At 40.1% G+C, this 57,671-nt stretch carries 47 protein-coding genes, 2 tRNA genes, 1 pseudogene, 1 riboswitch and 2 other annotated features (2 of these 53 cut by a window edge); of the genes and pseudogenes, 48 read left to right on the forward strand and 2 right to left on the reverse strand.

Features of this window, described 5'->3' with window-relative positions:
- Positions 1–639, forward strand: partial view of an excinuclease ABC subunit UvrC gene (gene uvrC / locus FS458_RS06065; protein WP_144698725.1) — the final stretch only. The gene continues 1,185 nt to the left of window position 1, outside the view; only the last 639 of its 1,824 coding nucleotides appear in the window; its start codon lies beyond the left edge, outside the window; its stop codon occupies positions 637–639.
- Between the two features lie 65 nt (positions 640–704).
- Positions 705–893, forward strand: a riboswitch (Lysine riboswitch).
- 191 nt (positions 894–1,084) lie between these two features.
- Positions 1,085–2,323, forward strand: coding sequence for an aspartate kinase (locus FS458_RS06070; protein ID WP_144698727.1), 1,239 nt, complete (start codon positions 1,085–1,087; stop codon positions 2,321–2,323).
- Positions 2,324–2,362: 39 nt separating this feature from the next.
- Here FS458_RS06070 and FS458_RS06075 read toward each other — a convergent pair whose 3' ends face one another.
- Positions 2,363–2,809, reverse strand: coding sequence for a YslB family protein (locus tag FS458_RS06075; protein ID WP_144698729.1), 447 nt, complete (start codon positions 2,807–2,809; stop codon positions 2,363–2,365).
- Between the two features lie 304 nt (positions 2,810–3,113).
- On the opposite strand from FS458_RS06075, the gene FS458_RS06080 reads away from it, so the two are divergent.
- The 32 genes and pseudogenes from FS458_RS06080 to yihA all read left to right on the forward strand — a co-directional run bounded on the left by FS458_RS06080 (position 3,114) and on the right by yihA (position 38,595).
- Positions 3,114–3,722 (forward strand): succinate dehydrogenase cytochrome b558 subunit, encoded by a 609-nt coding sequence (locus tag FS458_RS06080; protein ID WP_144698731.1) that lies wholly within the window; start codon positions 3,114–3,116, stop codon positions 3,720–3,722.
- Positions 3,723–3,737: 15 nt separating this feature from the next.
- Positions 3,738–5,498 carry a succinate dehydrogenase flavoprotein subunit gene (gene sdhA, locus FS458_RS06085; RefSeq protein WP_066396656.1) on the forward strand — a complete coding sequence of 587 codons (1,761 nt, stop codon included), beginning with the start codon at positions 3,738–3,740 and terminating at the stop codon, positions 5,496–5,498.
- A 2-nt stretch (positions 5,499–5,500) separates the two neighbouring features.
- Entirely contained in the window at positions 5,501–6,256 is a 756-nt protein-coding gene (sdhB, locus tag FS458_RS06090) for a succinate dehydrogenase iron-sulfur subunit (protein ID WP_144698733.1), read from the forward strand.
- A 101-nt stretch (positions 6,257–6,357) separates the two neighbouring features.
- Complete coding sequence (locus FS458_RS06095; RefSeq protein ID WP_144698735.1) at positions 6,358–6,825, forward strand: acyl-CoA thioesterase; 468 nt, start codon at positions 6,358–6,360, stop codon at positions 6,823–6,825.
- A gap of 155 nt (positions 6,826–6,980) precedes the next feature.
- Positions 6,981–7,205: a helix-turn-helix domain-containing protein gene (locus FS458_RS06100; protein WP_066243534.1), complete on the forward strand. Its 225-nt coding sequence runs from the start codon at positions 6,981–6,983 to the stop codon at positions 7,203–7,205.
- A gap of 128 nt (positions 7,206–7,333) precedes the next feature.
- Entirely contained in the window at positions 7,334–8,209 is an 876-nt protein-coding gene (glcT, locus tag FS458_RS06105; protein ID WP_313957516.1) for a glucose PTS transporter transcription antiterminator GlcT, read from the forward strand.
- Positions 8,210–8,404: 195 nt separating this feature from the next.
- Positions 8,405–10,477 carry a glucose-specific PTS transporter subunit IIBC gene (gene ptsG / locus FS458_RS06110; protein WP_144698738.1) on the forward strand — a complete coding sequence of 691 codons (2,073 nt, stop codon included), beginning with the start codon at positions 8,405–8,407 and terminating at the stop codon, positions 10,475–10,477.
- Between the two features lie 13 nt (positions 10,478–10,490).
- Complete coding sequence (locus FS458_RS06115) at positions 10,491–10,757, forward strand: phosphocarrier protein HPr (RefSeq protein ID WP_066396644.1); 267 nt, start codon at positions 10,491–10,493, stop codon at positions 10,755–10,757.
- Positions 10,757–12,469, forward strand: coding sequence for a phosphoenolpyruvate--protein phosphotransferase (gene ptsP, locus FS458_RS06120; RefSeq protein WP_144698740.1), 1,713 nt, complete (start codon positions 10,757–10,759; stop codon positions 12,467–12,469). Before FS458_RS06115 ends, ptsP begins: the two co-directional genes overlap by 1 nt.
- A gap of 210 nt (positions 12,470–12,679) precedes the next feature.
- On the forward strand, positions 12,680–13,474 hold the full coding sequence (racE, locus tag FS458_RS06125; protein WP_144698742.1) for a glutamate racemase: 795 nt from the start codon (positions 12,680–12,682) through the stop codon (positions 13,472–13,474).
- A gap of 197 nt (positions 13,475–13,671) precedes the next feature.
- The gene (locus FS458_RS06130) at positions 13,672–14,709 is read left to right on the forward strand and encodes a GerMN domain-containing protein (protein WP_144703337.1); all 1,038 of its coding nucleotides are present in this window, start codon (positions 13,672–13,674) and stop codon (positions 14,707–14,709) included.
- Positions 14,710–14,839: 130 nt separating this feature from the next.
- A complete protein-coding gene (locus tag FS458_RS06135) occupies positions 14,840–15,448 on the forward strand; it encodes an XTP/dITP diphosphatase (protein ID WP_144698744.1) in 609 nt (202 codons plus the stop codon).
- Positions 15,433–15,963: a metallophosphoesterase family protein gene (locus FS458_RS06140; RefSeq protein ID WP_144698747.1), complete on the forward strand. Its 531-nt coding sequence runs from the start codon at positions 15,433–15,435 to the stop codon at positions 15,961–15,963. The genes FS458_RS06135 and FS458_RS06140 overlap by 16 nt, the downstream gene beginning before the upstream one ends.
- 81 nt (positions 15,964–16,044) lie before the next feature.
- Positions 16,045–16,118 (forward strand) — tRNA-Gly (locus tag FS458_RS06145).
- Between the two features lie 188 nt (positions 16,119–16,306).
- Positions 16,307–16,383, forward strand: a tRNA-Arg gene (locus FS458_RS06150).
- 303 nt (positions 16,384–16,686) lie between these two features.
- Positions 16,687–17,589: a branched-chain-amino-acid transaminase gene (ilvE, locus tag FS458_RS06155; RefSeq protein WP_066396629.1), complete on the forward strand. Its 903-nt coding sequence runs from the start codon at positions 16,687–16,689 to the stop codon at positions 17,587–17,589.
- A 24-nt stretch (positions 17,590–17,613) separates the two neighbouring features.
- The gene (ilvD, locus tag FS458_RS06160) at positions 17,614–19,281 is read left to right on the forward strand and encodes a dihydroxy-acid dehydratase (protein ID WP_144698749.1); all 1,668 of its coding nucleotides are present in this window, start codon (positions 17,614–17,616) and stop codon (positions 19,279–19,281) included.
- A 3-nt stretch (positions 19,282–19,284) separates the two neighbouring features.
- Positions 19,285–19,549 (forward strand) — a binding site (T-box leader).
- Between the two features lie 164 nt (positions 19,550–19,713).
- Positions 19,714–21,432, forward strand: coding sequence for an acetolactate synthase large subunit (gene ilvB / locus FS458_RS06165; RefSeq protein ID WP_144698751.1), 1,719 nt, complete (start codon positions 19,714–19,716; stop codon positions 21,430–21,432).
- Positions 21,429–21,947 (forward strand): acetolactate synthase small subunit, encoded by a 519-nt coding sequence (ilvN, locus tag FS458_RS06170; protein WP_066396617.1) that lies wholly within the window; start codon positions 21,429–21,431, stop codon positions 21,945–21,947. The genes ilvB and ilvN overlap by 4 nt, the downstream gene beginning before the upstream one ends.
- A gap of 15 nt (positions 21,948–21,962) precedes the next feature.
- Positions 21,963–22,988 (forward strand): ketol-acid reductoisomerase, encoded by a 1,026-nt coding sequence (gene ilvC, locus FS458_RS06175; protein ID WP_144698753.1) that lies wholly within the window; start codon positions 21,963–21,965, stop codon positions 22,986–22,988.
- Positions 22,975–24,516 carry a 2-isopropylmalate synthase gene (locus FS458_RS06180; RefSeq protein ID WP_144698755.1) on the forward strand — a complete coding sequence of 514 codons (1,542 nt, stop codon included), beginning with the start codon at positions 22,975–22,977 and terminating at the stop codon, positions 24,514–24,516. The genes ilvC and FS458_RS06180 overlap by 14 nt, the downstream gene beginning before the upstream one ends.
- A gap of 18 nt (positions 24,517–24,534) precedes the next feature.
- On the forward strand, positions 24,535–25,629 hold the full coding sequence (leuB, locus tag FS458_RS06185) for a 3-isopropylmalate dehydrogenase (protein ID WP_144698757.1): 1,095 nt from the start codon (positions 24,535–24,537) through the stop codon (positions 25,627–25,629).
- Between the two features lie 14 nt (positions 25,630–25,643).
- Positions 25,644–27,080, forward strand: coding sequence for a 3-isopropylmalate dehydratase large subunit (gene leuC / locus FS458_RS06190; RefSeq protein WP_144698759.1), 1,437 nt, complete (start codon positions 25,644–25,646; stop codon positions 27,078–27,080).
- A complete protein-coding gene (gene leuD, locus FS458_RS06195) occupies positions 27,067–27,660 on the forward strand; it encodes a 3-isopropylmalate dehydratase small subunit (protein WP_144698761.1) in 594 nt (197 codons plus the stop codon). The genes leuC and leuD overlap by 14 nt, the downstream gene beginning before the upstream one ends.
- A 43-nt stretch (positions 27,661–27,703) precedes the next feature.
- Positions 27,704–28,657, forward strand: coding sequence for a threonine ammonia-lyase (ilvA, locus tag FS458_RS06200; protein WP_144698763.1), 954 nt, complete (start codon positions 27,704–27,706; stop codon positions 28,655–28,657).
- 158 nt (positions 28,658–28,815) lie between these two features.
- Positions 28,816–29,835, forward strand: a complete 1,020-nt coding sequence (locus FS458_RS06205; RefSeq protein ID WP_144698765.1) for a tetratricopeptide repeat protein — start codon at positions 28,816–28,818, stop codon at positions 29,833–29,835.
- Between the two features lie 106 nt (positions 29,836–29,941).
- Positions 29,942–31,234 (forward strand): trigger factor, encoded by a 1,293-nt coding sequence (gene tig / locus FS458_RS06210; protein ID WP_137788726.1) that lies wholly within the window; start codon positions 29,942–29,944, stop codon positions 31,232–31,234.
- A 331-nt stretch (positions 31,235–31,565) separates the two neighbouring features.
- Positions 31,566–32,840, forward strand: coding sequence for an ATP-dependent protease ATP-binding subunit ClpX (clpX, locus tag FS458_RS06215; RefSeq protein ID WP_066396593.1), 1,275 nt, complete (start codon positions 31,566–31,568; stop codon positions 32,838–32,840).
- A gap of 331 nt (positions 32,841–33,171) precedes the next feature.
- A pseudogene (locus FS458_RS21255) lies at positions 33,172–33,378 on the forward strand (TrmB family transcriptional regulator); the annotation flags it as partial.
- Between the two features lie 451 nt (positions 33,379–33,829).
- The gene (gene lonB / locus FS458_RS06220) at positions 33,830–35,497 is read left to right on the forward strand and encodes an ATP-dependent protease LonB (protein ID WP_144698767.1); all 1,668 of its coding nucleotides are present in this window, start codon (positions 33,830–33,832) and stop codon (positions 35,495–35,497) included.
- A 195-nt stretch (positions 35,498–35,692) separates the two neighbouring features.
- Entirely contained in the window at positions 35,693–38,011 is a 2,319-nt protein-coding gene (lon, locus tag FS458_RS06225; RefSeq protein WP_144698769.1) for an endopeptidase La, read from the forward strand.
- Complete coding sequence (gene yihA / locus FS458_RS06230; RefSeq protein ID WP_066396586.1) at positions 38,008–38,595, forward strand: ribosome biogenesis GTP-binding protein YihA/YsxC; 588 nt, start codon at positions 38,008–38,010, stop codon at positions 38,593–38,595. The genes lon and yihA overlap by 4 nt, the downstream gene beginning before the upstream one ends.
- Before the next feature lie 304 nt (positions 38,596–38,899).
- Here yihA and FS458_RS06235 read toward each other — a convergent pair whose 3' ends face one another.
- Positions 38,900–39,376 (reverse strand): LiaI-LiaF-like domain-containing protein, encoded by a 477-nt coding sequence (locus FS458_RS06235; RefSeq protein ID WP_144698771.1) that lies wholly within the window; start codon positions 39,374–39,376, stop codon positions 38,900–38,902.
- 235 nt (positions 39,377–39,611) lie between these two features.
- Here FS458_RS06235 and hemA point away from each other — a divergent pair, with 235 nt between their 5' ends.
- The 14 genes from hemA to FS458_RS06305 form a co-directional block, all read left to right on the forward strand.
- The gene (gene hemA / locus FS458_RS06240) at positions 39,612–40,979 is read left to right on the forward strand and encodes a glutamyl-tRNA reductase (RefSeq protein ID WP_144698773.1); all 1,368 of its coding nucleotides are present in this window, start codon (positions 39,612–39,614) and stop codon (positions 40,977–40,979) included.
- Positions 40,980–41,016: 37 nt separating this feature from the next.
- Positions 41,017–41,835, forward strand: a complete 819-nt coding sequence (locus tag FS458_RS06245) for a cytochrome C assembly family protein (protein WP_144698775.1) — start codon at positions 41,017–41,019, stop codon at positions 41,833–41,835.
- Positions 41,836–41,854: 19 nt separating this feature from the next.
- Positions 41,855–42,787 carry a hydroxymethylbilane synthase gene (hemC, locus tag FS458_RS06250; RefSeq protein ID WP_144698777.1) on the forward strand — a complete coding sequence of 311 codons (933 nt, stop codon included), beginning with the start codon at positions 41,855–41,857 and terminating at the stop codon, positions 42,785–42,787.
- The gene (locus tag FS458_RS06255; RefSeq protein WP_144698779.1) at positions 42,787–43,533 is read left to right on the forward strand and encodes a uroporphyrinogen-III synthase; all 747 of its coding nucleotides are present in this window, start codon (positions 42,787–42,789) and stop codon (positions 43,531–43,533) included. Before hemC ends, FS458_RS06255 begins: the two co-directional genes overlap by 1 nt.
- 1 nt (position 43,534) lies before the next feature.
- Positions 43,535–44,506: a porphobilinogen synthase gene (gene hemB, locus FS458_RS06260; protein ID WP_144698781.1), complete on the forward strand. Its 972-nt coding sequence runs from the start codon at positions 43,535–43,537 to the stop codon at positions 44,504–44,506.
- 16 nt (positions 44,507–44,522) lie between these two features.
- Complete coding sequence (gene hemL / locus FS458_RS06265; RefSeq protein WP_144698783.1) at positions 44,523–45,809, forward strand: glutamate-1-semialdehyde 2,1-aminomutase; 1,287 nt, start codon at positions 44,523–44,525, stop codon at positions 45,807–45,809.
- A gap of 147 nt (positions 45,810–45,956) precedes the next feature.
- On the forward strand, positions 45,957–47,528 hold the full coding sequence (locus FS458_RS06270) for a LysM peptidoglycan-binding domain-containing protein (protein ID WP_144698785.1): 1,572 nt from the start codon (positions 45,957–45,959) through the stop codon (positions 47,526–47,528).
- Positions 47,529–47,542: 14 nt separating this feature from the next.
- The gene (locus FS458_RS06275) at positions 47,543–48,460 is read left to right on the forward strand and encodes a hypothetical protein (RefSeq protein ID WP_144698787.1); all 918 of its coding nucleotides are present in this window, start codon (positions 47,543–47,545) and stop codon (positions 48,458–48,460) included.
- A complete protein-coding gene (gene ysxE / locus FS458_RS06280; protein WP_144698789.1) occupies positions 48,457–49,530 on the forward strand; it encodes a spore coat protein YsxE in 1,074 nt (357 codons plus the stop codon). Before FS458_RS06275 ends, ysxE begins: the two co-directional genes overlap by 4 nt.
- Before the next feature lie 391 nt (positions 49,531–49,921).
- Positions 49,922–50,144, forward strand: a binding site (T-box leader).
- A 46-nt stretch (positions 50,145–50,190) separates the two neighbouring features.
- On the forward strand, positions 50,191–52,839 hold the full coding sequence (locus tag FS458_RS06285) for a valine--tRNA ligase (RefSeq protein WP_144698791.1): 2,649 nt from the start codon (positions 50,191–50,193) through the stop codon (positions 52,837–52,839).
- Positions 52,840–52,913: 74 nt separating this feature from the next.
- The gene (locus FS458_RS06290; RefSeq protein WP_260858484.1) at positions 52,914–54,212 is read left to right on the forward strand and encodes a bifunctional folylpolyglutamate synthase/dihydrofolate synthase; all 1,299 of its coding nucleotides are present in this window, start codon (positions 52,914–52,916) and stop codon (positions 54,210–54,212) included.
- A 120-nt stretch (positions 54,213–54,332) separates the two neighbouring features.
- Positions 54,333–56,042, forward strand: coding sequence for a GGDEF domain-containing protein (locus tag FS458_RS06295; RefSeq protein ID WP_144698794.1), 1,710 nt, complete (start codon positions 54,333–54,335; stop codon positions 56,040–56,042).
- A 110-nt stretch (positions 56,043–56,152) separates the two neighbouring features.
- Positions 56,153–57,148: an SPOR domain-containing protein gene (locus tag FS458_RS06300; protein WP_144698796.1), complete on the forward strand. Its 996-nt coding sequence runs from the start codon at positions 56,153–56,155 to the stop codon at positions 57,146–57,148.
- Between the two features lie 456 nt (positions 57,149–57,604).
- On the forward strand, positions 57,605–57,671 hold the start of the coding sequence (locus tag FS458_RS06305) for a Maf family protein (RefSeq protein ID WP_144698798.1). It continues 524 nt past the right edge of the window; 67 of the gene's 591 nt are visible here — the first part of the coding sequence; it begins with the start codon at positions 57,605–57,607; the stop codon falls past the right edge of the window.

Consider the following 57,671-nt stretch of genomic DNA (forward strand, 5'->3'; position numbering starts at 1 on the left):
ATCGAAGCGTTCGATAACTCGAATATACATGGAACAGATCCTGTTTCTGCGATGGTTGTTTTTGTTGATGGTAAACCTTATAAAAAGGATTATCGAAAATACAAGATCAAATCTGTAGAAGGACCAGATGATTATGCTTCCATGAAAGAAGTTGTTCGCCGAAGATATACAAGAGTGTTAAGAGAAGAAGGAGAGCTTCCTAATCTGATTCTGATCGATGGTGGAAAAGGTCAGATATCAGCGGCTCAAGATGTATTAGAAAACGAGCTTAACTTATTTATTCCTGTAGCAGGTCTATCGAAAGATGAAAAGCATAGAACCTCACAGCTATGGATCGGTGATCCTCCAGAGATGATACACCTGGCTCGAAACAGTCAGGAATTTTATCTGTTGCAACGAATTCAAGATGAAGTTCATAGGTTTGCGATCTCTTTCCACCGAAAAGTTCGCTCTAAAAGTATGTTTGAGTCAACATTAGATAGCATTGCGGGTATTGGTGACAAACGGAAGAAGATGCTTCTTCGCCATTTTGGATCATTAAAGAAGTTAAAAGAAGCTTCTGTTGATGAGATTCAAGCAGCAGGTGTACCTAAACCAGTAGCCGAGCTGATAGAAAAAGCATTTTTATCAAATGAGTAGTTGCAGCCATTGAGTAACTTTGTTAAAATGAATCCAACTTTATAAATATGCCATGCTTCGTATGAAGTGATGGTAGAGGAGCAGGAACCAATAGTAACCCATCTGAAGAGAAGAAGCTCTAGTGATGATGGTGGAAAGGGGATTCTTGCCGAAGTGTAAAAGGGCTTCTAGCCTTTTATGCTGGACCTGTATTGAATAAATACAGAGCTGTCACACAAGTCCCCCCAGGGTTTGTGTGGAGGACTATCTCACGAGGGGGAACAAACTTGGCTTGCTACGGATTATAGCAACAATAGGGTTTTTCCTTATTGTTGCTTTTTTGTATTTACTTTCAAATTAAGTGACCTGAAAGTATACGTGCAAACTAAGCAGACGTGGTAATTTTAGCGTCAACAAACTTCTAATAAAAGAGATAGAATCTTACAACAAGAAGGGATTGGAGTATATGGGGAGAATCGTTCAAAAATTTGGTGGAACTAGTGTTGGCTCAGTTGAGCGAATACAAAATGTGGCGAAACGAATCATCCATGAAGTAGATGCAGGAAATGAAGTCGTGGTAGTCGTTTCAGCGATGGGTAAAACAACGGATGAACTTGTAAAGCTTGCTACAGATATTAGTCAGAACCCTTCCAAACGGGAGATGGATATGCTCCTTACGACGGGAGAACAGATTACGATCGCCCTATTGACGATGGCTCTGCATCAAGAAGGATATAAAGCTCAATCATTAACAGGATGGCAAGCGGGCATTCAAACAGAAGATACCTTTTCAAATGCAAGAATACTAGACATCGATTCAACGCGCATCTCTTCGCTGTTAAAAGATGGCCATATCGTGGTTGTTGCTGGATTTCAAGGGATTATTCCTGAAACAAAGGATATTGCCACTCTTGGTAGAGGTGGATCTGATACAACAGCCGTTGCGCTAGCAGCAGCTCTTAATGCAGATCGATGTGATATCTATACCGATGTGACCGGTGTATATACGACTGATCCCCGTGTAGTGAATGCGGCTAGAAAACTACCTTCGATCTCTTATGATGAGATGTTAGAGATGGCCAACCTTGGTGCAGGTGTCTTACATCCGAGAGCGGTTGAGTTTGCTAAAAACTATAATATTACATTAGAAGTAAGATCAAGTATGAGTGAAGAGCGTGGAACATTAGTTGAGGAGGAAGTGTCTATGGAACAAAATTTAATGGTTAGAGGTCTTGCGTTTGAAGGAAACATAACAAAAATTACGGTCTCTTCAGTTCCTAATGAAATACATGCATTAGCGGAACTGTTTACGATTTTGGCTTCGAACGGCATAAACGTAGACATCATCATTCAAAATGTATTAAATGAAGAAAAAACGAATATTTCGTTCTCGATCAAATCAAATTCATTGTCTGCTACGCAAGAAGTACTTGCCGCACATCAATCGAAATTAGGATTTGAATCGATCAGTTATGAACAAGGTCTGGCAAAGGTATCAATCGTTGGTTCTGGTATGATCTCAAATCCTGGTGTAGCAGCTAAAATGTTTAAAGCTCTGTCAGACGAAGAGATTATGATCAAGATGGTTAGCACTTCTGAGATTAAAGTATCAACCGTTGTGAAACAAGAAGATATGATTAAGTCGATAGAAACGCTGCATGATGTGTTTGAGTTAGATGCTCGTGTTCCTGTTCAGAGCACGTAAGACCAAACATTGAAAAAGCCGGCAATCCGCCGGCTTTTGTTATTCGATCGTATCTTTTTTATCCCATTGAACGGTGATAAAAACTTTGTTTCTTTTCATTGATTCTAAAGCTTCTGTTGTACATTTTTTTTGTAGCTGAACTTGTTCAGCAAGGAAGCCTGCTTCTAGGCTGAACGTTTGATGAGTGAAGTTTTCCATTCGCTGCATGATCAGTTGAGAGTTTAGAGAGAAATTCATCTCTGTTTTTGAAGCTTCAATCATCTCAAGAGTGCCCCAGCCAGCTTCAACAAAAAAAGCGTGAACTTCTTCCATCGTATGTAAAGGATATTTTCTAGCCAAGTGTCTTCCTGCCCAATAGAGAATATTTCGTTCTTGTTTGCCAAGAAGTTCAGGCAATAAGTCGCTTCGTAGGATCTCATACCCAAAAGCTGAAACAGAAAGCTGTTCTACAGGGGTGTTTTCATCCTTTGTCTTTTGTTTAAACATTCTGCATCCCTTCTTTCTAATTTTTATTATAACGGGAAAGCGGTTTAAACTCTATAGCAACTATCAGTATTTGTCGAAAATCTTAAAGCTCTAAAAGCGTTGGTGTATCAAGAAAATTTACGTATTTAGTTGTTAGCGTTTTCTTGACGGTGTCAAACGATGGGAGTAAAATGGACATGTTGCTAGTTAATTAAGCTAATTGTTTAACACTCATCCTCTAAAAGAGGAAACTTAAAACGCTTACATGTGGAGAGGAACAAAGATTAGCAGCCAGAGAGAGGCTAAATTTGAAGGGGGCAAGAGAATGGCTGGCAGTAGAGATTTTATTAACAGAAGAATTCATTCATTATTAGGAGTAATTCCGATCGGGATTTTTCTCGTGCAGCATTTAGTTGTGAACCATTTTGCGACGAGGGATGCTGAAGCATTTAACAAAGCAGCACATTTTATGGAAAGTTTACCGTTTCGAATCTTCCTAGAAACGTTTGTGATCTACTTACCAATTTTGTTTCATGCCGTGTATGGACTTTACATTACGTTTCAAGCGAAAAACAATGTTACCCGCTACGGCTATTTCCGCAACATGATGTTCCTCGTTCAGCGTGTAACAGGCGTTATCACATTAGTTTTTATCGCTTGGCACGTATGGGAAACACGTGTACAAGCTGCGTTCGGACAAGAAGTAAACTTTGATATGATGGCAGACATCTTAAGCTCTCCATTCATGGTTGCCTTCTATCTTGTAGGTGTTTTATCAGCAGTATTCCATTTTGCTAACGGATTATGGTCGTTCTTTGTCAGCTGGGGCCTTACAGTTTCGCCTCGTTCACAGAAAATTTCAACATACGTAACAATGGGTGTTTTTGTTGCACTTGCAATTGTTAGCGTAAGAACAATCTTTGCATTCATTTAAAAGGGGTGAGACAAATTGAGTAATCAGAAAATTATTGTTGTTGGCGGAGGTCTCGCCGGTTTAATGGCTACAATCAAAGCAGCTGAGGCTGGTGTTAATGTTGACCTCTTTTCAGTTGTTCCAGTAAAACGTTCGCATTCTGTTTGTGCTCAAGGTGGCATAAACGGTGCTGTAAATACAAAAGGTGAAGGAGATTCACCGTGGGAGCATTTTGATGACTCTGTTTACGGTGGAGACTTCTTAGCAAACCAACCTCCTGTAAAAGCGATGTGTGACGCGGCGCCAGGAATCATTCATCTAATGGACCGCATGGGTGTAATGTTTAATAGAACGCCTGAAGGATTACTTGACTTCCGTCGTTTTGGAGGAACGCAGCATCATCGTACTGCATTTGCCGGTGCAACAACGGGTCAGCAATTATTGTACGCACTAGATGAGCAAGTTCGCCGCCACGAGGTGGCAGGTCTTGTCACGAAATATGAAGGATGGGAATTCTTATCTGCTATTATTGATGACGAAGGACAATGTCGAGGAATCACCGCACAAAACTTGAAAACGATGGAGATCGTAAGTTTCCCTGCGGATGCCGTTATTATGGCGACTGGCGGCCCTGGTATCATTTTCGGTAAATCTACGAACTCTGTTATTAATACAGGTGGAGCAGCATCAGCTCTTTATCAGCAAGGTGTTTATTATGCGAACGGTGAGTTCATTCAAATTCACCCGACTGCCATTCCTGGTGATGACAAGCTTCGTTTAATGAGTGAATCAGCACGTGGTGAAGGTGGACGTGTTTGGACATATAAAGATGGAAAGCCTTGGTACTTCCTAGAAGAGAAATATCCAGCATACGGTAACCTTGTTCCTCGTGATATCGCTACACGTGAAATCTTCCACGTTTGCGTTGATCTAAAGCTAGGAATCAATGGTGAGAACATGGTATACCTTGATCTTTCACACAAAGACCCTAAAGAGCTTGATATTAAGCTTGGTGGAATCATTGAGATCTATGAAAAGTTCATGGGTGATGATCCTCGTAAAGTTCCTATGAAAATCTTCCCTGCGGTTCACTATTCAATGGGCGGAATGTGGGTTGATTATGATCAGATGACGAACATTCCAGGTCTATTTGCAGCTGGTGAATGTGAGTATCAGTATCATGGTGCTAATAGATTAGGAGCTAACTCGCTGCTTTCAGCTATTTTTGGCGGTATGGAAGCTGGCCCATCAGCTGTTAGATATATTCGAGGATTGGAAAAAACAGTTGAGGATGTACCTTCTACTGTGTTTGATAACCAAGTTAAAAAAGATCAAGAGGTATACAACAACATTCTTTCTATGGATGGAACTGAGAATGCTTATGTGATCCATAAAGAACTTGGAGAATGGATGACAGATAACGTAACGGTTGTTAGATACAACGATAAATTAAAACAAACGGATGAAAAGATCCAAGAATTGATGCAGCGTTACAAAAACATCAATATTAACGATACATCCAAGTGGAGTAATCAAGGTGCATCCTTTACTCGTCAGCTATGGCACATGCTTCAGCTTGCTCGTGTTATAACGCTGGGCGCACTAAACCGTGATGAAAGCCGTGGAGCTCATTACAAACCAGACTTTCCTGAACGTAATGATGAGCAATGGTTAAAAACAACAAAAGCGAAATTCAATCCAACAACGAACGGACCAGAATTCGAGTATGAAGAAGTAGATGTTTCGCTTATCCAGCCACGTAAACGTGACTATTCTAAGAAGAAGGCAGGGGTGTAAGAATGAGCACAAAAATGGTGAAATTCGTCATCTCAAGACAGGATAACCCAGAAACTGCCCCATATTTAGAAGAGTTTGAGATTCCTCATCGTCCTAACATGAACGTAATATCTGCTCTTATGGAAATTCGTAGAAACCCTGTTAACGCAAAAGGGGAAGCTACGACTCCCGTTACTTGGGAGATGGGTTGTTTAGAAGAAGTTTGTGGCGCATGTTCAATGGTAATCAACGGAAAGCCAAGACAATCTTGTACGGCTCTTGTTGATCAATTGGAACAGCCAATTCGTCTTGAACCAATGAAAACATTTCCGGTTGTCCGTGATTTGGCGATCGATAGAAGTAGAATGTTTGATGCGCTTAAACGAGTTAAAGCTTGGATTCCAATCGATGGGACGTATGATCTTGGACCAGGTCCTCGTATGCCTGAAACAAAGCGTCAATGGGCATATGAACTTTCGAAATGTATGACATGCGGTGTTTGTTTAGAAGCATGTCCGAACGTAAATACAAATTCCGACTTTATCGGACCAGCACCTTTATCGCAAGTTCGTCTGTTTAATGCTCATCCAACTGGTGAGATGAACAAGGAAGAACGTTTGAACGCGATCATGGATGACGGTGGGCTTGCAGAGTGTGGTAACTCTCAAAACTGTGTGCAGTCTTGTCCTAAAGGTATTCCTTTAACAACATCAATTGCTGCACTTAACCGTGATACAAGCTTCCAAGCATTTAAGAACTTCTTTGGCAGTGATCGTTAAAGAATCATACAGAGCTTCTCTCATCAGGGAGAAGCTTTTTAAAAACCAAATAACTGAATAGCGATTCATAAAATATCTGTATAGGAGAGGCGGTAAAGAATTTGGCTAGGCAAGATTACATATCAAATATGGATGATTGGCAAAAGGGCTTTTCTTTTTATCACGAATTGCAAGTGCGTTTTGGTGAGATCGACGGATTTGGCCACGTGAATAATACGAATATCTTTACTTATATGGAAGAATCACGAATCGCGATGTTTAAGGAACTGGGTTTGATGACTGACTGGGGTGCTCCTGATTCAGAAGTGATTCCAGTTGTGGCAGACCTTCAATGTGACTATTTGGCTCAGATCATGTACGATGAAAAATTAAAAGTGTATGTGAAAATTAATGAAGTAGGCTCGTCTTCCATCGACATACACTATTTAGGCATAAACGAGAAGAAGATTCCTGTATTTACAGGAAGGGGTGCTATCGTACAGATTTCTAGACGAGAGGGACGTCCTGTAAAGTGGAATGAAGAGCTAAAAAACCAACTATATAATTTTTCTAAAGAAGCCCATGTATGAAAATGGGCTTTTTTTTATGGTTTATCCGTAATATTCTTCATACTTTTTAAATGAACCAAGTCACTCCCATCTGATTCTTTACATACTATATGTTGACTAAATACTTCCAATATTCGTTGGCGGTTCCTAAACCCTAGCAAGGAGGGGTGAATTCATTGAAAGATAAACACTACCGACCGAAGCCTCTACTTACAAAAAGAGAGAGAGAAGTTTTCGAACTACTAGTTCAAGATAAGACCACAAAAGAAATTGCGGAACAATTATTCATTAGTGAGAAAACAGTTCGTAACCATATTTCAAATACCATGCAAAAGCTTGGGGTTAAAGGACGCTCTCAAGCCGTTGTAGAGTTATTGAGGCTTGGAGAACTCGAGATTTAGTCAGAAAGCGGCTTTCATTGTGAAAGCCGTTTTCAGTTTGGTTTTTCTGCAGGTAAAAAGTGTAATTGATTTTTCTAACCTTTTTCCGCTATGATGAAGTTTATGATGTTAGTGGTTTATGGACCTAAATGAAAAAGGTGAAAAAATTCATGAACAAAAGCCTGCAAGTGAAAAAAGTTTTTAATAATAATGTGGTTATTGCTATTAATACCTCCAATGAAGAAAGAATTGTTATTGGCAAAGGGATCGGCTTCGGTAAGAAACCTGGTGAAGAGATCTTTCCTAAGCAAGTGGACAAGTTATTTGTATTGAAAGATGAAAACGAGCAAGAACAATATAAAACCTTATTAGATTCGATAGATGAAAAGATAGTGGAATTGATCAATGATGTAATTGTTCACATACGAACTCGTTTTGAGAATGAGTTAAACGAACATATACATGTCGCGTTAACCGACCATATTACATTTGCGATCAAACGATTAGAACAGAGTATGGATATCAAAAATCCATTCCTAACTGAAACACAAACACTCTATCCAAAAGAATATACGGTGGCTGAAGAGGCGATAGAAATCATCAATAAATCGCTGGGCATTCATCTTCCTGAAGGTGAGATTGGTTTTGTGGCATTACATATTCATAGCGCCATAACCAATAAAAGTGTAACTGATATAAAGAAGCACTCAGAGCTCATCAACACTTTAATGCAAATGATTCAACATTCACTAGACCTATCTATTGATACGAAAAGCATCAATTATTTACGTCTTGTACGTCATTTAAGGCATGCGATAGAACGTATCTCTATGGGCGATATCATGGAGGAACAAGAAAAGTTAGCAAAAGTGTTGAAAGAAGAATATCCTTTATGCTACAATTTGGCGTGGAAGTTGATTAAGGTTATGCAAAATACCTTACAAAAACCCGTGCCCCATGCAGAAGCAGTATATTTGACAATGCATTTGCAAAGGCTTTCGCGTTATGACAATGAAGACAAATGATAACAGAATATAGAAGAACTCGTTTTTACGTGTTACTGATTCGATCAGGCATAAGTAAGAAACAAAAGTGTAGCAGATGCTTAATTAGGATATATTAATTCTGATTAGGGATTTACTCATGTTTCTTATTTATGTCTTTTTTTGTTTGATGCGAAAGTAAATGGAAGGGTTATCATAATAAAAGGAGGACTTCCTATGTGGAAAAAACTTTTTGGTGTTCTTCAACGCGTAGGTAAAGCACTTATGCTACCGGTTGCTATCTTGCCGGCTGCAGGTCTTTTGCTTGCCTTTGGTAATGCGTTCAAAAATCCAGCGTTGATTGAAAGAATACCTGCACTAGACGCAGCATGGTTCCAGCTTGTTGCAGACGTAATGGAAAAATCGGGAGATATTGTTTTTGCCAATTTATCGTTACTGTTTGCCGTTGGTGTTGCCGTAGGTCTTGCAGGCGGTGAAGGTGTAGCAGGATTAGCTGCTATTATCGGTTACTTGATCATGAACGTAACCATGAGCGTTATTGAAGGGGTAACACCTGATATGATCGGAAAAGACCCTTCTTTTGCGAACGTACTAGGTATTCCAACACTTCAGACAGGTGTGTTTGGAGGTATTATCGTCGGTATCTTAGCCTCCTATCTTTATAAGAGGTTCTATAACATCGAACTTCCTCAATACTTAGGGTTCTTTGCCGGAAAACGTTTTGTACCGATTGTTACTGCAGTTTCTGCTCTAGCTCTTGGTATTGTTATGACGTTCATCTGGCCACCTGTTCAGCATGGACTTAATACGTTCTCTGAAAGCATGATTAATTCGAACTTGACGGTTGCAGCATTTATCTTTGGGGTGATCGAACGTTCATTGATTCCTTTTGGACTTCATCACATCTTCTACTCGCCGTTCTGGTTTGAGTTCGGCTCTTATAAATCTGCAGCAGAAGGACTCGTTCGTGGTGACCAAGCGATCTTCTTTGCACAATTAAAAGATAACGTTGAATTAACAGCAGGTACATTTATGACTGGTAAGTTCCCGTTCATGATGTTCGGACTTCCAGCTGCAGCATTGGCTATGTATCACGAAGCACGACCTGAACAAAAGAAAATCGTTGCGGGTATCATGGGTTCTGCTGCGTTGACTTCTTTCTTAACAGGAATCACAGAACCACTTGAGTTCACATTCTTATTTGTTGCTCCAGTATTATTTGGAATTCATGCTATTTTCGCAGGTCTTTCTTTTATGGTTATGCACTTGTTAAATGTTAAAATAGGTATGACTTTCTCTGGTGGTGTAATTGACTACTTATTGTTCGGAGTACTTCCTAACCGTACGGATTGGTGGCTTGTAATTCCTGTAGGTCTTGTATTTGCAGTGATCTATTACTTTGGTTTCCGTTTTGCGATCCGTAAATGGAACCTTAAGACACCAGGAAGAGAAATCGTGGATGATGAAGTTGAAACGAATGTTGGACCGTCCAATAAAGATTCACTCGCAGCGAATATTTTAGAGGGATTAGGTGGAGAGTCCAATATCTCTAACCTTGATGCTTGTATCACTCGATTAAGAGTATCTGTAAATGACCCTAAGGAAGTTGACAAGGATCGATTGAAAAAACTCGGAGCATCCGGCGTTCTTGAAATGGGTAACAACATTCAAGCAATCTTCGGTACACGATCAGATACGATCAAGAGTGAAATTCAAGATATTATTAGTGGTAAGACTGTAGCAAAACCTAAAAACTCAGAGAAAACTCCTGAACAAGGAAAAGTTGTGGAAACAAACAATGAAGCTGCTACACCAACTTCATCCATTTCTACAGATGATGATCGTTTTGTTTCTCCGATTAAAGGGAAAATACTTCCGATCACCGAAGTTCCTGACCAAGTTTTCTCAGGAAAAATGATGGGTGATGGATTTGCCATCGAACCAGCAGAAGGCTTGGTGGTTTCACCTGTTAATGGTAAGATAATGAATATCTTCCCGACAAAACATGCCATCGGTATTGAGTCAGATTCAGGCAAAGAAATTCTCATCCATTTTGGTATCGATACAGTGAAACTGAAAGGTGAAGGTTTTGAGAGCTTTGTGTCTGAGGGCGACAGAGTTAAGATCGGTCAAAAGATACTAAAGGTTGACCTGAACTTTGTTAAGGAAAATGCACCATCCGTAATCACACCGATTGTTTTCACGAATCTATCGGATGAAACAGTTTCCGTCGAAAAAACAGGAACTGTGGCTATAGAGGAAGAAAATATTATTACATTCAAAAAATAAAGGGGTAATTATCATGGCAGAAAAAACATTCAAAGTAACTAGCGAATCAGGAATCCACGCACGTCCAGCAACAACTTTAGTTAACCAAGCAGGTCAGTTCAGCTCAGATATTACACTTGATTACAACGGAAAAAGCGTTAACTTAAAATCAATCATGGGCGTAATGAGCCTTGGAATTCAACAAGGATCTTCAATCGTGATCAAAGCAGAAGGTTCAGATGCAGATGAAGCAATCGCAGCATTAGAAAATGTTATGAAAAAGGAAGGGCTTGGTGAGTAATGTCTGAAAAAATTTCAGGTATTGCAGCATCAGCCGGCATCGCAATCGCAAAAGCGTTTGTTCTTCAAAACCCTGAATTAACGATCGAAAGAAAATCGATCTCAGATTCAGCAAGTGAGATCGAGCGTTTTGAAGCAGCGCTAAACGTTTCTAAAGAGGAACTTTCTGTAATTAAAGAAAAAGCGAACAAAGAGTTAGGCGAAGATAAGGCAGCGATTTTTGCTGCCCATCTTCTTGTTTTGAGCGATCCAGAACTAGTTGATGCTGTAAAACAAAAGATTGAGAATGAAAAGGTTAATGCAGAAGCAGCAATGGACGATGTTTCATCCATGTTCATCAATATGTTTGAATCTATGGATAACGAATACATGAAAGAGCGTGCTGCAGATATTCGTGACGTCTCAAAACGAGTTTTAGCACACTTGTTAAATGTGACGTTTACTACGCCTGCAAGCATTACAGAAGAAGTTGTCATCTTAGCAGAAGATTTAACTCCTTCTGACACGGCTCAATTAAACCGTAATTTTGTTAAAGGTTTTGCAACTGACATTGGAGGGAGAACTTCTCACTCAGCAATCATGTCACGTTCAATGGAAATTCCTGCAGTAGTAGGAACTAAAACAATTACGGAAAACGTTGAGAACGGCGTAATGGTAATCATCGACGGTCTGGATGGGCACGTAATCGTGAATCCTACTGAAGATGAAATTGCGACGTATGAAGAAAAACAAAAACAATATCAAAAGCAAAAAGCCGAATGGGCAAAGCTAGTGAATGAAAAAACATTCTCAAGCGACTCTGTCCAAGTTGAGCTTGCAGCTAATATTGGAACACCAGCAGACGTAAAAGGTGTTCTAGAGAACGGTGCAGAAGGCGTTGGTTTATACCGTACAGAGTTCCTTTACATGGGCCGTGACCAACTTCCAACTGAAGAAGAGCAGTTCAAGGCATACAGTGAAGTGCTTCAAAAGATGGAAGGTAAACCAGTAGTTATCCGTACACTTGATATTGGTGGAGATAAAGAGCTTCCTTATTTAAATCTTCCGAAAGAGTTAAATCCTTTCTTAGGATTCCGTGCGATACGTCTTTGCTTAGAAGAGCAAGAAATTTTCCGTACACAACTTAGAGCACTTCTTCGAGCTAGCCAATATGGAAACTTGAAGATCATGTTCCCGATGATTGCAACACTTGGAGAATTCCGTGCTGCTAAAGGTATTTTGTTAGAGGAAAAAGAAAAGCTCACTTCAGAAGGTGTAGAAGTATCCGAATCCATTGAAGTAGGTATCATGGTGGAAATTCCATCAACAGCCGTAATGGCAGATACTTTTGCTAAGGAAGTTGATTTCTTCAGCATTGGTACTAACGATTTGATTCAATATACGATGGCTGCTGATCGTATGAACGAACAAGTTTCATACTTGTATCAGCCGTACAATCCAGCGATCTTAAGATTGGTAAAAATGGTTATTGATGCAGCTCATAAAGAAGGTAAATGGGCTGGTATGTGTGGAGAGATGGCAGGCGATCCAATCGCAATTCCAATTCTTCTTGGCCTTGGCCTCGATGAATTCTCAATGAGTGCTACATCTGTACTACCTGCTCGTAGTCAGATTCTCGGTCTGTCTAAACAAAAGATCAGTGCACACATGGATGAAATTCTACAAATGGAAACAATGGAAGACGTTGTAAAGTTTGCAGAAGAAAATTTCTAAAGTAGAAAAAAGACTATGGGGAATTTCCATAGTCTTTTTCTATAGACGTTTGAGTGAATAGGGTTGGCTACGAGAGTGATTATTTCCACTCCAGGTTGCTCGGGTTAAAACATTACATTAACGAATGGTCTTGCATTTTCATAAAAATATTAGCAGAATAGAAAACAGTGATTTAACGCCAGTACGTATATAGAGATGAGGCGATGTTTTTTGAATAGACCCATTGGAGTCATTGATTCAGGAGTGGGAGGTTTAACGGTAGCAAGAGAGATCATGAAGCAGCTACCGAAAGAAGAGATTATCTACTTAGGAGACACGAAAAGGTGCCCGTATGGTCCGAGACCATTTGAAGAGGTTAGGACTTATACGTGGGAAATGATTGATTATCTTTTAGAACAGAAAATTAAGATGCTCGTTATCGCCTGCAATACAGCTACTGCAGCAGTATTAGAAGAAGCGAAGAGAAAGTTAGACATTCCGGTCTTAGGAGTTATCCATCCTGGTGCCCGTTCCGCATTAAAAGCGACGAAAAATAATCACGTCGGTGTAATCGGGACAGTCGGGACGATCAATAGTGGTGCTTATAAACAGGCGCTAACACAGATTCGTAACGATGTGATCGTAGAAAGTTTAGCGTGTCCCTTGTTCGTTCCGCTTGTTGAACAAGGGAAGTTATCAGGTGAAGAAACATTAAGCGCAGTTTCAGAAACGTTATATCCACTTAAGGATCTCTCCATCGATACGTTAATCTTGGGATGTACTCATTACCCTCTGTTAAGACCTGTCATACAGCAAGTGATGGGTAAACATATCACGTTGATCTGTTCAGGTGCAGAAACTGCGCGTGAAGTTTCAGTCATCTTAGACCATAGCGGACTTTTAAATACAACAGATGCTAAACCGATGCATCGATTCTTAGCTACAGCAGAGAGCAATCATTTCTTAGAGATCGCTAACCATTGGCTAGACCGCAAGATTGAAAAAGTAGAATGTATTAAGTTGTAGTTTTCAAAGAGCACGAAATTTAGGTAACCTCATATTGAGAATATTGAAGTGAAAAGAGCAGAATCCATTTAGGGATTCTGCTCTTTTCATTTAATTAAAGCCAGTCTTCTTTATTTTTTGTACAAGTGGTCTAACGGGAGAGGATAGCTCGTATACATAGTAGTACAAACCACTTGAGGAGGGAAAGTATGCGCAAAATGATGAAGACAGGAGCACCGCTTATCATATTATCAGCTTCATTGCTGGTATCAGGTTGCGGATTATGGGGAGAGAAAGCAGGAAATGAGCTTGATCCCCCTAAAGTGAACTACGTGAAAGAAGGTCAGTCGCTCGATAAGAAAGATAAAGCAGCGAGTGCAGAGCAGACGAATAAGCGGCAACTGTTTTTATTCGACAGCAACGGGATGGTTGTTCCGCAAGTTCTTGCTCTTCCAAAGAACGATGAAACTGCTAAACAAGTACTGCAGTATCTTGTGAAAGATGGGCCAGTAAGTAATTTGCTTCCTAACGGTTTTCAAGCTGTTCTGCCAGCAGATACAGAAGTGTTATCGGTAAATATCAAAAAAGGTACAGCTACAGCAAATTTTTCAAAGGAGTTCACAGAATATAATGCAGCAGATGAAATGAAGATTCTGCAAGCTATTACATTTACACTTACTCAGTTTGACAACATAAAGAAAGTTAAAATTCAGATCGCAGGAAAGAACCAAAATTCAATGCCTGTTAACAATACACCAGTTGGTGACGGTGTGAGTCGCGTTGACGGTATAAATCTCGAAAATGGCAGTGTGGCAGATATCACGAATAGTGAACTCGTAACGCTCTATTTCTTAGCACAGACACAGGACCAAACGTATTATGTACCTGTAACGCGCCGAGTTGCAAAAGAGGGGACAGATAAAGTAACAGCAACGATCGAACACCTAATTGATGGCCCATCTGCTGAGAGCAGCCTTCTAACAGATTTTAGAACAGATGTGAAACTGTTGAGTACACCTGTCGTCAAAGATGGTGTTGTTACACTAAACTTCAATGGAGCTTTACTGGACAACAAAGAAGAAAGCATGATTGCAGATGAAGTATTAAATTCGATTGTTCTTTCTCTTACAGAACTATCTGAAGTGAAGAAAGTAGCGATTAAAGTGGACGGGAAGTCAAAGATCTTTAATGAAAAAGGGAAAGAACTCACCGCTCCAGTTTCAAGACCTAAAGAAGTAAATACAGGTGAATTTTAAAATCAAATAGGTTGTGATACAGTAAAGAGGCGAGATATTCGTCTCTTTTTTGTTTTGTCCATATTTATAATAGGAATTTACATAATCATTCACTATGTTAAGATCTACTTTTATCGGAGGAATAAACCACATGAAAATTTTAGTTGCAACGAAAAATAGAGGTAAAGCTAAAGAATTTCAATCGATGTTAGGTAGTTTTGGGGTTGAGATCCTCACTTTAAACGATATTGAAGGAAGTCCTGACGTTGAAGAAACAGGTATCACTTTTCAAGAGAACGCTATTTTAAAGGCTGAAACCATTTCTAAACAGATGAATATACCTGTTATTGCTGATGACTCTGGGTTAGAAATTCATGCGTTAGAAGGACGACCTGGCGTTTATTCAGCTAGGTATGCTGGTATACATAAAAATGATGAAGAGAACATGAACAAAGTCTTAGAAGAACTTCAGGATGTTGAAGATAAAGATAGAAGTGCTCAGTTTGTATGTGCTTTAGCTTTTGCGAGACCTCAAAAAGAAACGCTAGTTGTAAAAGGGGAATGTAAAGGTCAGATCTTAAGAGAAAAGAAGGGGACGGAAGGTTTCGGGTATGATCCGATTTTCTTTCTTCCAAAATTAAATCGTTCGATGGCAGAGTTAGCAAAAGAAGAAAAAAATAAAATTAGCCACAGAGCAATAGCTTTGGAAAAACTCAAAAAACTGATCAATGAGGAGGATCTCTTATGGGAAAAGCCTTAATCGTTAGTGATAGTCATGGGTTAACTGATGAGTTAGAAACGTTAAAGAGCCGCTATCGAAATAAAGTAGATCTTATGATTCATTGCGGTGATTCAGAGCTTTCGACAGCATCTAAAGAAATGTCTGGATTTGTAACGGTTAAAGGAAATATGGATTATTTAGGCGATGATTTTCCTAACGAAGCCATTGAGTTGTTGGGAGATACATGTATATATATAACACATGGTCATTTATACGATGTAAAAATGTCTTATCTTTCACTAGCATACAGGGCAGAGGAAACAGGTGCAGTAATTGCTTGTTTTGGGCATTCACACGTAGCTGAGGCATTTGAGCGTGAGGGAATGATCTTTATCAATCCAGGGAGTATCAGGCTGCCTAGAGGCTCTTTTGAAAAGACGTATGCGTTATTGGAGATTGAAGATAATAGTATATCGGTAAGTTTTTATTCACTCGATGGTATACGTATCGATCGGTTAAGTAGAACATTTGAAAAAAAAACGGTTAGAAAATAAAAAAGTTGAGAAAATGGGTTGACTATAATTTAGATATCATGTATATTTAGTTATGTCGTCGCGACAAGGTCTAAATTGTCTGCGGGTGTAGTTTAGTGGTAAAACAAGAGCCTTCCAAGCTCTGGTCGTGAGTTCGATTCTCATCACCCGCTCCATTTGTTTTTCTCACGTTCAAATGGTCCATGAAAAGTTACATCTGAAGTTAACAGATCTTAAATTAAAATGCATGATAAAAAATATATTTGTATCCACAGTCGACGGGTGGAACAAATCACTGTGTGCCCGCAGCGCATGGTAATTGCGGAAAGCGCCATTGCTATGCGAAAGGGGCTCCAATACATATGTCCCAGTAGCTCAGCCGGATAGAGCATACGCCTTCTAAGCGTACGGTCGGGAGTTCGAATCTCTCCTGGGACGCCATAATACTTACATATAACAACTTTTCGACACGCTTGATGTCCTCTATTAAAGGATATCAAGCGTGTTTTTTTAATTTCTATGAAAGCGCTTTAAAAATGTTTACAATGTAACGCGTTAAAGCTTCAAAACCTGATGGTCATGGGGATGAAAGCGTGTACAAAATAACTGAAAAGTCAGAATTCAGTTAAAAATACAAAATTCGTGGTTGATTCTTTAATAAGATGGGCGTAATATTGTCAACAATTATTAAAATATTTTTAAAAAATTCAAATAATTCAAATCGACACGTAAAGGAGGATCACGATGCAGGAGCAATGGGTTTATGTTAATGGTGAGCACGTATTAAAAGATGACGCCAAAGTCTCGGTTTACGATCATGGGTTTTTATATGGAGATGGGGTGTTTGAAGGTATTCGAGTCTATAACGGAAATGTATATCGACTAGATGAACATCTTCAGCGTTTATACGAATCAGCTCAATCCATTATGCTGACAATTCCACACACTAAAGAAGAACTAACAGACATCATCGTTCAAACGCTCCAGAAAAACAAATATCGTGATGCTTATATTCGACTAGTAATTTCACGAGGAAAAGGAAATTTAGGATTGGACCCTTTTACATGCGGCCAACCGGGAGTCATTGTCATTGCAGAACAGCTTGCACTATTTCCTAAAAAACTTTATGAAACAGGTTTAGAGATCATAACAGTGGCAAGCAGAAGAAACCGCCCGGATGTGTTAAGTCCTAAAGTTAAATCGCTAAACTACCTGAACAATATCTTAGTTAAGATCGAGGCTAGCCTTGCAGGAGTTAGTGAAGCATTGATGCTGAACGATCAAGGGTATGTGGCGGAAGGTTCCGCTGATAATGTGTTCATCATCAAAGGGAATACCATTAAAACGCCTCCGGGATACTTAGGAGCTCTAGAAGGAATTACTCGAAACGCAATTGTTGAGATCGCACGAGCGCAAGGATACAACATGGTTGAAGAGCCATTCACGAGACATGATGTTTATGTAGCTGATGAAGTATTCTTAACTGGAACTGCAGCTGAAGTTATTGCAGTAGTAAAAGTTGATGGAAGAGTAATCGGAAACGGAGCACCAGGTGAACATACGAACAAACTTTTAAAATCCTTTAGAGAAAAAGTAGTTGAAGAAGGAGTTAAGGTGTATCCGAACCAAGCCGTTCAAGCTGGATAAAAGAAGTATAGGAGTGTTACAGATATGCGCAGTAATATGATCAAGCAAGGAATCGATAGAGCCCCGCACAGAAGTCTTCTCCACGCAGCGGGAGTTGCACCAGAGGATATGGATAAACCTTTTATCGGTGTTTGTAATTCCTATGTTGATATTATTCCGGGGCATATGCATCTAAACAAAGTAGGTGAATGGGTAAAAGAAGCCATTAGAGAAGCTGGTGGAATTCCGTTCGAGTTTAATACGATCGGCGTAGATGATGGAATTGCGATGGGTCATATTGGTATGAGGTATTCGCTTCCGAGTCGAGAAGTCATCGCAGATGCAGCAGAAACGGTTATTAACGCCCATTGGTTCGACGGTGTGTTCTACATACCTAACTGTGACAAGATTACCCCTGGTATGTTAATGGCAGCTGTAAGGACGAATGTTCCTGCAGTATTTGTTTCAGGTGGCCCGATGGAAGCCGGAAAGTCTATGGCCGGAAAATCTCTCTCCCTTGCCTCGGTATTTGAAGGAGTAGGTTCTCACTTAGCTGGAAAGATGACGAGAGAAGAACTATTAGAACTTGAAACGAGTGCTTGCCCGACTTGTGGATCATGCTCAGGGATGTTTACAGCCAACAGCATGAATTCCATCATGGAGATGCTAGGAATTACACTGCCGGGTAACGGAACGATCGTTGCTACCTCAGACGAAAGAAGAGAACTGATCAAAGAGGCTGCAACGTCACTTATGGATCTAGTGAAAAACAATATAAAACCTAGAGATATTATAACGAAAGAAGCGATTGATGACGCCTTTGCCTTGGACATGGCGATGGGCGGCTCAACGAATACCGTACTTCATATGCTTGCCATCGCAAATGAAGCTGAGATTGATTATGACTTATCATCAATCAACGAGATCGCAGAACGCATTCCATATTTATCGAAGATTAGTCCAGCTTCGGATTATTCTATGCAGGATGTTCACAGAGCCGGCGGTGTCAGTGCGATCATCAATGAACTCTGTAGAATGGAAGGTGCCATCCATAACGATCGGTTAACGATAAGTGGAGAAACGTTAGAGCACCGAGTCCGGCATGCGGAAATTTTAGATGATGATGTTATTCGTAGAAAAGATAACGCATATTCACCAGTAGGCGGTTTATCTATACTTTATGGAAACATTGCACCAGATGGCTGTGTGATCAAAGTAGGTGCAGTTGATCCTTCAATAAAAACATTTCAAGGCGAGGCTATCGTCTATGAATCTCAAGAAGAAGCGATCCAAGGCATCAATAATGGTGAAGTAAGAGAAGGGCATGTCGTTGTCATTCGATATGAAGGACCGAAGGGTGGACCAGGTATGCCGGAGATGCTCTCTCCAACTTCAGCTATCGCTGGAAGAGGATTGAGTACGAAAGTAGCACTAATTACGGATGGCAGATTCTCTGGTGCGTCTCGAGGTATCTCGATCGGTCATATCTCGCCAGAAGCGGCACAAGGAGGACCGATCGCGTTCGTAAACAATGGTGATCCAATCTTAATTGATCTAGTAAATAGAACGATTCACGTATTATTAACAGAAGAAGACTTAAAAGAACGAAAAGAAGGCTGGGTGAAACCCGAACCGAAGATCAAAAAAGGTTACCTCGCACGCTATGCGGCGCTCGTAACTTCAGCTAATACTGGAGGAATATTAAAAATTTAAAACAATAAAACGATGACGGAGAACAATGGTAGATGTGGGATAAACAGAGAGCCGGTGGTCGCTGTGAACCGGTTATTCCTAATACCAGGACATCCCTCCTGAGTGTCCTTTTGAACGTTTCTTAGTAGGAAGGGCCAAGCGATAATACCATTTTTTATCGCTTGTTATCAAATGACGAATATTTCGTCTTGAGGCATTTCTTGTGTAAATGAGCAAGAAATGTGAATAAGGGTGGTACCGTGGAAAAGTGAACTTTTTCACCCCTTTGGATAGGATTAACCTGTCCATTTGGGTGGAGAAGTTTTTTTATTGTTTTTTTAGACGTTGTTGCCCTTTGGTTATTTCTCATCACATCAACTCTTTCAAGAGCAACAACTGATGCCCCAATAGTCTTTTACCAAATAAAGGTTCGAAGTTAAAGGAGGAATGAAAATGAAGGCCAGTTGGGTGGCTGAGAAAAAATCAGTCGAAACTTCATTAGTCTCTGGTGCTGAACTATTTATTCAAGGGTTGCAGAATGAGAAAGTTGAAGTTCTGTTTGGTTATCCCGGAGGAGCTGTACTTCCAATCTATGATGCCCTCTACAAATCAGAGATGAAACATGTTCTAACGAGGCATGAACAAGGAGCGATTCATGCTGCGCAAGGTTATGCAAGAGTAACAGGAAAACCAGGCGTGGTGTTAGCGACTTCAGGGCCAGGTGCAACCAACCTTGTTACAGGTATCGCAGATGCGATGATTGATTCTATTCCTCTTGTTATCTTCACGGGTCAGGTAGCAACGACAGTGATTGGAACGGATGCTTTCCAAGAAGCGGACATCGTCGGGATCACAATGCCGATCACGAAACATAATTATCAAGTCCAACGAGCGGAAGACCTGCCGAGAATTATGAAAGAAGCCTTTCATATAGCGAACACCGGAAGAAAAGGCCCGGTTTTAATCGATATACCGAAAGATGTTGCCGTTAAAAGAGCGGAAGTTAAAGAAGTTGAGGGTATTCACCTTCCAGGTTACCAGCCGACGTTAAAACCTAATATTCTTCAAGTAAAAAGGTTGAACGAAGCGCTGTTACAGGCTAAAAGACCTGTCCTCTTAACAGGTGCAGGGGTACTGGCGGCAAGTGCTGAAAAAGAGTTAGTCGCGTTCGCGGAATATCACCAGATACCGGTTGCTCAAACCCTTTTAGGCCTTGGTGGATTTCCTGCTGAACATCCGCTTTGTTTAGGGATGGCAGGAATGCATGGAACATACGCAAGCAACATGGCACTTTATGACTGCGATCTTTTAATTGGCATTGGAGCTAGGTTTGATGACAGATTGACTGGTAATCTTGATCATTTTGCTAAAAAAGCAGTGGTGGCACATATCGATATTGATCCAGCTGAGATCGGAAAAAATGTTCCAACTGAAATTCCTATCGTGGGGTGTGCGAAAGAAACGCTTTCAGCATTAAACCAGACAAGAGGCGATAAAGGAGACTATAACGAATGGGTAATCCAACTCACGAAGCACAAGACTGAATTTCCTCTTACGTATAAGACAGATGAATCAGAATTGAAACCACAAAAGTTAATGCAGATTCTTCATGATGTTACGAATGGAGAGGCCATTGTTTCAACTGATGTTGGCCAGCATCAGATGTGGGCGGCACAATACTATACGTTTTTAGAATCGAACAGATGGATAACGTCTGGAGGACTTGGAACGATGGGATTCGGATTTCCTGCAGCGATCGGAGCGAAAGTTGGAAAGCCGGAGCTACCGGTAATAGCAGTTGTTGGAGATGGCGGGTTTCAGATGACGCTTCAAGAACTCGGAGTTCTCCAAGATTGGGAGCTTCCAGTCATCGTAGTTATTGTGAACAATAAATCACTTGGGATGGTTAGACAATGGCAGGAAATATTTTATGAAAAACGATTCTCGCACTCTTTGCTTGATATCCAACCTGACTTTATCAAGCTAGCTTCAGCCTACGGAATTGATGGAAAACGAGCTGAAACAGAAAGTGATGTAAGAGAAGCTCTGACACTAGCTCTTGCGTCCAAAAAACCATTTGTTCTCGATTGTGTTGTTACAGCTGATGAGAATGTTTATCCGATGATCGCTCCAGGAAAAGGACTACATGAAATGATTGGAGTGAGAGGATGAGACGGATCATTTCAGCGACGGTTCTAAACGAAAGTGGAGTATTGAATCGTTTGACCGGATTGCTGACAAAACGCCAGTTCAACATAGAGAACATTACCGTTGGACATACAGAGGATCCAGCCGTTTCAAAAGTAACACTAACGGTTTGGGTTGAAGATGATCGTAAAGCAGAACAACTTGTAAAACAGCTTCATAAGCAGATTAATATTTTGAAAGTTCGTGATCTGACAAACATGGCTCTTGTCTCTAGAGAACTTGCGCTCATCAAAGTTCTCACAACGCCTGATACACGCAGCGAGATCAAAATGCTGATCGAGCCGTTTCGAGCGACCGTCCTTGATGTTTCACTCGAAAACGTAACGCTTGAAGTGACGGGAGACGGTGAAAAGATCGATGCGTTGATCGAACTGCTCCGTCCATATGGAATCAAAGAGATTTCAAGGACAGGTGTTACAGCCATACCTCGCGGAACACAAAAGAAAGTACTTGAGCTTCACCCCTATTCTATTATGTAAAGGAGAATGATGATAATGGCAAAAGTATATTACGAAAACGATCTTTCTAACGATGTATTAAAGAATAAGAAGGTAGCGGTAGTAGGTTATGGTTCTCAAGGGCATGCTCATGCATTAAATCTAAAGGATAGCGGCTATGATGTTGTAGTTGGTGTTCGGGAGGGACGTTCTTTTGACGAAGCGGTTAAAGATGGATTTGAAGTATATCCCGTTCGTGAAGCGGCTAGGCTTGCGGAAGTCGTAATGGTCCTATTACCAGATGAGAGGCAGCCTGAAGTTTACAGAAATGAGATTCTGCCTGAACTTTCTCCGGGCAATGCACTCGTTTTTGCTCATGGGTTCAACGTTCACTATCATCAAGTGGTACCACCTCAAGATGTGGATGTATTCTTAGTTGCTCCTAAAGGTCCAGGTCATCTTGTTCGTCGTACATTTGAATCAGGTGAAGGAGTTCCAGCACTTTTCGCGGTATACCAAGATGCTACAGGTACTGCTAGAGAAACGGCGCTTAGCTATGCTAAAGGAATTGGTTCTGCTAGAGCTGGGGTGCTTGAAACGACTTTCCAAGAAGAAACGGAAACAGACCTTTTTGGTGAACAGGCTGTGTTGTGTGGTGGGTTATCTTCACTTGTAAAAGCTGGATTTGAAACGTTGACAGAGGCTGGATATCAGCCAGAAGTTGCCTATTTTGAATGTTTACACGAATTAAAATTGATTGTTGACCTCATGTATGAAGGTGGTCTAGAGGGAATGAGGTATTCAATCTCAGATACTGCTCAGTGGGGAGATTTTCAATCAGGACCACGTGTCATTGATGAAAGAGTGAAAGAATCAATGAAATCCGTTCTGAAAGATGTTCAATCCGGAGAGTTTGCTAAGGGTTGGATCTTGGAGAATCAAGCGAATAGACCTGTGTTCCATGTGGTGAACAACCAAGAGAAGAACCATCCTATTGAAAAGGTAGGGAGGGAACTTCGAGCAATGATGCCGTTCGTAAAATCAAAACAAAAAAAGGAGGCCGTTGCTAGTGCGAAAAATTGAAATCTTTGACACGACTTTGCGTGATGGAGAACAAACAGCAGGAGTCAATCTTAACACAGCTGAAAAACTTGAGATCGCTAAAAGACTAGAAATGCTAGGAGTCGATGTCATGGAAGCTGGCTTTCCGGCTGCATCCAAGGGTGATCTTGAGGCTGTTAAAAAGGTAGCATCGATTGTTAAGAATTCAACCGTTACAGCTTTGGCGCGATCAAATATTTCGGACATCGACCATGCATGGGAGGCTCTGAAAGATTCTGCTGAACCAAGATTGCACGTCTTTCTAGCAACATCGCCCATTCATATGACATACAAGTTAAAGAAAACACCTGACCAAGTCGTTGAGACGGCAGTTGGTGCAGTTAAATATGCACGACAAAAGTTTCCTGTCGTGCAGTGGTCTGCAGAAGATGCATGTCGTTCAGATCTCGTATTTTTATCGCGCATTGTTGAGAAAGTAATTGATGCTGGTGCAACGGTTATTAACATACCAGATACGGTTGGTTTTACAAATCCCGAGGAATACGGAAAAATCTTTCATTATCTATTAAATCATGTACCTAACATTGATAAAGCTATTCTCTCTGCTCACTGTCACGATGATCTAGGGATGGCTGTGGCTAATTCTTTATCAGCGATCGAGCATGGAGCGAACCAGGTTGAATGTACGATCAACGGAATTGGCGAGAGAGCAGGAAATGCCTCGTTAGAAGAGATAGCAGTAGCATTGGCGATTCGTGAAGATTTTTATCAAGCGAAAACTCGTTTAAAGCTAAATGAGATCAGCCGTACGAGTCAGCTTGTTAGCAGGCTAACGGGAATTGCTGTCCCGCCGAATAAGGCTGTAGTTGGAAAGAATGCTTTTGCTCACGAGTCAGGAATCCACCAAGACGGTGTGTTAAAAGAAAAATCAACATATGAGATCATCACACCTGAGCTTGTTGGTGTTCCTTCCAATCAACTCGTACTTGGAAAACACTCAGGGCGTCACGCGTTTAAAGATTATTTGCATAAATTAGGTTTTCATCCAGATGAGAACAAGGTTAAGGTTCTATTTGAAGATTTTAAACAACTTGCTGACAAGAAAAAAGAGATGACAGAAGAAGATATTTTCGCTCTACTCATCGATCATAAAATACAACCTGAAGTGCCGTTATATCAATTGAAAGATATTCAAGTGAACTATGGTACAAATCAGATTCCTACTGCGACGTTAAGACTGTTGACTCCAGATGGAAAACTGATTCAAGAAGCTGCAACAGGTTCAGGTAGTGTCGAAGCCATCTACAATACGCTTGGAAAGATGCTTCCTTCTTCAATCAAACTGAATGATTATCGAATTCAATCGGTGGGTGCAGGGCGTGATGCTCTTGCTCAAGTGTTTGTTCAGATTGTTAGTGATGGTCATGAGATTAACGGAAGCGGAACGGCACAAGATGTTTTGGAAGCATCAGCTAAAGCCTATGTTCACGCCTATAATAAGCTTCAGCTTCATGATGAAAAGAAGAGCTATCAAGCAATGAGTATCTAAATTTAGGAGGGATGTTAGATGAAAAAGAGAATAGCAGTTTTGCCAGGAGACGGGATCGGTCCAGAAGTGATCAAAGGTGCTCTGCAAGTGTTAGACGGGGTAGCAACTCGGTTTGGTCATGAATTTGAGACGATTGAACAAGTATTTGGAGGTGCTGCTATTGACCAGGAAGGTACTCCTCTCCCAGATTCCACACTTAAAACTTGCAATGACAGTGATGCTGTTCTGCTAGGCGCGGTTGGTGGCCCAAAATGGGATCAAGGGAAGGTTCGGCCTGAACAAGGGTTACTCGCTTTACGAAAAGCGATGAACGTGTTTGCGAACGTAAGACCTGTACACGTTTATCCTGGTCTTGAACATCTATCACCTCTTAAATCGAATAAGGTAAAAGGTGCTGACTTTGTATTTGTTCGTGAACTGACCGGTGGTATTTATTTTTCAGAGCCGAAAGAACGGAATGAGAAACGTGCGGTAGATACATTGTCATATACGCGAGAGGAGATAACGAGAATCGTTGAAAAAGCATATGAGTTAGCTTCTTCTCGCAGAAGAAAAGTAACATCAGTTGATAAAGCAAACGTTCTTGAAACGAGCAAATTGTGGAGAGAAGTCGTAGAGGAAGTAGCTAAAAAGTATCCAAACATCGAAACAGAACACTTGCTGGTAGATTATGCTGCCATGAGGATGATCAGTAATCCTACGAGTTTTGATGTGGTTGTTACTGAAAATATGTTTGGAGATATTTTGTCTGACGAAGCTTCTGTTCTTATAGGCTCGCTAGGAATGATGCCTTCAGCTTCTCTTGGTGAAAACGGTCCTGGTCTATATGAGCCTATTCATGGATCAGCACCTGATATCGCTGGAAGCGGTAAAGCAAATCCAATCGGTACGATTCTTAGTGTAGCGATGATGCTTCGGCATTCGTTCCAACTTGAAAAAGAAGCCGAAGCTGTAGAACTTGCCGTTTTCGAAACCCTGCAGGCAGGTTATCGTACAGGAGATATTTATGGAGATAGTGGTACTTTAGTATCTACGAAAGAAATGGTCAATCAAATTCATTTTAGAATGTTGGAAGATTCAACAAGTGCAACTCTTCTAGAGGTTTATGTGTAGGGAGGTAGATTTCGGTGAGTAAAACAATAATAGATAAACTTTGGGATCGCCATATTGTCGTAGAAGAGGAAAATAAACCAGACCTGCTCTACATTGATCTGCACCTCATTCATGAAGTGACATCCCCTCAAGCGTTTGCCGGTTTAAGAGAAAAAAATAGAACCGTCAGAAGGCCGGATCTTTGTTTTGCCACGATGGACCATAACATTCCGACGGTCGACCGGTTCAATATAAAAGACGAAACGTCACGTTTGCAAGTTCAAACGCTTGAAAAAAACTGCGAGGAATTCGGTATCCAACTTGAGGGATTAAACTCCGAACAACAAGGAATCGTTCACGTTATTGGACCGGAACTTGGGTTAACACTGCCAGGAAAAACAATCGTCTGTGGAGATAGTCACACCTCCACGCATGGTGCTTTTGGTGCTCTCTCTTTTGGGATCGGAACAAGCGAGGTTGAACACGTTCTTGCTACACAAACGCTGTGGCAGAATAAACCAAAACAGATGAACGTTAAGATTGAAGGTGAGTTAGGATTTGGTGTTACAGCGAAAGACGTCATCTTATGGTTTATAGCGAAATATGGAACGAATGTCGGTACAGGTTATATTATTGAGTTTTCTGGTAGCACGGTTAGAAATTTTTCGATGGAAGAACGAATGACGCTTTGTAATATGTCGATAGAGGCAGGAGCGAAAGCATCGGTTGTTTCACCTGATGAAGTTACTTTCTCATATATATCAGGTAAGCGCTATGCTCCAAAGAATCAAGAATTTCTGGAAAGTTGTAAGAGATGGAGTGAGCTTGCGAGTGATGAGAATGCTAGGTTTGATCAAAGGATCGAGATTGATGCTTCAGAGATTGAACCAATGGTCACGTGGGGAACGACGCCATCCATGTGTTTGCCGATCAGCGGAATGATTCCTGCAGAGGAAAACTCTTCTTCTATAGAAGAGAAACAATCGTTACGAAATGCTCTCCATTACATGGGCTTTAGAGGACATGAACAGATAGAAGATATCTCTGTACAGCATGTGTTTATTGGATCTTGTACGAATTCAAGACTAAGTGACCTTATTCAAGCTTCTAAAGTTGTTGAAGGCAGAAAAGTACATCCAGAAGTTCGGGCGATCGTAGTTCCAGGTTCACAAACTGTAAAAAAAGAAGCAGAGATCCTAGGATTGCATCAGATTTTTTTAGATGCAGGGTTCGAATGGCGTGAGTCGGGATGTTCGATGTGTTTAGGTATGAATGATGACATCGTTCCAGAGGGGGAAAGATGTGCTTCTACCTCAAACCGTAACTTTGCTGGCAGACAAGGAAAAGGTGCAAGAACACACCTTGTAAGTCCGATCATGGCAGCAGCAGCAGCTTTGAAAGGAAAATTCACTGATGTTCGTTCTATACTTCCTAAAACAGAACAGGAGGTAGATCATTATGCCGGGGTTTAAAACACATTCAGGCAGTGCTGCAGTTCTAGACAGAAATCATGTTGACACAGATCAGATCATTCCGAAGCAATTTTTAAAAAAAATTGATAAAGCAGGTTACGGTGAGTATTTGTTCTTTGATTGGAGATACCACTCTGATGGTACAGAAAATAAAGATTTTGAGCTTAACTCGAAAGAAACAAAAGAAGCTACCATATTAGTTACAGGAAAAAACTTTGGTTGTGGGTCTTCAAGAGAGCACGCGCCTTGGGCATTGAAGGATTATGGCTTCCAAGTAATCATCGCTGAAAGCTTTGCGGACATCTTCTTTAACAACTGTGTGAAAAACGGCATCTTGCCGATTCGGCTTTCGAAAGGTGAGATTCAAAACTTACAGAGTGAAAACTCTGAAACCCTCATACGAACGTTAAGAGTAGACCTTGAAAAACAACTTGTAGAAAGCGAAACGGGAGAGGTATTTCACTTTGAATTTGATCCGTACTGGAAAAAGATGCTCCTTAACGGATGGGACGAAATTTCAGTAACCCTTCAACAAGAAGCTCTTATAAAAAAATATGAAGATGAAAGGATTGTGAACTGACAATGGGGATTTAACAATCACAGCGGAACGTTTATTTCACGCATTGGAGGAAGTCTCAAAAATCGCACACCGTACGCCACTTAAACAATCATCAACTCTTAACAAGTGGACGGGTGGAAAGGTGTATATGAAGCTGGAGAACCTACAGAAGACCGGTTCGTTCAAATTGCGAGGAGCTTATTACAAAGTTTCCACGTTAAACGATCTAGACGGTGCAAGAGGTGTCATCGCTGCATCAGCAGGAAACCATGCACAAGGTTTGGCGCTTTCGTGTTCACTGCGTGGAATAAATTCTAAGATCTTCATGCCGGAAAATGCACCGCTTTCCAAGATCGATGCAGTAAGATCGTATGGAGCAGATATTGTTTTAGAAGGTGACAATTATCAAGCGGCTTATGAAGCAGCAAAAAGAGAAGAAGAAAAAAGCGGAGGAGTGTTTGTTCACCCTTTCGACGATTACGATGTGATCGCTGGACAAAGTACCGTTGCTCTCGAGATGCTTCAGCAAAAACCTGAATTAAAAACGATTGTTGTACCTGTAGGGGGCGGAGGTCTATTGGCTGGAATCGCATTAGCGGTTAAGTCGATCAGACCTGATGTCCGAGTAGTGGGCGTGCAATCGGCGAATGCTAGTGCGGTCTATCAAGCCTTCACAGGTACCACAAGAAAAACGTTAACTCGCTGTACATCGATCGCAGATGGAATCGCGGTTGTTAAGCCCGGAGAGATCACCGTTCCTGTGATATCAAAATATGTGGATGAGATGGTCACTGTGACCGAGGAACAAATCGCATACGCGATGATGTTTATGCTTGAGCGGGAAAAGGTGGTCGTAGAGGGAGCTGGAGCCGCCAGTTTAGCGGCAGTGATGTTCCATAGCCGTCTTGCGTTGGACCAGAAAGTAGGCCTTATCATTAGTGGTGGTAATGTAGATCCCGTTAAATGGTCATTATATAAAGGAATGGCTGATAAGGTGAACTTAAAAAGAATTAGTTAATAATTGGGCTTGCTCAGAAGGCGAAACTTTTGAGTAAGTTTTTTTTGTGTAAAGAACATAGGTTAAAGAAATCAGGGTTTTAACTTCCTAGTTACCTTGAGTTCATCTGGCGAACCTGCTATTCTTTAGTCAAACATTAATGGAAGCGGAGAGTTGTGATGACTAACGAAAAGAGCAACAAAAACAATATCGTTCGGTTTCCTAACTTAAATGGACGTCTTTTAGAAAAAGGAATGGATTCTTTAAAAAGTAAAAAATACGATGAGTCTTTATCATGTTTTGAACAATTGCTTCAAGCAGATCCAATGCATGCACAAGGTAATCTTGGACTTGTTTTAAGTTTGGTTGAACTAGGACGTTTGCACGAAGCCAAGCAAAGATGCGACCGTATGCTCAAAGAAGGAATAGGAGAATATTACGACGTACTTCAAATTTATTTAAGTATATTAGTTCAGTTATCTGAATACATAACCGTTGTTTCCGTGATTGAAGCCGTTCTGGAAGAACAAAAGATCCCTGCTGACAAAGCAGAAACGTTTTATCAGCTTCTCCAGTTCAGCCGAAAAGTTATTGAGCAAGAAGGTGTGCCTGAAGTGAAGAAAGATCCTGAACTTCCAACAGCACCTCCAGCAAATCCTGACTTTCAAGCGCTAAAAGAGATGCTTTCAAGTGATCAGGCAGACTTACAGTGGATGGCTGTGCAACAGTTAAAACGCCTTGGACCCGATATGATCGTTCCGATGTTTGAGTCTTTTTTAATTGATGAAAAAAAACATCCGGCTGTAAAAAGCTTAATCCTGCAATATCTTAAAGAAAACCAAGTAGATAAAATCGTAAAGATAGAGAAATACGGACAATTAACTGAAGTGGACATCGCAAACCTAACGGATTTAAATGAGAAACACTTTTATAATGAAGTAAAATCTTTGATCAAAGATGAACTTGAGCAAGAGAACCCATCACTACTCGAGATCGCTCTCGCCGTGTGGAAGGATTATTCACTCGCACTATATCCTTTCTCTCCGACTCCAGAAAATAAGATCCTATGGTTCGAGGCTACTGTTATGGCGGCTAATATTCTCTGTGGAATGGAAGAAGAAATGGACCTTGAAGATGATGAATTACAGAAAGCAGTGAAGGTTCTCGTCGAATTGGAAAGATTTTATATGCAGACTTAATGAGAAAGTGATGTAACTTGTTGAAATACAGAACGTCTATGCTATAATGGAATGGTTGTAATCTATATGATAGTTATGGAAATACCGATGTTGGAGGGAACATTTAATGACTGCTAAATGGGAAAAGTTAGAAGGTAATCAAGGTGTCTTAACGGTAGAAGTTGAGGCAACTGAAGTAGATACAGCGCTTGACCAAGCGTTCAAAAAAGTTGTAAAACAAGTAAACGTACCAGGATTCCGTAAAGGGAAAATGCCACGTAGACTTTTTGAACAACGTTTTGGAGTAGAGTCTCTTTACCAAGACGCTCTAGATATCCTATTGCCAAAAGCATACGGAGACGCTGTACAAGAAGCTGGTATCGAGCCAGTCGATCGTCCAGAAGTTGACATCGAAAAAATGGAACAAGGAAGCAACCTTGTTTTCACAGCTAAAGTAATCGTTAAGCCAGAAGTTAAACTTGGTGATTACAAAGGTCTTGAAGTTGAGAAGACTGAAACTGAAGTTACTGACGAAGATGTTCAAAACGAACTTACTTCTTTACAAGAACAACAAGCTGAGCTTGTAGTTAAAGAAGAAGGTACTGTTGAGAATGGTGATACTGTAAACATCGATTTCGAAGGATTCGTTGATGGCGAAGCTTTCGAAGGCGGAAAAGCTGAGAACTACTCTCTTGAAATCGGATCTGGATCTTTCATCCCAGGTTTTGAAGAGCAATTAGTTGGTGAAAAAGCTGGTGCGGAAAAAGAAGTTAACGTTAACTTCCCTGAAGAGTACCATGCTGAAGAACTAGCTGGTAAGCCTGCTGTTTTCAAAGTAAGCATCCACGATATCAAAGCTAAACAACTTCCAGAACTTAATGACGAGTTCGCTAAAGAAGCTGAAGGCGATGCTGAAACTCTAGAAGATCTTAAAAAAGAACTTCGTACAAAGCTTGAAGAGAGCAAAAAGCAAGAAGCTGAAAACAAAACTCGTGAAACAGTAATCGAAAAAGCATCTGAGAATGCAGAAATCGACATCCCTGAAGCAATGGTAAACACAGAGCTTGACCGCATGGTTCAAGAATTTGGCCAACGCCTTCAAATGCAAGGTATGAACCTTGATCTTTACTACCAGTTCTCTGGTACAAGTGAAGAAGCACTTCGTGAGCAAATGAAAGAAGATGCTGGAAAACGCGTTCGTACTAACCTAGTACTTGAAGCGATCGTTGAAGCTGAAAACATCGAAGTTTCTGAAGAAGAAATCGATGCTGAACTTAGCAAGATGGCTGAAATGTACCAAATGGAAGTAGAACAAATCAAACAAATGCTTGCTATGCAAGGTGGAAATGATGCAGTAGCAGCTGACTTGAAAGTACGTAAAGCAATCGACTTTCTTGTGGAAAACAGCAAAACTGCTTAATTCTATAACTAAATAAGTTCATAAATCTTAGCAAGGCGCGATCCTTATGTATCGTGCCTTGTTTTGCCATACATATTAAATTTCTATTAAAATACACATCCTATCTGAAAAATAGGTTTTAAATCTTCTGGTATTGTTCATACTTATATAGAGCGTTACCATACATATTTATTAAGCGTTATTATTTCCGTTTTAATATGGAAGTGTGATACAATCCATTATAATCAACGGAATGCTTAAGTCGTAGAAAAGATAATCAGACTTTCCTTCAGAATATATCTGGATTTTAGTCAAGCGTTTCATCCATATTCTCGTTTTAGGGGTGATATCATTGTTTAAATTTAATGATGAAAAAGGGCAATTGAAATGTTCTTTCTGTGGTAAAACACAAGATCAAGTAAGAAAACTGGTTGCTGGACCAGGTGTATATATTTGTGATGAATGTATCGAACTTTGTACTGAAATCGTAGAAGAAGAATTAGGTACAGAAGAGGATGTAGAACTAAAAGAAGTACCAAAACCAGTAGAAATCCGTAAAATTCTTGACGAATATGTTATCGGTCAAGCTCAAGCTAAGAAATCCCTTTCTGTAGCCGTTTACAATCATTACAAACGTATAAATTCAACTCAAAAATCGGATGAAGTTGAATTAGCGAAAAGTAACATTGCGATGATCGGACCAACAGGTAGTGGTAAGACGCTACTTGCTCAAACGTTGGCTCGTATCTTAAACGTACCTTTTGCTATTGCTGATGCTACATCTTTAACTGAAGCTGGATACGTGGGTGAGGATGTTGAGAACATTCTTCTTAAATTGATTCAGTCTGCTGATTATGATGTAGAAAAAGCGGAAAAGGGTATTATCTATATCGATGAAATTGATAAGATTGCACGTAAATCGGAAAACCCGTCTATTACAAGAGATGTTTCTGGTGAAGGCGTTCAACAAGCTCTTCTTAAAATCCTTGAAGGTACAGTAGCTAGCGTACCGCCACAAGGAGGAAGAAAGCATCCTCACCAAGAGTTCATCCAAATTGACACAACAAACATTCTATTTATTTGTGGTGGAGCCTTTGATGGTATCGAACAAATCATCAAACGCCGACTTGGTAAAAAAGTGATCGGATTCAGTTCTGAAACAAAACAAGCTGATTTAAAAGCAGGAGAATACTTGTCTAAAGTTCTTCCTGAAGATTTACTTCGCTTTGGTTTGATTCCTGAATTTATCGGTCGTTTGCCGGTTATTTCAAACCTAAATCCTCTTGATGAGGAAGCGTTGATCGAAATCTTAACAAAGCCAAAGAACGCACTAGTAAAACAATATCAAAAGTTATTGGATATTGATGGTGTCGAGCTCGAATTTACCGATGAAGCTCTACGAGAAATCTCTGCTCAAGCCATTGAACGTAAAACAGGAGCTCGTGGACTTCGTTCGATCATTGAAGGAGTTATGCTTGACGTAATGTTTGAGCTGCCTTCTCGTGAAGATGTTGTTAAATGTATCGTAACGAAAGAAACAATCTCTGATAAAGTACCACCAACTCTTGAGTTAGAAGACGGTACGGTTATTGAACAATCAAAAGAGACTCCAAAAGAGAGTGCTTAATTTTGAGACCAGCTTATGCTGGTCTTTTTTGTTGTTTAGGAAATTATAAAAAACTAGACCTGTGATAGTTGTTCGGTAAAATGTTCGTATCATTTTGGGGAGAACGAGTATGAGTAAGAAAAGTACAAAAGTGGTGTTATTAAATAAATTCAAATCCATTCGCGTATCTGGCTGGCAAGACGATATTTAAGAGATCTTACCAATTCTGCAGGGAAAGGAAAAGCAGGGAGTGGATGTGGAAGTGCTTGTTGTCGGCGAGCTAGAGTCGACGCTGTCCCATGCGCACATCGTTGATTTCTGCACAAGAACATCACTCGCTAGGCGCTTTCGTTTAGTGGTCGTCGATGAGACGGAAGTCATCTTTGCAGGGATAGAAAGATAGCGCTGGCAAGCATTAAAGACGAAATCGCGGCCATTTATTAAAGTTTTTATTGAGTTCTTTTATGATGTGGCACTGGCTAAAATTACGGATAAACATTCCGAACTGATGATGAATGATGAAGAGATTAAGAGCGTATTGATGAAGTTAAGGTATTAAAAAGATAGGGCTAACCCCAAAAGCACCTCTCGTGATCTTTGGAGGGTCAGCCCTATTTCATTTTATAGTCTGATTGCGTGTGAGTCGATCCCTATGAGTCAAAGTATGATCTCTATGGGTCGTAACTAGACACCTATGAGTCAAACGAAGCCTTCTATGGGTCAAAAAGAGAGGTCTATGAGTCAAACCATAATCTATGGGTCAAAATCATAGATCTATGGGTCAAAATGGACACCCTTTGGGTCAAACAGCAACTAAAAGTAAATGGAGCGGTGATACGGAATAGGATTAAAATCAGGTTTTCTGATTTGTCATGTTCAATAATGTAAACAGATCTTCATTAAATATTGCAACCTATGTGAAATTGTCTTTTTAAAAGGTTGACCGTTTAGTTCATCACCTCCTCGGAGATACTATGATTATCACTACATAGGTACCGGGAGGAAAAACAATGAACTGGACTGGCATAGCATTACTTATTCAATTATTCTTTGGGATTATTATTGGGCTATATTTTTGGAACCTATTGCGTAACCAGCGTTCTCAAAAAGTGAGTGTGGATAAAGAATCAAGAAAAGAGATGGAACAGTTAAGAAGAATGCGTTCGATCTCTCTATCAGAACCTCTGTCTGAACGTGTTCGACCAGGGAAATTCGAAGATATCATCGGACAAGAAGATGGAATAAAAGCGTTGAAAGCCGCTTTGTGTGGACCAAACCCACAACATGTTATCGTTTATGGTCCTCCAGGAGTTGGGAAAACTGCTGCAGCACGATTAGTATTAGAAGAAGCGAAGCGGAATCAAACATCTCCTTTTCGTTCGACAGCAGTTTTTGTAGAACTCGATGCTACGACAGCTCGTTTTGATGAACGAGGAATCGCCGATCCTTTGATTGGTTCAGTTCATGATCCAATCTACCAAGGTGCTGGGGCTATGGGGCAAGCAGGCATTCCTCAGCCAAAACAAGGGGCTGTTACGAATGCACATGGCGGCGTTCTTTTTATTGATGAGATCGGTGAACTCCATCCCATCCAGATGAACAAATTATTAAAAGTATTGGAAGATCGAAAGGTTTTTTTAGAAAGTGCGTATTATTCCGAAGAGAACGCGAACATACCGCATCACATTCATGATATCTTTCAAAATGGCCTACCTGCAGATTTCCGTATGATCGGAGCCACTACTCGTATGCCAGAAGAGATACCTCCTGCTATTCGATCTAGGTGTTTAGAGGTGTTCTTTAGAGAGTTGCAGCCAGCTGAAATCGAACAGATCGCTAAGAGAGCAGCTGATAAAATTCAGTTAGGAATCGATGAAGAATCGTTAACATATATGGCTCAGTATGCTAGAAATGGCCGTGAAGCCGTAAATATGATCCAAATCGCTGCAGGTCTTGCCATCACGGAAAAACGTAAGAACATCACGAAGAGTGATGTGGAGTGGGTCACTCATTCAAGTAGGATGGCTCCAAGACCTGAGAGGAAAATTGGTGTCAAACCAAAGATCGGCCTCGTGAATGGTCTTGCTGTTTATGGCCCAACAAGCGGAGCTCTGTTAGAGATTGAAACGACCGTATTACCTGCAAAAAAGCAAGGTTCTATTACGATAACAGGAATAGCAGAAGAAGAGAGTATCGGGAATCAATCTAAGTCTATAAGAAGAAAAAGTATGGCAAAAGGTTCAGTGGAAAACGTTATAACTGTACTTCGATATATGGGAGTAGATGCATCCATGTATGATATTCACGTTAACTTTCCGGGTGGAGGTCCTGTAGACGGTCCATCAGCAGGTATAGCGATCGCCTCTTCTATCTACTCAGCCATTCACAACATTAGAATTGATCACGAAATTGCAATGACTGGAGAAATCAGTATCCATGGTAAAGTGAAACCAGTTGGTGGTGTCATGGCGAAGATTCTTGCTGCAAAAGATGCCGGTGCAAAACGTGTGCTTATCCCGTTTGAGAATAACCAAAAGATTTTTGATACGATCAAAGACGTAGAGATCATTCCTGTAAAGAAACTTTCAGAAGTGTTTCAACACGCATTTTTAGATAACGGTGAAGAGCAATCAATCCCTGCATCCACAGCTTTAAACTCCCCTCCTTCTTCTGTATAAGGAGAAGTAGGGAGTTTCTTTTTGTTCCCATAACTGTTTTGTATTGCGTGTTTATTTAGTAACGAAGAACGTAATAATAGGCGTTTTCTTACAATCCGAAGCTTACATTAGACAAAGTTAAGCATTATCGGTAGAATTGTACAAAGACTAAGCATATAATTAATGATTACATAGCAGTTTTCGGAGGTGTTTTTAATGGGGGAAAAACGAGTTCTTCCGCTCCTCCCTCTTCGCGGATTGTTGGTATATCCAACAATGGTACTTCATTTAGATGTAGGAAGAGAAAAATCGATTCAAGCGCTTGAAAAAGTGATGCTTGATGACCAGATGATCTTTCTATCCACTCAAAAAGAAGTTTCTATTGAAGATCCAGCACAAGAGGAAATTTATCATGTAGGAACGTTGTCAAAAGTAAATCAGATGCTCAAACTGCCTAATGGCACGATTAGAGTACTTGTTGAAGGTATTAAACGCGGAGAAATTACTTCGTTTACGGACGAGAAGACCCATGTTGAAGTAGAAGTGGAACTAACGGATGATATTGAAGTGAAAGAAGCCGAAACAGAAGCTCTTATGAGAGCTGTTCTGGCACAATTCGAACAATACATAAACTTATCTAAAAAAGTAACACCTGAAACACTTGCCTCAGTTCAAGATATTACTGAACCTGGACGATTGGCTGATGTTATTTCTTCACATCTTTCTTTAAAGATTAAAGAAAAACAAAAGATCCTTGAGATCTTTGATGTGAAAGAAAGACTTGAACACTTACTGGACCTTTTAAACAATGAAAAAGAAGTGCTAGGTCTAGAAAAGAAAATTGGTCAACGCGTTAAAAAAGCGATGGAAAAAACGCAGAAAGAATATTATCTGCGCGAACAGATGAAAGCCATCCAAAAGGAACTTGGAGATAAAGAAGGCAAAGTTGGTGAGGTAAGTACGCTTAAAGAACGTATTGAATCATCTGATATGCCTGAGACTGTCATGGAGCTTGCAAAAAAAGAACTCGATCGCTATGAAAAGATGCCGAATTCTTCAGCCGAAAGCTCTGTTATCAGAACATACATCGAGTGGCTTGTTAATCTACCTTGGAAGCAAGAGACGATTGATAACTTAGATATTCCTCATGCAGAAACGGTTCTTAATGAAGATCATTACGGCCTTGAAAAAGTGAAGGACAGAGTTTTAGAATATCTGGCCGTTCAGAAGCTGACAAATTCACTAAAAGGACCTATTCTTTGTTTAGTTGGACCACCTGGTGTAGGTAAAACATCATTAGCAAGATCAATCGCACGTGCGATCGGTAGAAATTTTGTACGCATATCTCTTGGCGGTGTAAGAGATGAAGCCGAAATCAGAGGGCATCGAAGAACATATGTGGGTGCGATGCCTGGCCGTTTGATTCAAGGGATGAAGAAAGCGGGTACGATTAATCCCGTGTTCTTGCTGGATGAGATCGATAAGATGTCGAGTGATTTTAGAGGTGATCCGTCCTCTGCGATGCTTGAAGTGCTTGATCCGGAACAAAACAGCACGTTCAGCGATCACTATATCGAAGAGCCATATGATCTTTCTAAAGTCATGTTTGTAACGACAGCCAACTCTCTATCAACGATTCCTGGGCCATTATTAGATAGAATGGAAGTTATTTCGATCGCTGGTTATACAGAGGTTGAAAAGCTTCATATCTCGAAGAATCATTTGATTCCAAAACAGCTGAAAGAACATGGATTAAAGAAAAGCCAGATTCAGTTTAAAGATGATTCCATCCTAAAGCTCGTCCGCAATTATACACGCGAAGCTGGTGTCCGTAACCTAGAGCGTCAAATTGCAGGATTATGCAGAAAAGCTGCCAAACAAATTGTTTCAGCTGAAAAGAAAAAGGTTGTACTTTCTGCTAAAAACCTTGAAGATTACCTAGGTAAGCCTCGTTTCCGTTATGGTCAGGCAGAACTTGAAGACCAAATTGGTGCAGCGACGGGATTAGCTTATACGACAGCAGGCGGAGATACTCTTTCTATTGAGGTAGCTTTATCTCCAGGTAAGGGTAAACTGGTCTTAACCGGTAAGTTAGGTGATGTGATGAAGGAGTCTGCTCAAGCTGCATTAAGCTATGTTCGCACGAAAGTGGAAGAGTTGGGAATCGACCATGATTTCTACGAGAAAACAGATATTCATATACATGTTCCTGAAGGAGCAACACCTAAGGATGGTCCTTCAGCAGGAATAACGATTGCTACAGCATTAGTATCGGCACTAACGAAAAAGCCAGTTAGAAAAGATGTAGGGATGACCGGAGAGATCACATTGCGTGGACGTGTATTACCTATTGGTGGTTTGAAAGAAAAATCATTAAGTGCACACAGAGCAGGAATCAAAACTATCATCCTTCCGAAAGAAAACGAGAAAGACATTGAGGATATTCCACAATCTGTAAAAGAGGGATTATCTTTTATAACCGTATCTCATCTAGATGAGGTATTAAAAGTTGCATTAGCAGGTGATAGAAAGTGAAAGTAAATACAGCAGAAATCGTAATTTCAGCAGTCGGACCTAAGCAATATCCGGAAGGCAATCTTCCGGAGATTGCTTTGGCAGGACGCTCGAATGTAGGGAAATCGTCTTTTATTAATAAGATGATTCACAGAAAAAACTTAGCACGTACATCTTCAAAACCAGGAAAAACACAAACGTTAAACTTCTATATTCTAAATGAAAGTTTTTATTTTGTGGATGTACCAGGTTATGGATTTGCTAAAGTTTCAAAAACAGAAAGAGAAGCATGGGGTAAGATGATCGAACAGTATCTTGTTGAACGTGATCAGTTAAAAGCTGTTGTTCAGCTTGTAGACCTGAGACATGCTCCTTCAAAAGATGATGTACTCATGTACGATTGGTTAAAATATCATGAGCTTCCTGTTATCGTGGTGGCAACGAAAAGTGATAAGATACCAAAAGGAAAATGGGACAAGCATAAAAAAGTAGTCAAGGAAACATTAAACATGGACAAGAGCGATAAGATCGTTCTCTTCTCATCTGAAACAGGACACGGAAAAGATGAAGCGTGGGGCGTACTAAATTCTTATCTTACTAAATAATGTCTTTTAACCTTTTAGCATAAGACTGCAATAATAAAAGGTTTTCATTTTTAGTTGCTTAAATGGTTTTCTTTTCCTCTTCTATGCAAGTTGATTGTAGAGTAAGGTTGCCGACTCCTATGGGACGAGCGGTCAGGTGGAGACTCCTAAGGGCGCGAAGGGGCAGGAGGCTCACCGTTCGCCCCATGGAAAGCGTGCAACCTGGAGCGGAAATCAACTACTTCAGGAAAGGATCACTGTTACGGAAACAGCCTTAACTTAAAAACCCTCTATGTTTTTTATAAACATAGAGGGTTTTGTGTTTCTATTTCTTTTTAAAGAACATAAGGTAAGCCCCGATGACCATTAAAATAATAGGCCAAAAATCTTCAGCTTTCACAAATATATTTTCTACAGAAGGGGTATTACTCTTAAAGAAGAGCAACCAGAGAGCCAAAAGCGATAACAATAACCCAGGGATAAGCCCTTCTTTTGTTTTTCGATACTGAATCAGAAATGATAGACCCGCAAGTAAAATGATTACTTGAAGCGGTTCTGGCCATGTCGCAACTTTTCCTGCTGCATGAAAATGTACGCCCAATCCGGTTAAAAATACACCTGAAAAAATACTTGAAGAATCTTTCCCGGAACCCGATTGGAAAAGAAGAGCTATACCGATGATGATTAGTATACTCGGCCAAGTCAAATACGGTTGAAGCAGTTCAATATTCATTCTATTTGCAAAATAGAATAATCCAATTCCGAGTAAAATGATGCCGCTGAATGTGTTTCTTTGTTTCATAATGCCTCCATCTTAAACGTAAACCTTTGCTAAATTGGTCGATTTTTGTTATTTTTAATATTGGTGCTAAGTTTTAGTAATTATGGTTATCCTAAAACTGCTATACACGGCACCAAAAAGATAATAAATACATCATAGCATAAACGTTTAAATTCTGTTCACATTATTGGATATTCCGTATTTTGGGACATGTTATAATTAACAAAGAACATACATAATTAAGGGAGGTGAGCGCATGCATATTCTAGTGGTTGGACTTAATTACAAAACGGCACCCGTAGAAATTCGGGAAAAAGTTTCTTTTCAGCCCGCTGAATTAACGGATGCGATCTCTACACTCCGAAAACAAAAAAGTATACTTGAATGTGTAATCGTTTCAACGTGCAACCGTACTGAGATCTATGCTGTTGCCGATCAGCTTCATACCGGAAGATACTACATCAAATCTTTTTTGGCGGACTGGTTTTCAATTGATAAAGAAGAACTTTCACCATTCTTGAGCATCAGAGACGGAGAAGCAGCAGTCGAGCATCTATTCCGTGTAGCTGCTGGTTTGGATTCTATGGTGATTGGTGAAACACAAATCCTTGGTCAAGTAAGAGATGGATTCTTGGAATCACAAAAACTTGATGCAACAGGAACTATATTTAATAAACTCATGAAACAAGCGATCACTTTTGCGAAGAGATGTCATTCAGAAACGGATATCGGGGAAAATGCGGTATCGGTTAGTTATGCAGCTGTCGAACTCGCGAAAAAAATCTTTGGTGGTCTACAACATAAAACCATTTTAATCGTAGGTGCAGGTAAGATGGGTGAGCTTACAGCGAAACATCTGCATGCGAGCGGTGGTAATGAAGTACTTGTAATCAACCGTACTTTTGAAAAAGCGCAAGAGGTAGCTAAAAAGTTTCATGGTATAGCACATCCTTTTGAAGATCTTGAGAGTTTGCTCATAAGAGCGGATATTGTGATCTCTTCTACAGGAGCTAGTGAATTTGTCATTACAAAGAAAATGGCAGCACCAGCTGTTAAAAAACGCAAAGGTCTTCCACTGTTCATGGTAGATATTGCTGTACCTCGTGACTTAGATCCTGAGCTTCATGATTTAGAGAGCGTTTTTCTGTATGATATTGATGATTTAGAAGGTATTGTAGAATCTAACCTTGCTGAACGAATGAAAGAAGCCGAAAAGATCGAAATTATGATCGAAGCCGAAATTGTTGCTTTCCAATCATGGATTTCAATGCTTGGTGTAGTTCCGTTAATTTCTGCTTTACGAGAAAAGGCATTAAACATACAAGCAGAAACCATGCAGAGCATCGAACGCAAGCTACCGGATCTTACTGATCGAGAAAGAAAAATTTTAAGCAAACATACGAAGAGTATCGTGAATCAATTACTTCGTGATCCTGTGACAAGAGCCAAAGAGATGGCTGGCGAACCAGGAGCTGAAGAACAGTTGCAATTATTTACTGAAATCTTCGGACTTGAAGATTATTTGGATAAACAGAAGCAGTTGGAAACAGCATTTGCTGCAAACGTCGAAGAGAAGTCTTCACTAACAGATGAAGTTGTTCCTTCGACTGTAGTAAGAACTTAAGCTCTCGTTTCCCTCGAGCTCATGGAGTGTGAGCAAAATGAATTGGATATATGATCTGACTATCGTTCTATATGCACTTAGCATCATAGGCTATTTTATAGATTTCCTTCAAAACAACCGGAAAGCAAACCGATTTGCTTTCTGGTTGCTTTCTATTGTCTGGGTACTTCAAACGGTCTTTTTTGTGTTAAGGATGCTGAAAGACCAACGGTTTCCTATATTAACACCCTCAGAAGGCTTGTTTTTTTATGCATGGATCCTCGTGACGTTTTCGGTTGTCATGAGCAGGTTTTTCCGGGTTGATTTTTTAGTGTTTTTTACGAACATTCTAGGTTTCTTGCTCGTTTCGATCCATTTGTTTGCTCCAACAGGTCAAGCGAGTGCAGTTCTTGAGAAACAGCTGATCTCAGAATTATTAATCATCCATATAACAATGGCTTTTATCTCATACGGAGCATTCTCACTCTCCTTTATATTCTCGTTCATGTACCTGCTACAGCATGGTATGTTGAAACGAAAGAAATGGAGCAAAAGACTGCAGCGTTTTGGGAGCCTATCATACTTAGAGAAGCTTTCTTTTCGATTAAATACGATCGGAGTGCCGTTGCTCTTGCTTAGTCTAATATTGGGAGTCGTATGGGCATTCTGGAAAATAAGTGACTTTACACTTCTTGATGCCAAAGTCATCTCGTCATTTATTGTCCTTTTGGTTTACAGTACTTACCTCTATCAAAAGGTTGGAAGAGGTGTGCAAGGTAAAACGTTAGCGCTTTGGAACGCTGCAGCTTTCCTGGTCGTTTTGATCAACTACTTTTTAGCGTCGACGTTCACTGAATTTCACCTTTGGTATAAGTAAAGAATAGGAGATTCATATCATGAGAAAAATCATAGTAGGTTCAAGAAGAAGTAAATTAGCGATTACACAAACAAACTGGGTGATCGAACAATTAAAGAAGTCAGGAATGCCTTTTGAATTTGAAGTGAAAGAGATCGTAACAAAAGGTGATATCATTCTTGATGTTACACTCTCAAAAGTAGGCGGAAAAGGCTTATTTGTAAAAGAGATCGAACAAGCGATGTTAGATAAAGAGATTGATATTGCCGTTCACAGCATGAAGGACATGCCATCTGAACTGCCTGAGGGGCTCGAGATCGGGTGTACACCTAAACGCGTAGATCCAAGAGATGCTCTTATATCTGAAAAGTATTCTTCGTTAAGAGAGCTTCCTGCTGGTGCTATTGTCGGAACAAGTTCATTAAGAAGAGCAGCACAGATTCTGAACAGACGCCCGGATCTTGAGATTAAATCTATTCGAGGTAACATTGATACTCGTCTTAACAAGTTAAAGTCTGGTGAGTTTGATGCGATCATTCTAGCTGCTGCAGGACTTGAAAGAATGGGCTGGTCTACAGATGTTGTTACTGAATACTTAGACATAGACTTGTGTCTTCCTGCTGTAGGACAAGGTTCATTAGCTATCGAATGCAGAAGTGAAGATCTAGAAGTGAAAGAATTGTTAGCTACACTGAACGACGCTTATACGTTTGATACGGTTTCAGCAGAACGCTCTTTCTTAAACACACTAGAAGGAGGCTGCCAAGTTCCAATTGCAGCATTCGCAACGATGGACGACAACCAAGAGGTCTCTTTAACAGGACTTGTTGCAGATCCTGAAGGAAAGACCGTGTTAAAAGAAATGAAGTCAGGCAAAGATCCGTACCGCGTAGGTGTAGAGTTAGCTGAAGAATTAAAAACATTAGGTGCGAAAAGCATACTAGATACAGTGAAAAAGGATTTAAATTCATAATGAATACATCTATAGGACCACTAGCAGGTAAGCGAATACTTGTTACACGGCCGAAAGAGCAGGCAGCACCATTAATCTCACTCATACGGGAGAATGGCGGACTCCCTCTTTCTTTTCCTATTGTCTCTATAAAAGGTGTTAAGAACGAAGTGTCCTTGTTAAACAATCTATCGTCTTACCAATGGATCATTTTCACGAGCAAAAATGGAGTAGATCATTTTTTTCAACTGATTTCTGATTGTAATCTCACTTTGGGAGATGTTAAGTTTGCCGCAGTTGGTGAGAAAACAGCTGAATCTTTAAGAACGAGAGGGATTACATCTATTCTTGTGCCCAAACACTTTCATGCAGAAAGCTTAGTGAAGACGTTAAAAAAACACGTCTTACCTCAAGAAAAAATTCTATTTCCAAAAGGGAATCTAGCACCATCTTTCATTAAAGAGGAGCTGAGAGGTACAGCATTAATAGATGAGTTAGTTGTTTACAAAACCGAATCAGAAGATCATTTAGATTGGTCGCTCGTGCATCAAGCAGATTGTCTTTTTTTTATGAGTCCTTCTGCCGTGACTTTCATGAGTAGAGGGTTGGACACAGGAGAAGTTCTTAAAAAACCTGTGATATGTGTTGGACCAACAACGAAAAAAGCTGCAGAAGAATGCGGATATCATCGAGTGCTAATGCCTAAGCAATTTACCGCAGAAGATATGGTGAACTGTGCCATCTCTTATTTTCAAGGAGGAAGTTAATATGAATTTTCAGCGTCATCGTCGTTTAAGAAAATCAGCATCCATGCGTTCACTAGTACGTGAAACGCATCTTCATGTTTCAGATTTTATCTATCCATTGTTCTTTGTCGAAGGAGAGAACATTAAAAAAGAAGTCCCTTCTATGCCGGGTGTGTATCACCTATCATTAGATCTTCTTCAAGAAGAGGTAAAAGAAATCGAAAGCCTTGGCATTCAGTCTATTATTGTTTTTGGTGTGCCAGCTGAAAAAGACGATTGCGGAAGTTCAGCTTATGATCATAATGGAATCGTACAAAAAGCCATCTCACAAATTAAAGAAGTTGCTCCATCACTAACTGTCATTGCAGATACTTGTTTATGCCAATTTACAGACCATGGACACTGTGGCGTGATCGAAAATGGTGAAGTGTTGAACGATGAAACGTTGACTTTGCTCGCAAAGACAGCTGTATCCCAGGCAAAAGCTGGAGCAGATATCATCGCACCTTCAAACATGATGGATGGTTTTGTTGCAGCGATCAGACAAGGGCTTGACGAAGCTGGATTCTATGATGTTCCGATCATGTCTTATGCAGTAAAATATGCATCATCCTTCTATGGTCCGTTCCGTGATGCAGCGCATAGCACACCACAGTTCGGGGATAGAAAAACGTACCAGATGGATCCGGCTAACCGACTTGAAGCACTACGAGAGGCAGAATCAGATGTTGCTGAAGGCGCTGATTTCTTAATGGTTAAGCCAGCTCTTTCTTACCTAGATATTCTAAGAGAATTAAAAGACAGATATCCCCTTCCACTAGTAGCATACAACGTGAGTGGAGAGTACTCCATGATCAAAGCGGCTGCTATGAACGGATGGGTAGACGAGAAGAGTATCGTACTTGAGAAACTGATATCTATGAAACGAGCAGGAGCAGACTTGATTATTACGTATTTTGCCAAAGATGCTGCAAGATGGCTGAATGAAAAATAAGGAAAGAGGTGTTGGTATGAGAAGCTTTGAAAAATCAATTGCTGCTTTTCAAGAAGCAAAAGATGTTATGCCTGGAGGAGTTAACAGTCCTGTACGTGCATTTAAATCTGTAAAGATGGATCCTGTGTTTATGGAACGCGGAAAAGGATCTAAGATTTATGATATCGATGGTAATGAATATATCGATTATGTTTTGTCATGGGGACCATTAATCCTTGGACATGCTGACGATCAAGTAGTAGAGGCGCTTAAGCGAACGGCTGAACTGGGAACAAGTTTTGGTGCGCCTAATGAAATGGAAACAAAACTTGCAAAGCTTGTGATCGACCGTGTCCCTTCAATTGAAGTCGTGCGAATGGTTAACTCTGGTACAGAAGCGACGATGAGTGCTCTTCGTTTAGCTCGAGGATACACAGGACGAAGCAAAATCGTTAAATTTGAAGGGTGTTATCATGGACATGGGGACTCCTTATTGATCAAAGCAGGTTCTGGTGTTGCGACGCTTGGTCTGCCTGATTCTCCAGGTGTTCCAGAAGGCATCGCACAGAATACGATCACGGTTCCATACAATGATCTAGAGAGCTTACAAGTAGCTTTTGATCAATTTGGAGAAGATATCGCTTGTGTGATTGTTGAACCTGTCGCAGGTAACATGGGTGTAGTTCCTCCGCAAAAAGGGTTCTTAGAAGGCATTCGTAAAATGACTGAACAACATGGTTCTCTATTGATTTTTGACGAAGTAATGACAGGCTTCCGAGTAGATTATGAATGTGCACAAGGTTATTTTGGAGTAACACCTGACCTAACATGTTTAGGAAAAGTAATAGGTGGAGGTCTGCCTGTTGGCGCATATGGCGGGAAACGAGAAATCATGGAACAGATCGCGCCAAGCGGACCGATCTATCAGGCAGGAACGTTATCAGGAAATCCTCTAGCGATGGCTGCAGGTTATGCTACACTTTCGCAACTTACAAAAGAGAGTTACACATATTTTCAAAAACTTGGAGATCAATTAGCTAACGGAATATCTGAAGCTGCTGAGCATTACGGAGTGGCACATACGATCAACCGTGCAGGAAGCATGATCGGTTTCTTCTTCACGAATCAAGATGTTATCAATTACGAAACAGCTAAGCAATCCAATTTAGATCACTTTAACGCTTGCTTTAAAACGATGCTTCAAGAAGGGATCTCGCTGCCTCCGTCACAATTTGAAGGATTATTCTTATCTACTGCTCATACAGAGGGAGATATTAATAAAACCATCGCAGCGTTCAAAAAGGCTTTTTCACAATTAAAATAGTCATGTTTATTGTAGCGTCCGCTTACTTTTAGCGGACGCTATTTTTGTTTTTTATGGACCTCTTATCTAATAAAAATCATATTTCGTCCTGTTCATTCATACACCTATATTGTATAACTATATGCAACCTGAAAGGAGGAGAAGGGCATGAGTCAATCGAAGCTGCGTTTCTCCATTGAGGAGTCTGTTTGGCTAAAGAAGGGACAGGAAGTAGCTGAAGTTTTGTCGATGTCACTAGATCCTGAGATTCAAATCACTGAGGAAGCCGGACAGGTTTATATCAAGGGAGCCCTTATTTTAAATGGCAGATACCGGTCAGAAAAACAAGACCAGAATGAGGGTGTAACAGATCAGAATACGCTCTCTGAGAGCATGTCTTACCGCTCTCTTACTCAGCTGAATGTAGCAGAAGATGGGATGACAGAACTTGTGCACCGTTTTCCAGTCGATATCACCATTCCGTCTTATCGTGTAGAAGATTCAAATGAGGTAAAAGTGGAAGTTGAATCGTTTGAATATGAACTTCCAAACTCAACTTGCTTTGAACTTTCTGCATCGATTTGTATTTATGGGATTAAAGATGAGAAGCAGCGTCAAGAAAGTCCTGCATATGATCTTCCAAAAGAAGCGGTTCGAACAAGTGCCGTAGAAGAAAAATCATTGCAGAAAGAAGAAAAACAAGATATTTTTACTCCTTTCCAGTTTGAGGCACGTCAAAGTGGCGGTGTACCTTCACAGTCTTCACATCTTAATGAATTTGCAGCTAGGTTTGATGAGAAGGAAGCTGACGTTCGTGCAGAAAAGTCAACACCGTTTGAATTTAAGCCGCACTTTGAGGCACAGGATGATCGAACGATGGAAGCTACATTCGATTCTTTAAAAGCTATTGCTTTCTCAATGAACGATACAAGAAATAATGATTCTTCATCTTTAGAAACGGCTGATTCAGATGAAGAGCATTCAGAATTTTATGGAGAAGTAGAAGAGATGGAAGAAAATAATGAAACAGAAGCTTATGATCATGTAGAAGGTGATTATGAGAGCTATGATGCTTCTTATCAAGAAGCTGAAGATTCACAATCAAACTATCCTCAATACGATCAAACTTATCAAGATACGAATAGACCTTACACCTACAATCCCTATCAGCAACACGAAGCTTACCAGCAACAAACGTCATACCAGAATCAAGGTGGATATCAGCAAGAAGAGGAGTACCACCAACAAGAAACATACCACCAACAAGAAACTTATCAGCAACAAGATGCTTATCAACAGCAATCCAATCAGTATGGAAATTATCAATATCAGCAAAATGCATCACAACGTCCTTCATACGAATATGGAGAGCAATCGTATGAAGCTGAGCAAGAATACGAGATTGTGAACTACAATGAAGCAGAAGAAGATCAAGAAAACTCTTATGAATCCTACGATACGAGTTATGAAGAATATGAGGCTGAAGCAGAACCGATGCAAATGAATAAGGAGCGGGAGGAACCTAAAGATGAAAATGCTCTTTATTTAACAAAGATGCTTTCTGCTAAAGAAGACCGTTTTTCCAAGATGAAAATGTATATTCTTCAACGAGGAGATTCTTTAGAACATATCTGTGAGAGATATGATATCTCATTGAATACACTCATGCGTATGAATCAACTGCAACAAGGTGAGGTGTCCGAGGGGCAGATCATATATATCCCAGTCAGTTCACGTTAAGTCGAGGTGATATTATGGAGCTGATCAACACCTTAGAAAAAGAATATGAACTTTATGGGATACGGTGGAAAGAAAGACCGTATCTGATCATGACTGATTATGGTGAAAAACGAATTCGTTATTGGAGTGAAAAAGACAATCTAAATTGGCACATTAGATGGCGCGATGAGTCCTCGAAAGGCTCTAGCGCCGTGCCAGATCGTATGATTCGTACTAAAAGCGGTGAAGCTGCCATAAAATATGGAAACAGGTGGCTTACTGTTCATGATCATACAAAAGAATGGTATGGATGTGAAGATATAGAACGTTGGGGGCAATTCATTGGTACGTTGCTAAATACGGCTATGTCTTCGGATAACCAAGATGTTTTTGTGAAACAAACCAGACAGCCTGTTTTTGATCTGAATCAGTGTATAACGCGCGCTCAAAAGTATTTAGAAGCGAACTTCCAATGTATGGTTACAAGTATAAATGAGAGTAAACAACGATTGGAATTTTCTCATGCTATCAAAAATAACGTGAGAAATCATCCATTGCCCGTTCTTGATGGAGAGTTAAGTATAAAGAATGGAAGGAAAATCTTTCACTTCTTATTTTATCAAGGCAGTGAAGCTTTACCCATTAAGGGATATCTGCCACTTCGTAAGTTTTTAGTTGAGTGGCTCGAACAAACTTCAACCTCTTCATTAAAATTTTTGTTAACGGAGGTGAATAAGCATTTTTCTTTGGAAAGTGAGCAAGGATTATTACTTTTAGCTGAGGTGGTTACACCTTGGGAACTGTATGACTGTCTAGATCAACTTGATAACAGCTCACTTGAAAGAATGATAGACGGCTTGAAGAAATATGAAGTTTGCTGGGAAAGTAATCGAACATTGGTCAAAACAGTAACTGAATGGTTTGATGAAAAAAGAAGGAAGGTGGCCCTATGACAACGGAAAAAGATACATTAAATTACGGGCCCGTCCTTTTTCATTATGATCTATTTCCCGAGAAGTTAGAGCAGCATGGGAAGGTTAAGAAGGTCATAACGAAAAGGGGTACATTTGCACTGAAAGAAGCAGAGATGACAGAGGACGAAAGAAGCTGGTTTACGCATGTGATTCAGCGTCTCTCTGAGATTGGTTTTCATCAGGTCGTTCCTCTCTATCCAACTAAGTTTGGTGATTATACGGTTCAGTTAGGATCTAGAACGTATTATCTAATGCCATGGTTTGCGTCTGATGAAAGAAATGAGAGAGCGAAAGACGAGGTTCTTATCGATCATTTAGGAAAGATCCATGCGTTAACACTGAAAGAGCAGGACTTTTCGAATGAAGTGGTCGAACATTCTTATCAGTATCTCATGAACAGGTGGGAAAATAGGCAATATGAGATGGAGAGATTTACAGAAGAAGCAGAACAGAAAACGTATATGTCTCCCTTTGAACTAACCTATCTCAGTCACTTTCATCAAATTATGAGAATGACAGAAGAAGCAAAAAGGAGATTAAAAGAGTGGTATGAAACGTGTCAAAGAGAAAAACGTTACCGGAGCGTACTTTGTCACGGGAAGGTTTCAAGAAATCACTTAATCTTTAACCCAACTGGGGAAGGTCATCTACTCAATTTTGAAAAAGCCGTTCTGGATACACCGATCAGAGATTTAGCGGTATATTTTCGAAGGGCGGCTCATCAAAAAGAATGGACTCCTGAAGAAGGAAAATCGTTATTAGATCTGTATGAAAAACATGTACCGTTGCTAAACGAAGAAAGAGGATTATTAATTAGTTATTTATCTTATCCTGAACCTGTGTTTAATGCAGTGGATCTCTATTGCATGAAACGCAACGATTATTCTCAAATTGAAATGGTGCATAGGCTTGAGAGCAGAATAAGAGCGATGAAGAAAATCCGGGATTTCTGTGATGCGATTATGATGGCTCCACCACCTGCACCAATGGAACCAACAGATTCAATTCCAACAAAAATTCACATAAATGATGATGGAGATCACATATAGCGACTATATGTGATCTTTTTTTAATTTTTTAAAGAACATCATAAGCGAAACACACATGGAGGATGACTAAGGTTAAAAGGATGATAAAATCAACAGCAGATGGAAATAGTATCGTCCTTAAAAGCTGAAAGACAATAAGTGGCGCAGTCAATTGTCCGATTGTTTGCTTGAGGGTGATAAACCACCCCGGAAAACGTGTTTTTCGAAAATATTTTCTAGACAAGACAAGCCCTCCAATCGCCCATTTTTTATACTTTATGCAGCAATATGATTAATGTGAAAGACAGGCTGTCACGATAGAAGTGTCAAAAGCATAGAATAACTTTTACAAGTTACGGCAATACTATTGACTAAAAACAGATAAGTTGTATAAAATATATTCAGATTCTATATTGTCGCGTAGACAGGGAATAGTACAACATAACACCTTTTAGAGAGAGGATTCATCTGCTGAAAGAATCCTTAAGGATAGTTAGTTGGAAGTCGCCCTTGAGCATCTTCTCTGAAACTAGAAGTAAGAGAAGACGGTCCATCCGTTATTCATGAGTGTACAGCAAGTTTATTTAGACTTGCCGTAAATAAAGGTGGTACCGCGGAGTCCTTTCGTCCTTTTTGACGAGAGGGCTTTTTTGTTTTTTAGAAATAAAGGAGGAGAATAGAATGACGAACGAACAGAAAGAACTGACGATGCCAACGAAATACGATCCGAAGGCTACAGAAGAAAATCGTTATGATTTTTGGTTAAAAGGCAAATTTTTTGAAGCAAAGAGTGAGGAAGGGAAACAGCCGTATACGATTGTAATCCCACCTCCTAACGTAACAGGAAAACTACACCTCGGCCATGCATGGGACACAACGCTTCAAGATATCTTAACGCGAACGAAACGTATGCAAGGATTCGATGTTCTATGGCTGCCTGGGATGGACCATGCTGGTATTGCAACACAAGCGAAAGTAGAAGGGAAGCTTCGTGAAGAAGGGATATCTCGATACGACTTAGGCCGTGAAAAGTTCTTAGAGAAGTCTTGGGAATGGAAAGAAGAGTATGCAGAGTTCATTCGTAAGCAATGGGCAAAACTAGGACTCGGTTTAGATTATTCTCGTGAACGGTTCACTTTAGATGAGGGATTGTCTGAAGCTGTTAAAGAAGTTTTCGTTACGCTTTATGAAAAAGGCTTAATCTACCGCGGTGAATATATCATCAACTGGGATCCGAAGACGAAAACTGCTCTTTCTGATATTGAAGTTATCCACCAAGATGTTCAAGGTGCGTTCTATCATATGAAATATCCACTAGCAGATGGGTCTGGACATATCGAAGTAGCTACAACTCGTCCTGAGACAATGCTTGGTGATACAGCGATCGCTGTACATCCAAAAGATGAGCGTTATCAGCATCTAATAGGTAAGAAAGCGATTCTGCCAATCGTTGGACGTGAGATCGAAATTGTTGGAGATGATTATGTTGATATGGAATTTGGTTCAGGCGCTGTAAAAATTACACCTGCGCATGATCCGAATGACTTTGAAATCGGAAACAGACACAACCTTGAGCGTATCCTTGTAATGGATGAAGGCGGTCAGATGAACGACAATGCTGGTGCTTACCAAGGACTAGACCGGTTTGAGTGTAGAAAGCAGATTGTTAAAGATCTTCAGGAGCAAGGTGTATTGTTCAAGATCGAAGAGCATATTCATTCTGTTGGTCACTCTGAGCGTAGTGGAGCAGTTGTTGAACCATATCTTTCAACACAATGGTTTGTTAAGATGCAGCCGTTAGCAGATGAAGCGATCAAGCTTCAAAAAGGTGAAGATAAGATCAATTTTGTTCCTGATCGTTTCGAGAATACGTATATGCGTTGGATAGAAAACATTCGTGACTGGTGTATCTCTCGTCAACTTTGGTGGGGTCACCGAATCCCTGCATGGTTCCACAAAGAAACGGGAGAGATCTATGTTGGTAAGACAGAACCGAAAGATCCGGAAAATTGGGAGCAGGATACAGATGTTCTAGACACGTGGTTCTCATCTGCTCTATGGCCGTTCTCAACGATGGGTTGGCCTGATGAGGAAGCGGCTGATTACAAGCGCTACTTCCCAGGGAACGTACTAGTAACAGGTTACGATATCATTACGTTCTGGGTTTCAAGAATGGTCTTCCAATCGATCGAGTTTACGGAACAAAAGCCGTTTAATGATGTACTGATTCACGGTCTCGTTCGTGACTCCGAAGGAAGAAAGATGAGTAAATCACTCGGCAATGGTGTTGACCCGATGGATGTTATCGAGAAGTATGGCGCGGATGCATTGCGTTTCTTCTTATCTACAGGAAGTTCACCAGGAAACGACCTTCGTTTTTATTGGGAAAAAGTAGAGTCTACTTGGAACTTTGCTAATAAGATCTGGAACGCATCTCGTTTCGCATTGATGAACATGGATGGCATGCAATACGATGAGATTGATCTAAGCGGAAAAAAATCGTTAGCAGATCAATGGATTCTGACTCGATTAAATGAGACGACAGAAGGTATCACACGTTTGATCGATGCTTACGAATTCGGTGAAGTGGGACGCCTGCTCTATAACTTTATCTGGGATGACCTATGTGATTGGTACATTGAAATGGCGAAACTTCCACTCTATGGGGAAGACGAGGAAGCGAAGAAAACAACTCGTTCTGTTCTAGCTCACGTGTTAGACCAAACGTTAAGATTGCTTCATCCTTTCATGCCATTTATTACAGAAGAAATCTGGCAGCACTTGCCTCATAAAGGTGAATCGATCACGATTGCTGCTTGGCCAGAAAAGCGCGAAGACCTTCATTTCCCTGAAGCAGCAAAAGAATTTGCGCTAATTACTGAAGTGATCCGTTCAGTTCGTAACATTCGTTCTGAAATGAACGTTGCACCTAGTAAGCCGATCGAACTGCAGATCAAACCAAAAAATAAAGAAATTCTTACAGCTCTTGAATCAAATCGTCACTATTTAGTTCGTTTCTGTAACCCTGGTGAACTCATCATCTCAGATGAAATCTCAGCACCTGAGAAGAGCATGAGCACGATTTTAACAGGTTTAGAAATGTACCTTCCACTTGAAGGGTTATTAAATATTGATGAAGAAATTAAAAGACTTGAAAAAGAAGCAGAAAAATACGCGAAAGAAGTAGAACGCGTACAGAAAAAATTAAGCAATGAAGGATTTATGAAGAAGGCACCTGAAAAGGTAATAGAAGAAGAGCGTGCAAAAGAAGCGGATTATCAAGAGAAATATGATAACGTATTGGCACGTATTAAAGAACTTCAAAGCTAACCATCATCAATATGAGGCGAATCCTTATTTTAGCAGGGATTCGCCTTCTTTATGATTAGAAAGGCGGAATTAACTTGAATTCTTACAAGGAAGCTCTAGAGTGGATTCATAGCTTGTTGACATTTGGAATCAAACCAGGCTTGAAACGAGTGGAATGGCTCCTAGAACGAACAGGCAATCCGGAAAAGAAGATAACGTGTATACATATTGCAGGCACGAACGGTAAGGGTTCAACTGTAGAATATATAAGAAGTATCATGAATGAAGCGGGTTATTCAGTAGGTACATTTACATCTCCTTATCTCATTTCCTTCAATGAGAGAGTATCGCTGAACAGAATCCCTATTTCAGATGAAGAGTTGCTTCATTATGCAAGGATTGTAAAACCGCTCGTTGAAGAAGTTGTTATAACGGATTTAGGTAGCCCTACTGAGTTTGAAGTGATTACCGTGATTTCACTGCTTTATTTCGCTGATAAACAACCTGATATCGTTGTATACGAAACGGGACTTGGAGGTCTATACGATTCTACTAACGTGATAACGCCTATTCTAAGCCTCATCACAAATATAGGGTTTGATCATATGGGCATACTCGGTGAAACGCTTAAGGAGATAGCCTTTCAAAAGGCTGGGATCATCAAGCAGGATGTACCCGTTATTACAACAGCAGACCAAACTGAAGCACGTGAAGTAATCGATCGTAAAGCGAAGGAAATGAATGCAGAGAACTACTTTTTAGATCGTGATTTTTCTGTTGTGCACCTTGAGAGTGCACATAGTGGGGAAAGGTTTCTTTATACAGATTCTGAAGATCATAGAGGTATTGAACTGGAGATTTCTATGATGGGAACGCACCAGATCAAGAATGCAGGATTAGCGGTTGCAGCTGTTAGGTTCTTAACAAGAGCTCATAGATTCGAAGTTTCGCTCTCTACGATAAAGGATGGACTTCGTAAAGCAAATTGGGCTGGAAGATTTGAAAAAGTATCACATTCACCCGATATAATCATTGACGGAGCTCATAACGAACAAGGTGTTGCTGCTCTTAAACAAACTCTGAACAATCATTATGGAGAAAAGCGAATCTTTCTTTTGTTTGCGGCTTTAGAGGATAAGGCATATGCAACGATGTTGCAGGACTTAGTCAGTGTCGTTTACGAAGCATGTTTTACTTCCTTTGATTTTCCAAGAGCAGCATCTGCAGAACAATTATTAAGAGAAAGTCCATTGGAAAATTCATATAGCATCTCTTCTTGGAGAGAAGCATTGCGACATCTACAAGAGCAATTACAGGAAGATGATGTTCTCGTTATTACAGGATCGCTATACTTTATTTCAGAAATCAGAAAAACATTTACAAATTTGGAATAACATTTATTGTAATTTTTAGAACTTTTGATAAAATAAAAGATAATGAATTTGTCCTAGTAAAAAAGATGTGTATTTTAAACATTTCTTATTTGGAAGGGGGACAAGGTGGTGGCGACTCGTATGGCAAATAGAAAAAAACGTATGATTCTTACAGTGGCTTGGATTTTCTTATTCCCACTCGCGATTTGGACGGCTGTTCAGATGACGAGTAATCAGCCTGATATCAATGTAATCGATCTTGGTATTATAAGCTTTTTAGCGATCGTTGTATCTTGTTTCCCTATTAAAGTAATGGATACGAACATCTCTTTTATGTCAGGTATCAATCTAGCCGTATTCTTATATTACGGATTAACAGTTGCCTTATATGTAACACTCTTAGCGTTAATCGCGATGTTTATCTCATTGAAACTTCATGTTATAAAAGAATATTACAGATATATGGCGAACACCCTCATGTTTTCGTGGTTAATTATCTGCGAAAGCACTGTCTTTCATCTCTTAGGAGGTGAAGTGGGACCGTTTGCAGGAGATGAATCTATTAATCTGATCCCTGTAGTCGCTTATGTATTAACGGGATTAGTCTTAAATCACGTTGGTCTTTACTTCATCGTAAAAGTACTATACGAAGAAGATGTTGCTTTTTTTGAGCGTGATGCAGTTTGGGACTTCGTATCAGAAGTTCTAGCTATTCCTGTGGGTCTCATGTTATATGTTCTATACTCTCAACTGGGGCGGCCTGGAATCTTCTATGTCGGTCTACCATTTCTTTCATTATCTATCATTATTAATCTCTATCATGTTAGTCAACAGATTAACGATGCTCTTCAAAAAGCGAGTGAGATCGGACAGCAGCTTTCTGAACATTTGAAGGTAAACCATATACTAGATGTTTTTATAGAAAGACTAATCGGTTTTATGAATGTTGATTTTGCATTTATATATGATGCAGATGCGGGGGAAAATCTAAAGATCATACGTCAATACGAAAGTGAAGAAGGTATTCTCACCACAGTTCCTATTAAGAAGCATGAAGCGATCAGTGGGAGAGTATGGTCTACAGGAAAAAGTATACGTTATAGCAAATTGAAGCCATGGCGAAAGATATCGGATACTTTCTTTCAAGGAAAAGCACAATCTGTACTATCAGTGCCTATGATCAGAAATCAAAAGATCGTTGGTATTATCACCTTTGCATCAAAAGAAAAACACGCATTTCAGAAGCATCACCTTATCATACTTGAGATCTTAGCAAACTATTTAGCAGTAGCGATCGATAATGCAAGAAACTACGAATCCACTAAGTTAAAAAGTGAGCAATGTCCTTTAACGGGTTTATATAACTACCGATATTTCGAGAACATTCTAACCGAAATGTACCAAAACTATGAATATTTTAGAAAGCAGTTCTCAATTATCTTATTGGATATCGATCACTTCAAAAAAGTAAATGATACATATGGTCATCAAAGTGGAAATGAAGTATTGATCCTCTTAGCAAGAAGGCTAGAAGAATTTATCGGTGATCGAGGAACAGTTGCAAGATATGGTGGAGAAGAGTTTATCATCTTGCTGCCTGAATCAGGAGATAGAGCGGGTATCCAATTAGCTGAACAGCTTCGTTCTGTTATTTCAGATCAAGGATTCGATATACATAATGACCTCACCGACCAATGTAGACATACTATCTATATAACTGCAAGTATCGGTGTTGCAACTGCTCCTCATCAAGGGGAAGATGCACTCACATTAGTAAGAAACGCAGATCGTGCCATGTATACAGGTGCAAAGCAACAAGGAAGAAATAAAGTTGCCGCTTATATCGGTTAAAGGATCTAGGGAGTATAACCCCTAGATTTTTTTATGTTCCTACCTTTTTCTTGTTCTATTAAAACGAAAAAAGCATATGTTTTAGTAGATGATAGAGAGGAGCGGATGAAATGAAACAAGAGATATCCATCTTGATCAATGGTAAAGAAACGAACTATAGTGAAGACCAAACACCTGTTAACGAGCAACCCGTTCATAATGATGAGGTTGCTGCTGCCATCGAGGAAGTGAACAGAGGAGGATATACGATCCTGGCAACTTCTCTCAAGAAACGTGAAAACTTTTTCAAAAGAAAGAACGGACATGTGATAAACAAGAGGACAAGCTTCCTTGTTCCGAACAGTGGGAAAGGCTTTCCTAAGCAAATTGTTGCAGCAATAATGGGGGCTATCGTTACGGGAACCATATTAGGGATATTAGTCTTAACGGTATTCTCTTCCGATATCACGGAAGCTGGAGATAAAGTGACCGAAACATCAGCAGTTGCTACAGAAAAAATAGCTGATTCTAGTAAATCTGTAACGATTAGACCGATCAAATTAGATTTTTCCGCACTGCAAGCGGGGGTCTTCTCTTCAAAGGATCGAGCTGAAAGTGTTGTAAAATCCATAGAAGAGAAAGGATTCTCAGCAGTTGTTTTTAAATCTGAAGAGAAGTATTCTGTTATCGTTGGCATTGGAAATGAGAAGCATCAATTAGATAAATTTAATGAAGCTTATCAAAAAGAAATGGATAAGCCACTCTTTAAATCGCTCTCTTTTTCATTCGATCAATTAAAAACACCAACAAAGCTAGATGAAACCTATTTTACGAATGGTCAGATTCTACTTCAAAATACACTCACCCTTTCTCAGATGCCAGAAGCAAGTGGGTCTGGTCTTGATCGGACACTTAGTGATTTTAATAAGTGGAAAGAGTATGGAAAAGGGCAAAAAGGCAAGTGGAGTGAAAGTACAACGAAAGCAGCATCAGATTTTGAAAAGCAGCTTGAAGGTGCTTTTCTGGCGTTAAAGGATTCAAAAAAGGGAGAACTGAACTGGGCTTTTCAGCAAAAAGTAATGGATAGCCTGCAGTCATACACGAAGCTACTTGAAACATTAAAATAAAAGGGCTGTTTCCATAAACTTTGTTGCTTTTGGGAGGAGTTAATTTCCTTTCCAGTTGTTCGTTTTCCGTGGGGCAGGCGGTGGGCCACATCCGTACGTTTCACTCTTAAGTGTCTCACCTGTCAAAGGAGACACGGCTTTGAAAGCAACAATATTTAAAAATAGAAGAAAAGAAACTAAAAAAATTAGGTATGCCTCAATTCTTGAGTCATACCTTTTTTAGTGTCTGACAAGTTTGGGTGTGATCGTGTAAAACGTAATGTGTTGATTGATAGCTTTTAAGAATTTTGTCGGAATTCGTCAATGAATTTAATCATTTGCCCACATAAAATCCGGTAAAGAACCGAAAAACTAATAGAAGTATGTTTTTCGGCGTAATTTGTCTAATTTTAACAAGTTTGCTATTGTAAATCTGTACGTAACTATACACCAAAGAATTAGATGAAAGGTGATTACATGAAACGCCTCATATTAGCCTCTGCTTCACCTCGAAGATATGAACTTCTGTCATTAACGCTTCTTC

Source organism: Fictibacillus phosphorivorans (genome assembly GCF_007673525.1).
Lineage (GTDB): Bacteria > Bacillota > Bacilli > Bacillales > Fictibacillaceae > Fictibacillus > Fictibacillus phosphorivorans_C.

Coding starts and splice junctions, on each gene's coding strand:
- FS458_RS06070 (WP_144698727.1), top strand. CDS start 1,085: ATGGGGAGAATCGTTCAAAAATTTGGTGGAACTAGTGTTGGCTCAGTT.
- FS458_RS06075 (WP_144698729.1), bottom strand. CDS start 2,809: ATGTTTAAACAAAAGACAAAGGATGAAAACACCCCTGTAGAACAGCTT.
- FS458_RS06080 (WP_144698731.1), top strand. CDS start 3,114: ATGGCTGGCAGTAGAGATTTTATTAACAGAAGAATTCATTCATTATTA.
- sdhB (WP_144698733.1), top strand. CDS start 5,501: ATGAGCACAAAAATGGTGAAATTCGTCATCTCAAGACAGGATAACCCA.
- glcT (WP_313957516.1), top strand. CDS start 7,334: ATGAAAAAGGTGAAAAAATTCATGAACAAAAGCCTGCAAGTGAAAAAA.
- ptsG (WP_144698738.1), top strand. CDS start 8,405: ATGTGGAAAAAACTTTTTGGTGTTCTTCAACGCGTAGGTAAAGCACTT.
- FS458_RS06115 (WP_066396644.1), top strand. CDS start 10,491: ATGGCAGAAAAAACATTCAAAGTAACTAGCGAATCAGGAATCCACGCA.
- ptsP (WP_144698740.1), top strand. CDS start 10,757: ATGTCTGAAAAAATTTCAGGTATTGCAGCATCAGCCGGCATCGCAATC.
- FS458_RS06130 (WP_144703337.1), top strand. CDS start 13,672: ATGATGAAGACAGGAGCACCGCTTATCATATTATCAGCTTCATTGCTG.
- FS458_RS06135 (WP_144698744.1), top strand. CDS start 14,840: ATGAAAATTTTAGTTGCAACGAAAAATAGAGGTAAAGCTAAAGAATTT.
- FS458_RS06140 (WP_144698747.1), top strand. CDS start 15,433: ATGGGAAAAGCCTTAATCGTTAGTGATAGTCATGGGTTAACTGATGAG.
- ilvE (WP_066396629.1), top strand. CDS start 16,687: ATGCAGGAGCAATGGGTTTATGTTAATGGTGAGCACGTATTAAAAGAT.
- ilvD (WP_144698749.1), top strand. CDS start 17,614: ATGCGCAGTAATATGATCAAGCAAGGAATCGATAGAGCCCCGCACAGA.
- ilvB (WP_144698751.1), top strand. CDS start 19,714: ATGAAGGCCAGTTGGGTGGCTGAGAAAAAATCAGTCGAAACTTCATTA.
- ilvN (WP_066396617.1), top strand. CDS start 21,429: ATGAGACGGATCATTTCAGCGACGGTTCTAAACGAAAGTGGAGTATTG.
- ilvC (WP_144698753.1), top strand. CDS start 21,963: ATGGCAAAAGTATATTACGAAAACGATCTTTCTAACGATGTATTAAAG.
- leuB (WP_144698757.1), top strand. CDS start 24,535: ATGAAAAAGAGAATAGCAGTTTTGCCAGGAGACGGGATCGGTCCAGAA.
- leuD (WP_144698761.1), top strand. CDS start 27,067: ATGCCGGGGTTTAAAACACATTCAGGCAGTGCTGCAGTTCTAGACAGA.
- FS458_RS06205 (WP_144698765.1), top strand. CDS start 28,816: ATGACTAACGAAAAGAGCAACAAAAACAATATCGTTCGGTTTCCTAAC.
- tig (WP_137788726.1), top strand. CDS start 29,942: ATGACTGCTAAATGGGAAAAGTTAGAAGGTAATCAAGGTGTCTTAACG.
- lonB (WP_144698767.1), top strand. CDS start 33,830: ATGAACTGGACTGGCATAGCATTACTTATTCAATTATTCTTTGGGATT.
- lon (WP_144698769.1), top strand. CDS start 35,693: ATGGGGGAAAAACGAGTTCTTCCGCTCCTCCCTCTTCGCGGATTGTTG.
- FS458_RS06235 (WP_144698771.1), bottom strand. CDS start 39,376: ATGAAACAAAGAAACACATTCAGCGGCATCATTTTACTCGGAATTGGA.
- hemA (WP_144698773.1), top strand. CDS start 39,612: ATGCATATTCTAGTGGTTGGACTTAATTACAAAACGGCACCCGTAGAA.
- FS458_RS06245 (WP_144698775.1), top strand. CDS start 41,017: ATGAATTGGATATATGATCTGACTATCGTTCTATATGCACTTAGCATC.
- hemC (WP_144698777.1), top strand. CDS start 41,855: ATGAGAAAAATCATAGTAGGTTCAAGAAGAAGTAAATTAGCGATTACA.
- FS458_RS06255 (WP_144698779.1), top strand. CDS start 42,787: ATGAATACATCTATAGGACCACTAGCAGGTAAGCGAATACTTGTTACA.
- hemB (WP_144698781.1), top strand. CDS start 43,535: ATGAATTTTCAGCGTCATCGTCGTTTAAGAAAATCAGCATCCATGCGT.
- hemL (WP_144698783.1), top strand. CDS start 44,523: ATGAGAAGCTTTGAAAAATCAATTGCTGCTTTTCAAGAAGCAAAAGAT.
- FS458_RS06270 (WP_144698785.1), top strand. CDS start 45,957: ATGAGTCAATCGAAGCTGCGTTTCTCCATTGAGGAGTCTGTTTGGCTA.
- FS458_RS06275 (WP_144698787.1), top strand. CDS start 47,543: ATGGAGCTGATCAACACCTTAGAAAAAGAATATGAACTTTATGGGATA.
- ysxE (WP_144698789.1), top strand. CDS start 48,457: ATGACAACGGAAAAAGATACATTAAATTACGGGCCCGTCCTTTTTCAT.
- FS458_RS06285 (WP_144698791.1), top strand. CDS start 50,191: ATGACGAACGAACAGAAAGAACTGACGATGCCAACGAAATACGATCCG.
- FS458_RS06295 (WP_144698794.1), top strand. CDS start 54,333: ATGGCAAATAGAAAAAAACGTATGATTCTTACAGTGGCTTGGATTTTC.
- FS458_RS06300 (WP_144698796.1), top strand. CDS start 56,153: ATGAAACAAGAGATATCCATCTTGATCAATGGTAAAGAAACGAACTAT.